We start from the raw sequence: 56,508 nt of genomic DNA, 5'->3' as shown, positions 1-56,508 counted from the left end.
CGAGGTGCAGGGCCTGCTGACCCCGGCCGAAGGCGCCCAGGCGCAGGCCACCGCGCGCTTCCCCGGCCCGGTGCGCAGCCTGCGCGCCAATGTCGGCGACCGCGTGCGCGCCGGGCAGGCGCTGGCCACGGTGGAGAGCAACCTCAGCCTGACGACGTACACCGTCGTCGCGCCGATCGCCGGCACCGTGCTGGCGCGCAACGCCAGCCTGGGCAGCAATGCCGGCGAGGGCCAGGCGCTGTTCGAGATCGCCGACCTGTCCACGCTGTGGGTGGACCTACACATCTTCGGCGCCGATGCCGGGCACATCGCCGCCGGCGCACCGGTGACGGTGACCCGGATCAGCGACGGCACCGTCGCGCAGACCACGCTGGAGCGCGTGCTGCCGGGCACCGCCACCGCCAGCCAGAGCACGGTGGCGCGCGCGCTGCTGCGCAACGCGGACGGTTTGTGGCGGCCGGGTTCGGCGGTGAAGGCGCGGGTGACGGTGGCGCAGCAGCCGGCCGAGCTGGTGGTGCCGGCGTCCGCCCTGCAGACCTTCCGCGACTGGGACGTGGTGTTCGTGCGGGTGGGCGATACCTACGAGGCGCGGCCGCTGCAGCTGGGCGCGCGCGATGCGCGGCAGGTGCAGGTGCTGTCCGGGCTGACGGCCGGCGACGAGGTGGTGGTGGAGCAGAGCTACCTGGTCAAGGCGGACATCGAGAAGTCGGGGGCGTCGCATGAGCATTGATCGCTTGTCCTGGTTTTCGATGGCTTCTTTTTCCACGTCGTGCGTGGTGCTTGGTTTTCCGTTACTTGAAATGGGGGCGGAAGGGACCGGGCTTCGGCAACAAGAACAACAGCTTTCTCGCCCTTGCGGGCGCGAGTCACTTTTCTTTGCTTGTGCAAAGAAAAGCAACCAAAAGAAAGCACACCCTGCGGTGTGCCCGCGCTACGCGCGGGTACGCGCAGGCACGAGGCATTTTTCGAAGGCACATCCATGTGCCTGCGAAAAACGGCGCGCATCCTGCGCGCCGCCCTTCGGGTTTTTGCCTCGTGCCTGCGCCACACCGAAGGGGCCCGGCAAGGCAGAAGCAAAAAGCAACAGCCAAGGCAACACCGTCACCGGCATGACGGTTCCAAAGGCAGCGTCCTCGACCAACGGAGGCCGCCATCATGCTCGCTAAGCTGATCCGTTTCGCCATCGCGCAGCGCTGGCTGATGCTGGCGCTGACCGGGGTACTGATCGCGATCGGCGCGTGGAGTTTCTCGCGGCTGCCGATCGACGCCACGCCGGACATCACCAACGTGCAGGTGCAGGTCAACACCGCCGCGCCGGGCTATTCGCCGCTGGAGGCCGAGCAGCGCGTCACCTTCCCGCTGGAGACGGTGCTGGCCGGCTTGCCCGGGCTCGAATCCACGCGCTCGCTGTCGCGCTACGGGCTGTCGCAGGTCACCGCGGTGTTCGCCGACGGCACCGACCTGTATTTCGCCCGGCAGCAGGTGGCCGAGCGACTGCAGCAGGTGAAGTCGCAACTGCCGCCGGCGCTGGAACCGCAGCTGGGGCCGATCGCCACCGGCCTGGGCGAAATCTTCATGTACACGGTCGAGGCCAAGCCCAACGCGCGCAAGCCCGACGGCACGGCATGGACCGCCACCGACCTGCGCACGCTGCAGGACTGGGTGGTGCGGCCGCAGCTGCGCAACGTGCCCGGCGTCACCGAGGTCAACACCATCGGCGGCTATGCGCGGCAGATCCACATCACCCCGGATCCGGCGCGGCTGGTCGCGCTCGGGTTCACCCTGGACGACGTGGCGCGCGCGGTCGAGGCCAACAACCGCAACGTCGGCGCCGGCTACATCGAGCGCAACGGCCAGCAGTTCCTGGTGCGGGTGCCGGGGCAGGTCGGCGGCATCGCCGAGATCGGCGCGATCGTGCTGGACCGGCGCGAAGGCGTGCCGATCCGGGTGCGCGACGTGGCCGAGGTCGGCGAGGGACCGGAGCTGCGCACCGGCGCCGCCACCCAGGACGGCAGCGAGGTGGTGCTGGGCACGGTGTTCATGCTGGTCGGCGCCAACAGCCGCGCGGTGGCGCAGGCCTCGGCGGCCAGGCTCGAGCAGGCCAACCGCAGCCTGCCGCCGGGCGTGCAGGCGGTGCCGGTGTACGACCGCACCGCGCTGGTGGACCGCACCATCGCCACCGTGGCCAAGAACCTGGTCGAGGGCGCGCTGCTGGTCATCGCGGTGCTGTTCCTGTTGCTGGGCAATTTCCGCGCGGCGCTGATCACCGCGGCGGTGATCCCGCTGGCGATGCTGTTCACCCTCACCGGCATGGTCCGCGGCGGCGTGTCCGGCAACCTGATGAGCCTGGGCGCGCTGGATTTCGGCCTGATCGTCGATGGCGCGGTGATCATCGTGGAGAACTGCCTGAGCCGCTTCGGCCAGGCGCAGCAGCGCCTGGGCCGGGTGCTCAGCGCCGCCGAGCGCTTCGAGCTGACCGCGCAGGCCACCGTCGAGGTGATCCGCCCCAGCCTGTTCGGCGTGGGCATCATCGCCGCGGTGTACCTGCCGGTGTTCGCGCTGACCGGCATCGAAGGCAAGATGTTCCACCCGATGGCGATCACCGTGGTGCTGGCGCTGACCGGGGCGATGCTGCTGTCGCTGACGTTCGTGCCGGCGGCGATCGCGCTGACCCTGGGTGGCAAGGTGGCCGAGCACGAGAACCGCGCGATGCGCTGGGCGCGGCAGGCGTATGCGCCGCTGCTGGACGGCGCGCTGCGCCATGCGCGCTGGATCGGCGCCGGCGCGCTGGCGCTGGTGCTGCTGTGCGGCGTGCTGGCCACGCGGCTGGGCACCGAGTTCATTCCCAACCTCGACGAAGGCGACATCGCCCTGCACGCGCTGCGCATCCCCGGCACCAGCCTGGAACAGGCGATCGTCATGCAGTCCACGCTGGAGCGGCGGATCAAGCAGTTCCCGGAAGTGGCGCACGTGTTCGGCAAGCTCGGCACCGCCGAGGTCGCCACCGACCCGATGCCGCCGTCGGTGGCCGACACCTTCCTGATCATGAAGCCGCGCGCGCAATGGCCCGATCCGCGCAAGCCCAAGGCGCAGTTGCTGGCCGAGATCGAGGCGGCGGTGCAGCAGCTGCCCGGCAACAACTACGAGTTCACCCAGCCGATCCAGATGCGCATGAACGAGCTGATCTCCGGGGTGCGCGCGGACGTGGCGATCAAGCTCTACGGCGACGACCTGGACACGCTGGTGCAGGTCGGGCGGCGCATCGAGGAGGTGGCCAGGAGCGTGCCCGGCGCGGCCGACGTCAAGCTCGAGCAGGCCACCGGCCTGCCGATGCTGACCGTGGTGCCGGACCGCACCGCGCTGGCCGGCTATGGGCTCAATCCCGGCGTGGTGCAGGACACGGTGGCGGCCGCGGTCGGCGGGCAGGACGCCGGGCAACTGTTCGAGGGCGACCGCCGCTTCGCCATCGTGGTGCGCCTGCCGGAGGCGCTGCGCCGGGACCCGGCGGCACTGGCCGATCTGCCGATCCCCTTGCGCGGCGACGGCGAGCGTGGCGATGCCGACGAATCCAGCCGCGCCCCCGGCTGGCGCAGCGGCGCGCCGATCACCGTGCCGCTGCGCGAGGTGGCGAAAGTCGAAACGGTGCTGGGGCCGAACCAGATCAACCGCGAGGACGGCAAGCGCCGCATCGTGGTCACCGCCAACGTGCGCGACCGCGACCTCGGCGGTTTCGTCGCCGAGCTGCAGCGCCGCGTCGGCGCCGAGGTGGAACTGCCCAGCGGCTACTGGATCGGCTACGGCGGCACCTTCGAGCAACTGATCTCGGCCGGGCAGCGCCTGGCCTGGGTGGTGCCGGCCACGCTGCTGCTGATCTTCGCCCTGCTGTACTGGTCGTTCGGCTCGCTGCGCGATGCGGCGATCGTGTTCAGCGGCGTGCCGCTGGCGCTGACCGGCGGCGTGGTCGCGCTGGCGCTGCGCGGCATCCCGCTGTCGATCTCCGCCGGCGTCGGCTTCATCGCGCTGTCCGGGGTGGCGGTGTTGAACGGGCTGGTGATGATCGCCTTCGTGCGCAAGCTGCGCGAGGACGGCCTGCCGCTGGCGCAGGCCTTGCGCGAAGGCGCCCTGGCGCGGCTGCGGCCGGTGCTGATGACCGCGCTGGTGGCGGCGCTGGGCTTCGTGCCGATGGCATTCAACGTCGGTGCCGGCGCGGAGGTGCAGCGGCCGCTGGCCACGGTGGTGATCGGCGGCATCGTCTCCTCCACGCTGCTGACCCTGCTGGTGCTGCCGGTGCTGTACCGCTGGCTGCACCGGCGCGACAATGCCGCAGCGGCGCCCGCAGCGGTGGCCGCCCCGACCCTTGCGAGGTGATCCATGGCCGACAGTTGCTGCGGGTGCGGCAAGACCCTGGATGTGGCGGCGCTGCAGGCCCGCCAGCGGCGGGTGCTGTGGTGGGTGCTGGCGATCAACGCCGGCACCTTCGCGATGCTGCTGGGCAGCGCCTGGCACAGCGGCTCGGCCTCGCTGCTGTCCGGCAGCCTGGACAACCTCGGCGACGCGCTGACCTATGCGCTGAGCCTGGCCGTGGTCGGCGCCAGCCTGGCGGCGAAGGCGCGGGTGGCGCTGCTCAAGGCCGCGCTGATCCTGGCCGCGGCGCTGGCGGTGGCCGCCGGCATCGGCTGGAAGCTGCTGCACCCGCAGCTGCCGCTGTTCGAGAGCATGGGCGTGGCCGCGGCGCTGAATTTGGCCGCCAACCTGCTGTGCCTGCGCCTGCTGTGGCCGTACCGCCGCGGCGACATCAACCTGGCCTCGGCCTGGGCGTGCTCGCTCAACGACGTCTACGAGGGCGGCGCGGTGATCGTGGCCAGCGTCGCGGTCTGGGCGTTCGGCGCCGGCTGGCCGGACCTGCTGATCGCCGCGGCGTTGCTGCTGCTGTTCCTGCGCTCGGCCTGGCAGGTGGCGCGGCGCGCCTGGGCGGAACTGCGCCTGGCCCGCGCGCTGCCGGTAAGTGCTTGCGACACAAGGGAAAGCCGTGCATAATGCGCGGCTCGCTGTGCCCGGCTCCGGTCGGAACGGCGGCCGGATACGCGATCTCCGGCCGGCCTCTTCCAGCGTAACCGCTTGATTTCCCACGTCGCGTGGCGGCCCGCAAGGCTGCCGGGGCCGCCGTCTCCCAGGCTATGGGCGACTCAAACTATCTATCGAGGTGCGTAATGTCCCGCGTATGCCAAGTGTCCGGCAAGCGTGTGCAGACGGGTAACAACGTCTCCCACGCCAACAACAGAACCCGTCGCCGCTTCCTGCCCAACCTGCACGAGCGCCGCTTCTGGGTCGCCAGCGAGAACCGCTGGGTCAAGCTGAAGGTTTCCGCGCACGCGCTGCGCACCATCGACAAGAACGGCATCGACGCCGTTCTGGCTGAGCTGCGCGCGCGCGGCGAAAAGGTCTGAGGAGTAAGCAATCATGGCAGGCAAGCGTGACAAGATCCGTATGATTTCCTCGGCCGCCACCGGCCACTTCTACACCACGGACAAGAACAAGAAGAACACTCCGGGGAAGATGGAAATGATGAAGTACGACCCGGTCGTGCGTAAGCACGTGCTGTACAAGGAAGGCAAGATCAAGTGATCGACTGATCGCTGGATCGCCTTTCGAGGTCGACACGGAACCCGCCGCAAGGCGGGTTTCGTCTTTGTGGTGTGCGGCCTCGCTGCGATCGGCTCAGGCAGCTTCGCCCGCTGCGGTCGGGCCAGCCCATCCGCTGCGGCGTGCCGATCCGACCCGGCGACGCCGGTTATGAAGCCGGGGCCGCGAATGGCCGCTCGGCTTCCGCCGATCCCCAATCCCCAATCCCGGCCTCACCAATACAACCGCATCGGATTGTCCACCAGCAGCTTGCGCTGCAGTTCGGCGGTCGGCGCGATGCGGGGGATGAAGTCGACCAGCGCGCCGTCGTCGGGCATGTGCTGTTTCATGTTCGGGTGCGGCCAGTCGGTGCCCCATAGCACGCGCTCGGGGAAGCGCTCGACCAGGTGCTTGGCGAACGGCACCACGTCGTCGTAGCCGGGCGGGCCGCAACGCGACAGCCGCTCCGGGCAGCTGACCTTGCTCCAGATGTTGTCGTGCTCGGCCAGCAGGCGTACGAAGCGCTGGAATTCCGGCCCGTCCACCGGTTTGGTCACATCCGGCCGGCCCATGTGGTCGACCACCACCGTGGTCGGCAGCGAGGTGAAGAAATCCCAGCGCTCCTGCAGGTCGGCCGCCTCGAAATACACCACCACCTGCCAGCCCAGCGCGGCGATGCGGTCGATGATGCGGCGGTAGTAGGCGTCGGGCTTGGGATCGACCAGGCGGCGCACGAAATTGAAGCGCACCCCGCGTACGCCGGCATCGTGCAGTTCCCGCAGTTCCGCGTCGCCCACGCTGTCGCGCACCGTGGCGATGCCGCGCGCCCGCGCGCCGGCGGCGCGCAGCGCATCGACCAGGGCGCGGTTGTCGGCGCCGTGGCAGGTGGCCTGCACGATCACGTTGCGTTCGAAGCCGAGGAAATCGCGCAGCGCGAACAGCCGCTCCTTGCCGGCGTCGCAGGGCGTGTACTTGCGCTCGGGCGCATACGGGAACACCGCGCCCGGGCCGAACACGTGGCAGTGCGCGTCCACCGCGCCCGGCGGCGGCACGAAGCGCGGCTTGCTCGGGGCCGGGTCGAAATCCAGCCAGTCGGCATCCTTGCGGAACGTGTTCGTCGCCAGCGTCCCCATCACACCCCCCTCGCCTTCAGTTGCGCATCCAGGCGCGGGTACACGCGCCGCGCGTTGCCTTCGAACACCTTGCGCTTGTCGGCGTCGGATATCGCCAGCGCGTCGATGTAGCGCTTGGTGTCGTCGAAATGGTGGCCGGTCTGCGGATCGATGCCGCGCACCGCGCCCACCATCTCCGAGCCGAACAGGATGTTGTCGATGTCGATCACCTCGAACAGCAGGTCGATGCCGGGCTGATGATAGACGCAGGTGTCGAAGAACACGTTCTTCATCACGTGCTCGGCCAACGGCGGCTTGCCGAGCATGTCGGCCAGGCCGCGGAAGCGGCCCCAGTGGTAGGGCACCGCGCCGCCGCCGTGGGGGATGACGAAGCGCAGCTCCGGGAAGTCGCGGAACAGGTCGCCCTGCAGGAACTGCATGAACGCGGTGGTGTCGGCGTTGAGGTAGTGCGCGCCGGTGGCGTGGAAGTTGGCGTTGCAGCTGCCGGACACGTGCACCATCGCCGGCACGTCGAGTTCGACCATCTTCTCGAAGAACGGGTACCAGGCCTTGTCGGTCAGCGGCAGGCCGGTCCAGTGGCCGCCGGACGGATCCGGGTTGAGGTTGCAGCCGACGAAGCCGAGCTGGTTCACGCAGCGCTCCAGCTCGGCGATCGAATGCGCGATCGGCACGTGCGGCGACTGCGGCAGCTGGCACACGCCGATGAAGCTGTCCGGGTACAGTTGCACCACGCGCGCGATCAGGTCGTTGCAGCGCCGGGTCCAGGCCTGGCTCACCGCCTCGTCGCCGATGTGGTGGGCCATGGTGCTGGCACGCGGCGAGAAGATGGTCATGTCGGCGCCGCGTTCGCGCAGCAGCCGCAGTTGGTGTTGCTCGACGCTGTCGCGGATCGCGTCGTCGGAGATATGCGGATAGTCCGGCGCGGGCTGTGCGGGGTCGTCGAAATGCGCGACCTGCGCCTTGCGGAAGGCGTCGTGCGCGGCCGGCGCGGTGGTGTAGTGGCCGTGGCAGTCGATGATCATGGGAAGCCTCGGTGGGGGAGGGAAGGAGTCACCAGCCGAACAGCTGGGCGAAATGCACGTCCACGCGCAGTCCCAGGACCAGCGCATCGGGGATGTCGGTGATGCGGGTGGGGGCGTAGATCGGATCGGGATTGATCACGTACTGCAGGTTGGGCGTCAGCACGATGCCGGGCCGCAGCGCGTAGCCGTAGCTGATCTCGCCCAGGATCTCGTCGTTGTGCGGCGTGCCGCTGCCGCCGTGGCGGATGCGGCGGTCGCGCAGGTAGGCCATCTGCTCGGGATCGAAGTGGGTGTCGGAGACGAACAGCGCGAACGTGTCCTGGTCGCGGCCGGCGAAGGTGCCGGTCTTCACCAGCCCGGCGGCGGCGAAGTACTGCACCGCGGCGACGTTGCCGGTGTTGACGAAGTAGCGCCCGAACAGCGCCAGGTTGCGCTTGCCCGCGCCGCGCCACACGGTCTGGTCGGCCATCGCGTAGGCGCCGGTGCGGGCGCCGTCCAGGCTGGCGAAGGCCTTGCCGGTGAGTCCGGCGGAGTTGCCGTTGACGTCGAAGTACGGGCTCTTGCCGCCGTCGCTGTTGCGATAGGCGCCGATGCGGACGGTGCGCGGCAGGCGTGCGTCGGCGGAGCTGCTCTGGTAGCCGATCTCGCCGGCGCTGAGGGTGCCGGTGCCTTGCCCCAGGGAGAAGTCCAGGCCGTTCTTGCCGGCGGCATTGAGCGCGTTGTCGTAGTCGAACACGCCGGCCTGCGCGTACCAGCGCGCATCGAAGTCGTAACGCAGCATCGCCGCCCACGATGCGTTGGGGTAGGCGGTGATGCCGATGTCGGTGATCGGGCCGAACGGAGTCAGGCAGATCGCGTTGCTCATGAATACGCAGTTGAGCGGCGAGCTATTGAAATAGCTGTTCAGCGGCGCGCGGCCGACGATGACGCTCAGGCCGTTGTCGAAGCGGTGCTTGACGGTGAGCCGGGTCAGGCGCCCGCCGGCGACCGGTCGCCAGGTCTGCTGCACGCTGATCGAGCTGCCGATCTCCTCGCGCGCCAGGTTGTCGCCGGCCAACCACGCGGCCTGCACGTCGACCTCGGTGTTGCGCACGCCGAACAGCGTGTCCAGGTCGAACCTGGACTGGGCCATGAACCAGTACGAGGCGGCGGTGCCCTGCTCGACGCCGCCGACGGGATTGCCGGCCACGTTGCCGACGAAGTCGAAGCTCAGGTCGACGCCGTCGGGCGCCTTGCCGGCCTTGGCGGTGGGCGTGGCGGACGGCGCGGACTGCGCCAGCGCCGGTGCGATGGCGCCGCTGGCGAGTCCGCCCAGCAGCAGGGCCAGCATGGAAGGGGTGGTGCGGGACACAGAGCCTCCTGTCCGGCCTCGCGGCCGGAACGGCGATGTCGGATGGCGCCCCGGCGCCGCCGGGGCAGGCGATCAGGGGTGCGTGGCGGCGACCGGGTGGCGGCGGCGCAGCGCGCGGTTGCCGACGTGCTCGGCGAGCACGGCGTGGTCGAGCTTGCCTTCCCACTTGGCGATCACGATGGTGGCCACCGAGTTGCCGACCAGATTCACGAAGGTCAGGCCCTCGGCCAGGATGCGGTGGATGCCCAGGATCAGCGCGATGCTCGCCACCGGGATGGTGCCGGTGGTGGACAGCGTCGCCGCCAGCACCACGAACGCCGCCCCGGCCACGCCGGCCGCGCCCTTGGAGGTGAGCAGCAGCACCGCGATCAGGCCCAGTTCGTGCCAGACGGTCAGTGGCGTATTGGTGGCCTGCGCCAGGAACACCGCCACCGTGGTCAGGTACAGGCAGGTGCCGTCGAGGTTGAACGAATAGCCGGCGGGGATCACGAAGCCGACCACGCCCTCCTCGCAGCCGAGCTTCTTCATCTTCTCGATCAGCCGCGGCAGCACCGTCTCGGTGGAGGTGGTGGCGGCGACGATGACGATCTCGTCGCGGATGTACACCAGCAGCCGCCACAGGCTGACCCCGCACCACCAGCACACCGCGCCGAGCACGACCACGGTGAACAGCGCGCAGACCATGAAGAACTCGATGATCAGTTCGCCCAGCGCCATCAGCGAGTCGGCGCCGAACTGGCCGACGGTGAAGGCGATCGCGCCGAACGCGCCGATCGGGGCGAAGTACATGACGTAGCCGATGACCCGGAACAGCGTCTGCGAGGTGCCTTCGATCACCCGCATCACCGGCTCGCCGCGCTCGCCGATCGCCGCCAGGCCGACCCCGAACAGCACCGACACGAACAGCACCTGCAACACGTGCGCCTCGGTGAAGGCGCTGACCAGCGTGGTCGGGATGATGTTCATCAGGTAGGCGCTGACCGACTGGTCGTGCGCGGTATTGACGTAGTTCTTGATGCTGTTGCCGTCCAGGCTGGCCGGGTCGATGTTCATGCCGGCGCCGGGCTGCCACAGGTCGACCGCGACCAGGCCGACGATCAGCGCCAGGATGGTGATCGCCTCGAAGTAGATCAGCGATTTCAGCGCAAGCCGGCCCACGCTGCGCATGTCGCGCATGCCGGCGATGCCGTGCACCACGGTGACGAAGATGATCGGCCCGATCATCATCCGGATCAGCTTGATGAAGGCGTCGCCGAAGGGTTTCATCGCGGTGCCGGTCTCCGGCGCCAGCCAGCCCAGCAGCACGCCGATCAGCGTGCCGACCAGCACCTGGAACCAGAGTTGTCCGAAGATTCCGAAGCGGCGCGGCCGCTTCTCCACAACTGTCATAACTACCCTCCCAGGCAATTGATGGTGTACGCCGGCGCCGGTTCAGTCGAACAGGTGGCCGTCGAAGAGCTTGCGTGCGGTACGCAGGACCGCGGCGCGGACCACTGCGCCGTGCGCATCGAGATCGATCACGCAGCCGGTGGCGCCGCTGGGGTGTTCGACCTGCAGGTGTTGGCTGCGCCCGCCCGGCAGCCGCGCCAGCGCGTGCGCCGGCGATTGCGGCAGCAGGCAGGCGGTGGCGACGCTGACCGCGCCGAGCACGCCGATCGAGGCGTGGCAGCGGTGCGGGATGAACGAGCGGACGCAGATCGTGCCGCCATCGCGCGGCGCGGCGACCAGCATCATCTTCGGCACGGTCTGCTCGGCGACCTCGCCCAGGCGCATGCGCGGTCCGGCCTGCAGGCGGATCGCCTCCAGCCGCGCCTTCAGCGCGGTATCGGCGTCGAGCGTGTCGCGGTCCTCGTAGCCGCCAATGCCCACGTCGCTCGCGCGCAACACCACGCACGGCATGCCATTGTCGATCAGGGTCACCGCGATGCCGTCGATCTCGTCCACCGGTTTGCCGCTGGGCAGCAGCGCGCCGCAGGACGAGCCGGCGATGTCGGCGAACGCCAGCGGGATCGGCGCGGCGCTGCCGGGCACGCCATCGATGCGCGCATCGCCGGCGTAGCGGACGCGCCCGCCCGGCGTGGGCACGGTGGCGGTGGCGAGCTTGCCGGTGTTGCGCATGAAGATGCGCACGTCGGTCCGCTCGCCGCTGGCGGCGACCAGGCCGCGCTCGAGCGCGAACGGGCCGACCGCGGCCAGCATGTTGCCGCAGTTCTGCGCATCGCTGACCAGTGCCTGGTCGACATGGACCTGCAGGAACAGATAATCGACGTCGGCATCGTCGCGGCTGGAGCGCGACACCACCGCGACCTTGGAGGTCAGCGGATCGGCGCCGCCCATGCCGTCGATCTGGCGCGGGTCCGGCGAGCCGTAGGCGCGCAGCAGGAAGGCATCGCGCGCGGCGCGATCGGCCGGCAATTCGTCGGCCAGGAAGAACCCGCCCTTGGAGGTGCCGCCGCGCATCCACATCGCGCGCACGCCGTGCCCTGGCCGGTCTTGCGGGTGCGCCGGCGTCGCGGCGCGTGCCGGATCATCCGACATAGGTCAGGCCCTTGGCGGCCAGGCGCTCGCGCATGGCATAGATGTCCAGGCCGAGCTCGCCATTGGCCAGGCGCTCACGCTTGGCCTGTTCGCGCAGCTCGCGCGCCTGCGCCTCGGCCAGCACCCGCGCGGCATCGGCGCGCGGCACCACGCAGACCCCGTCGTCATCGGCCACCACCACGTCGCCTGGCTGGACCAGCGCGCCGGCGCACAGCAGCGGCAGGTTGACCGAGCCCAGCGTCTCCTTGACCGTGCCCTGCGCGCAGATCGCGCGGCTCCAGACCGGGAAGCGCATCGTGGTGAGGTCGCGCACGTCGCGCACCCCGGCATCGATGACCAGGCCACGGCAGCCGCGCGCCTGCGCGGAGGTGGCGAGCAGGTCGCCGAAGTAGCCGTCGCAGCAGTCGCTGGTCGGCGCCACCACCAGCACGTCGCCGTCGCGCAGCTGCTCGATCGCCACGTGCATCATCCAGTTGTCGCCCGGCGGCACCGACACGGTGACCGCGCTGCCGGCGATGCGCGCGCCGGCGTAGACGGGGCGCAGCCGGTGGTGCAGCAGGCCGCTGCGGCCCTGCGCCTCGTGCACGGTGGCGACGCCGGCCTGGGCCAGGCCATGGATCAGTGCCGGCGCGGTGCGCTCGATCTGGGTGACGACCTTGGACATCCATTCATCCTTCGTAAGGGATGGCGAAGTCTGTGTGCGCAACCTCGAATAGCTCAAGATCGTTTTGCGGCATGGCCATTGGTTTTGGTTATAGTTTGGATGTGGAAGCGACGCCCGAACTCAACCTGCGGCACCTGCACGCGCTGGCGGTGGTGCGCCACGTCGGCGGCATCAGCGCGGCCGCGCCGCTGCTCAATCTCTCGCAGCCGGCGTTGACCCAGGCCATCGCGCGGCTGGAGGGCCAGTTCGGCCTGGCCCTGTTCGACCGCCAGCCCGGCGGCATGGCCGCCACCGAGGCCGCGCAGTTGCTGGTGCCGCGGATCGAGCGCGCGCTGGGCTACATCGCCCGCGGCGTGCAATTGGCCAGGCGTTCGCAGCGCTTGCCGGCGATCGCGGCGGTGGAACGGCGGGTGAGCCTGGGCCAATTGCGCGCGCTGGCCGCGGTCGATACCGCCGGCAGCTATTCGCTGGCGGCGGAGCGCTCGGGCGTGTCGCAGCCGGCGATCTACCGCGCGGTGCACGAGCTGTCCGCGTCGATCGAAGTGCCGTTGACGGTGCGCCGCGGCAGGACCGTGCAGCCGACCCCGGCGGCCACGCGCATGCTGCGGCTGGTGCGGCTGGCGCTGTCGGAACTGGGCGCCGGCCTGGAGGAGCTGGCCGGGCTGCGTTCCAAGGATGCCGGCCGGGTCACCCTCGGCGCGATGCCGCTGGCGCGCGCGATCCTGCTGCCGCAGGTGCTGGCGCGCTTCGCGCGCGCGCACCCCGGCGCCACCGTCAACGTCGTCGAGGGCCCGTACGCGGAGCTGCTCGGGCACCTGCGCGAAGGCGGCCTGGACCTGCTGATCGGCGCGCTGCGCGACCGGTTGCCGGTGCGCGACGTGGTGCAGGAAGGCCTGTTCGACGACGACCCGGTCATCGTCGGCCGTGCCGGGCATCCGCTGGCCGGGCGCGATTTCGGCTTCGCGCGGCTGCTCGAGTTCCCGTGGGTGGTGGCCGCCACCGGCGCCCCGGTACGCGCGCGCTGGGAGCGCATGTTCCGCGAGCAGGCGCTGGAACCGCCGCGCTTGCGCATCGAGTGCGGCTCGGTGCTGATCATCCGCGGCCTGTTGCTGGAGGACGACTGGCTGACGCTGATGTCGCGCGACCAGTTCCTGGTCGAGCGCCGCGCCGGCTTGCTGTGCGAGATCGGCACGGCGGGCCCGAGCGTGCGCCGCCGGATCGGCATGACCACGCGCGCCGACTGGCATCCGACGCGGCTGCAATCCGCGTTCGTGGCCACCTTCCGCGCGGTGTGCGCCGAACGCGAGGCGTCGCCGGCGCTGGCCGCGTGGCCGTTCCGGCATCCGGCCGCGTCGCGCTGAGACGCTTGCGTTTGCCGCCGCAGCCCGCAGAATCGGGCGACTTGGTTGCGAAGGGTCGCGATGCTGCCGTTCTGGTTGGAAGGCACCTGGCTGCTGGCGCTGGACTGGCTGATCCGGCTGGTGGCGTTGCTGTGGATCCCCGCGCGCACCACGCCCGGTGCCGCGCGCAGCTGGCTGCTGCTGGTGGGCTTCGTGCCGGTGCTGGGGCTGCCGCTGTACCTGCTGCTCGGCCACCCGTGGCTGTCGCGCGAGCGCGTGCAGCGCCAGGCGCAGGCCTCGCAGGTGATCCGCGAGCAGCAATTGCCGCTGACCGCGCTGCGCTGGATCCCGCCGGCCGATACCTCGATCGCCGAGGTGGTGCCGCTGATCGAGCGCCAGGGCGATTTCATGCCGACCCACGGCAACACGGTGGAACTGCTCGACCGCTACGCGGTCTCGCTGCAGGCGTTGATCGACGACATCGACGCGGCGCTGGAGCGCGTGCACCTGCTGTACTACCTGATGTTCGACGACGCGGTCGGCGATGCGGTGGTGGCCGCGCTGCTGCGCGCCGCCGCGCGCGGCGTGCGCTGCCGGTTGATGCTCGACGCGCGCGGCGGCCGGCGCGGGCTGCGCCGTTATCGCAAGCGCCTGCGCGCGGCCGGCATCGAGGTGCAGGCGTTGCTGCCGGGCGGGCTGCGCTGGCGCCGCAGCGGGCGCATGGACCTGCGCAACCACCGCAAGATCGCGGTGATCGACAACCGCGTCGGCTACATCGGCTCGCAGAACCTGGCCGCGGCCGAGTTCGTGCGCGGCCATCCCAACCGCGAGCTGGTGGCGCGGGTGCAGGGGCCGGTGGTCGCGCACCTGGAGGCGGTGTTCGCCAGCGACTGGTTCATCGAGACCGGGCAGCGCCTGCGCGTGGCCGAGGTCACCGCGGTGCACGGCGCCGACACCGCCATGCAGCTGCTGCCCAGCGGCCCGGCGTATCCGTTCGAGAACGCGCGCGATGCGGTCAATGCGCTGATCCACCTGGCGCGGCGGCGGATCGTGATGGTGACGCCGTACTTCGTGCCCGACGAGGCCACGCTGAGCGCGCTGCGCATCGCCGCGCTGTCCGGGGTGGACGTGCAGCTGATCCTGTCGGAGAGCAGCAACCAGCGGCTCACCGCCTGGGCGCAGGAGGCCTACTACGACGAACTGCTGCGCAGCGGGGTCAAGATCGCGCTGTACCGGCCGTGCTTCCTGCACGCCAAGCACCTGAGCGTGGACGAGGGCATCGCCCTGGTCGGCTCGATCAACCTGGACATCCGCTCGTTCGCGCTGAACGCCGAGATCGGCGTGCTGTGCTACAGCGCCGAGGTGGTGCAGCGGCTGCGCGCGGTGGAGGCCGACTACCTGGCCGATGCGCGCACGCTGTCGCTGGAGGCGTGGCGCAAGCGGCCGGCGTGGCGGCGCAGCCGCGAAGGCATTGCCCGCCTGGCCGACGCGCTGATGTGAGAACGCGTGGACATGACAGCATGATGTCGCTGCCATGCGCGCTGTTCGCCACCACATGAGCGATGGTTCTTAGCCATCGGCGGAGCCGGCGGGGGCATCCCTTACAATCGCCGGCATGAGCGAACTCCTGCCCACTGCATCCGATGGCGACTGCGACTGCGATATCGCCATCGTCGGCGGCGGCGCGGCCGGCACCCTGGTCGCGCTGCAGCTGCTGCGGCAGGCCACGCGCCCCTTGCGGCTGCAGCTGATCGAGCCGCAGGCCGCGCTGGCGCAGGGCGTGGCCTATGCGACGCCGTGCGCGGAGCACCTGCTGAACGTGCCGGCCGGGCGCATGAGCGCCTTCGCCGAGCTGCCCGACGACTTCCTCGACTGGCTGCAGCAGCAGGCGCTGTATCCGGCGTTGGAGCGCGCCGCGCTGGCGCAGGCCTACGTGCAGCGCCGCCACTACGCCGACTACCTGCGCGCGCGCCTGGCGCAGGCGCAGGCCGCCAGCCCGGCGCAGCTGCAGTGGCGACAGCAGCGGGTGCTGGCGCTGGACCCGGATGCGCGCGGCCAGGCGCTGCGGTTGCAGGACGGCGCGACGCTGCGCGCGCAGGCGACGGTGCTGGCGCTGGGCAACAGCCTGCGTCCGCTGCCGGCGCGCGGCGCGCCCAGCCTGCCCGCGCACGTGCGCGTGGATGCCTGGGACTACGCACGGCTGCGCGCGATCCCGCGCGAGTCCACGGTGTGCATCGTCGGCGCCGGCCTGAGCATGGCCGACAGCGTGCTGACCCTGCTCGCCAATGCGCACCGCGGCCCGGTGCACGTGATCTCGCGACACGCGGTGCTGCCGCTGCCGCATGCCGAGCATGTCGGCAATGCCGCGGCCGAGTTCGATCCGCAGCCATTGCTGGCGCTGCCGTTGCGCCAGCGCCTGCGCGCGCTGCGCCGGCATGCGGCCACCGCGCAGGCGCACGGCCTGCCCTGGCAAAGCGTGATGGAGCGGGTGCGGCCGCTGGGCCAGGCGCTGTGGCAATCGCTGTCGGCCAGCGAACAGCGGCGCTTCCTGCGCCATGCCGCGCGCTACTGGGACGTGCACCGGCACCGCATCGCCGCGCCGGTGTTCGCGCAGCTGCAGGCGATGCGCCGGGTTGGCCAGCTGCGCGTGCACCGCGCGCGGCTGGACACGGTGTTCCCGGTCGGCGCCTGCGTGCAGGTCAACGCGGTCGGTCCCGATGGCCTGGCGCTGCAACTGGACGCCCATTACCTGGTCAACGCCACCGGCGTGGAGCTGCGCGCGCAGACCATGCGCAACCCGCTGCTGCACCAACTGCTGGGCTGCGGCCACGCCGCGCCCGGCCCGCACGGCATCGGCGTGGCCACCGCCGCCGATGGCGCGCTGCTCGACGCCGACGGCCAGGCCGATCCGCGCCTGCGCGTGCTCGGCAGCCTGCGCATCGGCAGCCTGTGGGAAAGCCTGGCGATCCCGGAATTGCGGGTGCAGGCGCAGCAGCAGGCGCAGGCCGTGCTGTGCGCATTGCTGCCGGCGAGCGCCGCATAAAACGCACTGCAATCGCGTCATTCGCAGGATTCGCAGGAGCCGGCCCGGCGTCTTGCAGATCGGCCTGCAGCCGCAAACGTCTAAGGCCCTGGCGGTTGCTCAATCGCTTGCCGCATCTCCCGCACATGCCGCGCGGGCGGCGCGCCAAACTGCCGAAGGTACTCGCGGCTGAATTGGGAGGCGCTTTCGTATCCGACCGCGAACGCCGCATCCGACGCGCTGTGGCCGCCCGCCAGCAACAGCTGGCGGGCCTCCTGCAATCTGAGCTGCTTTTGATACTGAAGCGGGCTGAGGCCGGTGATCGCCAGGAAATGGCGATGCAAGCTTGCGCGGCTCATCCCGCTGGCATCGCAAAGGGTACCGATGCGAAGCTGCGCGCCGCGGTTGTCCCTGATCAACGCGATAGCGCGCCGAACGCGGTCCAAGGCACCTTCAGGCCGTGCGATCTGACGCAGCAATCGCCCCTGGGGGCCTTGCAGCAAACGGTAGAGCAACTCGCGCTCGATCAGCGGGCTGAGCGTGGGAATATCCGCGGGGTTGTCGAGCAACGACAGCAACCGGAGCAAGGTATCGCGAAGCGGAGCGCTCATTGGATTGACCGCGATGCCCATGCCTTTCTGATCGCTCTCGCGGATCGGGGGCATGCCCGCAGCCAGCTCCGCCAACAGCGCCGGCTCCAGGACGAGTGAGACCGCGACGTAGGGACGGTCCTTGCCGGCATCCAGGATTTGCCCGATCAGCGGCAGGTCGAGAGCGCTGATGAAATACTGCGCGCTGTCGTAACTCAGGCGGGTGTCGCCGACCGCAACGCGCTTGGACCCTTGCAGGATGAAGCAGATCATCGAGCGATAAAGGCAAGGCGTCTTGTCGGCGGAGCCTTGTCCTGCAAACAGGTCGAGGCGGGGGATCGGCGTCTCCGTCGAACCCGTCGCGGCGTGGCGCAGCACAATGTCCAGATGCGGCGCGAGATCGTTCGTCATCGCTGCAGTGTGCCACTCCGTCGCGCAAAAGCAAAAACACGATTGAGACGATCAGGTAAGAAATTGAGCCGATCGAACTGGTTCCCGCCCCGGCGTTTGCCTACCTTGGATTGGACAAGGCGCCCGAGGGCGCGACCATCCGAGAAAGGCCGCCATGACCCACCCTATTGCACTCATCACCGGCGCGAGCCGCGGCCTTGGCCGCAACATGGCGCTTCATCTGGCCAGGCGCGGGGTCCACATCATCGGCACCTACCGCAATGGCGCGGCCGAGGCCAACGCCTTGCGTCAGGACGTTGAGGCGCTGGGCGGCAAGGCGTCGATGCTGGCGCTCGATGTGACCGACACGGCGAGCTTCCCGGCGTTCGCTGAGGCCGTCGACGAGACGCTCAGGTCGCATTTCCACCGGGATCGTTTCGACTATCTGGTCAACAACGCTGGCAACGGACTGTTCTCGAACTTTGTCGATGCGACCGAGGAGCAGTTTGCTTCCCTGGTTTCCACCCACCTGCAGGGCCCGATTTTCCTGACGCAGAAGCTCCTGCCGCTGATCGCCGATGGCGGTCGGATCCTCAACGTCTCGTCCGGCTTCGTGCGCTTCACCTTGCCGGGCTATAGCCTGTACGCAGCCATGAAGGCGGCGGTCGAGGTGCTTTCGCGCTACCTGGCGGTCGAGCTGGGTGCGCGCAGGATTCGCGTCAACGCCATCGCGCCGGGCGCCATCGCAACCGATTTTGGCGGTGGCGCAGTGCGCGACAACGAGGGGGTGAATGCGTACGTGGCGCAGGGCATCGCGCTGGGGCGCGTCGGCCTGCCGGACGACGTGGGCGGCGCCGTCGCCGCGATCCTGTCCGACGACATGGCCTGGGCCAATGGCACCACATTCGATATCTCGGGAGGACAATTGCTGTAGACCAGGCAAGCGCTCCCCGGATTGTCAATTCTCGAGAAAACAGCATGACGACCAGCACGCTCACGCTCATCAGCCATCCGCTTTGCCCGTTCGTCCAGCGTGCGGCCATTGTTCTCCTGGAGAAAAACGTCGCCTTCGAAAGAATCAACGTCGATCTTGCCGATAAACCGGACTGGTTCCTGGCACTTTCACCGACAGGCAAGGTGCCCTTGCTGAAGGTGGAGCGGGCTGGCGAAGAAGATGCGGTCCTGTTCGAGAGCATGGTGATTTGCGAGTATCTCGAAGAGACGCAGGACGGTGGCAAGCTCTACTCGGAGAATGCGCTGTCGCGTGCCCACCAGCGCGCGTGGATCGAGTACGGCACGGCGACCCTGGCCGACGCGTGGCAATTCCTCAATGCCAAGGATCGCGCGACGGCAGACGCCAGGCGTGCCGCCCTTCGCGGCCGGCTCGAGAAGCTCGAAGGCACAATGGAACAGGGGCCCTACTTCTCCGGATCTGGGTTCAGCATGGTCGATGCGGTCTTCGCGCCTGTGTTCCGGTACTTCGGCCTCATCGACCCGACCGTGACGCAGCCGATCTTTCATGGCCTGCCACGCGTGTCCCAGTGGCGTGAGTCATTGGCATCACGAGACAGCGTCGCCGCGGCCGTGGGCCAGGATTACGCAGACCGTTTCAGACAGCATCTGACCGAGCACCAAGCGCTCTTGGCAGATTGACGCGGCCCAAGTCTGCCTTCGCTTTCACGATGTCTCGACCCGGCGGCGCTCCGAAAAGGCGTTTGTATTCGCGGCTGAACTGCGAGGCGCTTTCGTAGCCGACCGCGAACGCCACCTCGGCTGCGCCCGCTTGGTTCGCCATCATGCGACGGCGGGCCTCGTGGAGTCGGACATATTTCTGATACTGGAGCGGGCTGACGGCGGCGACGGCCTTAAAGCGGCTGTAAAAAACGGATACGCTCATGCCCGCCAGCGCAGCGACCGCCTTGAAATCGAGGCGCTCGGTGTAATGGTCGCGGATCCAGGCCATGGCCTGCCGGATGTGCGACAGGCGCGAGTCAGATCCGGCAATCTGACGGAGCAGGCCGCCATGCGGTCCCATCAGCAGCCGAAACATGAGCTCGTGCTGCAAAGGCTGCGCCATTACCGCAATCTCGGCGGGGCGATCGAGCAACTCCAGCAGCCTTCGCCAGGCGCCCAGCAGCGACGCGCTCGCGGTGCTGACGCCGTAGCCTGACGCGATCGGCAACTCTGGTATTGCGGCCATTTCGAGTATGAGGTTCGACAGCAGGATCGGGTCCAGATACAGACCGACGGCGAGGAACGGCCGATCCTCCGACGCCTCACAAATCTGGCCCAGCGCAGCGATCTCAGCGGCGACGATCATGCTCTGGCCAGGGCCGTACTCGAACATCTGGTCGCCGATGAACATGCGCTGGGTTCCCTGTATCACCAGGGACGCCGCGGGATCGTAGATCAGCGGGTCGACCTCGGTCGTATGGTCGAGGGAGTAGGCGAACAGCCTCGGCAGTTGAAGGCTCCGACGCCCAGCGTGTCGCAGCGCCATCTCGCGGATTTCGTCGAGTTCGCCCATCGAGGCATCCAGTAGCGATTGCCCAAGAGTATCGAGCCTCCAGGAGAATCAGGCAAGTTTGGCGGCAGATCAGACATTGTGGCGATGCGACGCCATGCTTAGCGTAGGGCACAGCGAGGCCATTGAGGCCTATCGCATCTTCCGAAGAGGAATCGCCATGCCCACGCCAACCGAGACTGTCTCGGCTTTTTGTGCAACGTTCTTTGAGGACGGCGGAAGGCCAGCGGTCCGCCGCTGGTTCACACCCGACACGCGCTGGGTCAACGAAGGCGTTTCAGTCACCAGGGGCATCGAGGAGGCGATTGCCATGATCGACGAACTGGAGACATCGATGGGCATTTCCACGGTCCATATCGACATGCTCGCCATTGCCGCCGACGGATCTCGGGTTCTGACCGAACGGCTCGACCGGTTCGAGCGTGCCGACGGCAGTGAAATCGGACGCGTGATGATCATGGGCATCTTCGAGCTCCAGGACGACAAGATTGTCGAGTGGCGGGACTATTTCGACGTCAACGCTCTCCAGAAATTCGCCATCGGCTGAGACGTCGGATCCGAGCGATGCGCTGGATGCGCAGACGAGTGTTGCGCACTCAGCGCAACGCACCCAAGGTGAACTCGAGACGCGGCGGTGCGCCGGGCGGGAGAGATGGATCGCCACTTCGAACATCGACGGAAATCGAGGCCGCGCTGGCTGAACCAGATGACGTCGGAGCAAGATGCCGGCGGCCATGCCGGTTCCTTCGGTACCACGCTGACCGACAGCGCACTCATCACCCTCCCGCGGCAGCGCGGTACCGGCGCCGGTCGACAGCAGGGCCGGCAACGCCTGCGCCGGCGGGCGCTCGGCCAGTACAACCCGGCGGCGGCCAACGCCAGCCCGTTCGCGGCCGGCCGGCCCGGAGCGATGCGCGGCAGCCCCGCCCGGCATCACTGGCATCATCGGCGTCCGTGCCAACAGCGCCAACCAAGGTCGGCCGGGCCGCGCCGGCGTGCTGCCTGTCCCCCAGGCCAGTCGCGCGCGCGATCGATGATGGGGAGTGGACAGGCTGGGCGTTGGCCGACGGCCGCCTGTACCGGCGGCTCCATCGGCGTCTGGGCGGCAGTGGCCGGTTCTTCGTGCTGTGGGCGTCCAGCCGGCAGTTGCCCGAAGCTGTGCGCTTTCGGGGATTTCGCCGCCGAACGGCCGTTGCCGACGCCGTGAACATGGCGCAATCGCCGTTTTTCGCGTCGGCGTCGCGCCTGTCGCAGGCGATGCGCCGCCGCAACCGGTAAAATACCCGGGTGGATGTCTCCCATTTGCTCGATGATCTGAACCCCGCCCAGCGCGAGGCCGTCTCCGCACCGTCCGGCCATTACCTGGTCCTGGCCGGCGCCGGGTCCGGCAAGACGCGCGTGCTCACCCACCGCATCGCCTGGCTCAACGAAGTCCACGGCGTGCCGGTGCACGGCATCTTCGCGGTCACCTTCACCAACAAGGCGGCCGGCGAGATGCGCCACCGCACCGACCTGCAGTTGCGCAACGGCAGCCGCGGCATGTGGATCGGCACCTTCCACGGCCTGGCGCACCGCCTGCTGCGGCTGCACTGGCAGGATGCCAGGCTGCCGGAGAGCTTCCAGGTGCTGGATTCGGACGACCAGCTGCGGCTGGTCAAGCGCGTCGTGCAGCAGCTGGAGCTGGACGAGGGCAAGTTCCCGCCCAAGCAGATCGTGTGGTGGATCAACCAGCAGAAGGACGAGGGCCGGCGTGCGCAGCACATCCAGCCCGAGCCGCGCGACGAGTGGACCACCACCTTGCGCAGCGCCTACGCGCTGTACCAGGAGCGCTGCGACCGCGCCGGCCTGGTCGATTTCGCCGAGTTGTTGCTGCGCGCGCACGAACTGCTGCGCGACAACCCGGCGCTGCTGGCGCACTACCGCAGCCGCTTCGGCGAGATCCTGGTCGACGAGTTCCAGGACACCAACGCGATCCAGTACGCGTTCGTGCGCGTGCTCGCCGGCGACAGCGGCCGCGTGTTCGTGGTCGGCGACGACGACCAGGCGATCTACGGCTGGCGCGGCGCCAAGGTCGAGAACGTGCAGCGCTTCCTGAAGGATTTCCCGAACGCGCAGACCATCCGCCTGGAACAGAACTACCGCTCCAGCGCCAACATCCTCAACGCCGCCAACGCGGTGATCGCCCACAACCCGGACCGCATCGGCAAGCAGCTGTGGACCGATTCGGGCGACGGCGACCCGATCGACCTGTACGCGGCCTACAACGAGATCGACGAGGCGCGCTACGTGGTCGAGCGCGTGCGCCAGTGGGTGCGCGACGGCGGCAGCTACAGCGAGGCGGCGGTGCTCTACCGCAGCAACGCGCAGTCGCGCGCGTTCGAAGAATCGCTGATCGCCGAGCAGGTGCCGTACCGCGTCTACGGCGGCATGCGCTTCTTCGAGCGCGCCGAAATCAAGGACACCCTGGCCTACCTGCGGCTGGTCGCCAACCGCGCCGACGATGCGGCGTTCGAGCGCGCGGTGAACACGCCCACGCGCGGCATCGGCGATCGCACCCTGGACGAGGTGCGGCGCCTGGCGCGCGCGCAGGCGCTGTCGTTGTGGGCCGCCGCGCAGCAGGCGGCGCAAGCGGGCGGCGACCTGGCCGCGCGCGCGCGCAACGCCCTGGCGCAGTTCCTGGGGCTGATCGAGCAATTGTCCGCCGAAGTGGCCGACCTGCCGCTGCCCGAGCAGATCGACCAGGTGCTGGCGCGCTCGGCGCTGCGCGAGCACTGGAGCAAGGAAAGCCGCGGCGGGCTGGATTCGGAATCGCGCACCGACAACCTCGACGAGCTGGTCTCGGTCGCCTCGCGCTTCGTGCGCGCCGACAACGACGCCGACGCCGACGAAGGCCGCCAGGCGATGACCGAGCTGGTCGCGTTCCTGTCCTACGCCTCGCTGGAGGCCGGCGAAGGCCAGGCCCAGGCCGGCGAGGACGGCGTGCAGCTGATGACCCTGCACTCGGCCAAGGGCCTGGAGTTCCCGCTGGTGTTCCTGGCCGGCATGGAAGACGGCCTGTTCCCCAGCGCGCGTTCGCTGGAAGAGAGCGGGCGCCTGGAGGAAGAGCGGCGCCTGGCCTACGTCGGCATCACCCGCGCGCGGCACAAGCTGGTGCTCAGCTATGCCGAGTCGCGGCGCATCCACGGCCAGGACAACTACAACGTGCCCTCGCGCTTCCTGCGCGAGATCCCGCGCGAGCTGCTGCACGAAGTGCGGCCGAAGGTGCAGGTCTCGCGCAGCGCCTCGCTGGGCGCGCCGCGCAATCTCGGCCACAGCGTCATCGAAGCCCCGGCGATCAGGCTCGGCGCCAACGTGCAGCACCCCAAGTTCGGCGGCGGCGTGGTCGTCGACTACGAAGGCAATGGCGCGCACGCGCGCGTGCAGGTGCAGTTCGACGAGGTCGGCGCGAAGTGGCTGGTGATGGCGTACGCGAATCTGACGGTGATCTGACGGAGCCGGCAGCGGCGTTGCCGAAGCCGCGTTCAGCGCGTGCGCGTGTTGGCAACGCAGATGCTGCTGGTGTCAGCGTCGCTCGTCTGGGCGCAGAGTGTCGAGCAGCGCTTGCTGGGCACGGACCAGGCGTCGGCGATGCGCTCGCATTGCGCGACGGCCTGCAGCAGATCGCTCGCACCATGCCACCCGCATCCCATTGTCGGTGGCCCGACACGGTAAGTCGCGATCGCGTTGTCGCCCGCCACCAGGATCGCTAGCTGGTCCTGTGCTTCCCGAAAGAAGGAATCGGCTTGTCGCTGGGACACGCAACGCAGTTCCAGCGCCGTGATGCCGGCTCTATAAGGAAGGATGCGAAGCGCATCTTTTCGGTAGTCGATCTGGACCGCGCCACGATCCACGCAGGTCGTCTTCGCGCCATGCGGGATCGGCGAAACCAGGAGACGGTCTTCTTCCCGTGTCGCAGACGAATAGGAAAGCCCGGTCCAGACCCGGGCCCTGATCGGTACCCGACGCCGGGAGCGGCGGTGTCGGCGAACCGCATGCGCATAGCGCGCTCACCAATACGATCGCGATCGACACCTGCCGTTGGGAGCGCATCGACATAGCCGGGGCGCTCACTGCCCCGCAGGCGGCTGCCAAAGTTCCACCTTGTTGCCTTCCGGGTCGATGACCCAGGCGAATGTCCCGTATTCGGAATCGTCCACGCGCTCGAGCACGTTGCAGCCTTCTTCGCGCAACACCTTGACCAGCGCGTGCAGGTCGTCCACCCGGTAATTGATCATGAACGGCGCCGTGCTGGGCGCGAACTGCTCGCCCTGCGCCGAGCCGATCGACCAGATGGTGGTGCCGGCGACCGGCGCGCCTGCGTCGTCGGTCCAGGTGAACGCGGTGCCGCCCCAGTTCTGCACGTCGATGCCGAGATGGCGCTTGTACCAGGCCTGCAACGCCGCCGCGTCGTGGGCCTTGAAGAAGATGCCGCCAATGCCGGTGACTCGCTTCATTGCAACCTCCGGGAACGGGTGGATGGTGACAGCGCAGGGCACGCGCCTTTGGCAGGTCGAACGGACACGCGATGCCGTGATGCCGGCGCGTGCGCGGCCCGGGCCATCGACGGTCGCCGGCCTCAGCGGCGCGGCGCCGCCGCTGGCGACGGGACGCGGGTGAAATGGTTGGTGCGCATCGTCGGGCTGCCGTCCGGTGCGAACGCGGCGACGGTTTCGGTCATCGAGCGGCCATCCGCGGCGACGGTGTAGATGCGGGTCGATGCCACGCTTCTGTCCTTGGCCAGCATCATCACCAGCACGTTGGGCGCAGGCGTCTGCAGGGCAAAGGTGTCGGCTTCGAAATTGTTCTTCACCGGCGTGGCGCGGCCATCGAGGGCGGCGACGCCTTCGGCATGCATCGTCCCGCCGCCTTGCTCGACGATGTCGACCTTGGCGGCCCACTTGCCGTTGCCGGCTTCGCCGAAGGTCAGGGTGACGCTCTTCGGCCGTTCCTGCGGCGGTTTCGGCAGGCGCGATACGTCCACGGCCCAGCTGCCGAGCAAGGGCGAGGATGTCGGCGAATCGGCGTGCGCGGAGGCGCACGGCATCAGGACCGCCGCCAACACGGCGGCATACAGCATCTTCATGCGACCTCCCAAGGATGTTCCGGCTGCAGTGGACGAGCGAGCCAACGGCGATGCGGCGGCAGCACGCTGCGCGCACGAGCCCGGCATCGCCACCTCCGCCATGCACGACCGCGCCATCCAGCCGGCGCGTCCAACGCAACAGGCGCAATCCCTGCGCGTCATGGGGTCGTCTCGTGGAGGCGTGCGCTGCGACGCTAGCATTCCCGCCCGTCTTCCAACAAGCGCGGCCAGGTCAGGGCAGGGCGTTCATTCCCAGAAGCTGTACTTGCGCGCCAGCGCCAGCGGCTCGCCGCCGACGAAATGGCCGGCCAGTTCCTTGAAGCCGACCGTGCCGACGAAGGTGGAGGACGGGCAGCCCTGGGTCGCGTGCGACGGCAGCGCGATGCGCACCTGGTCCGCGGCCATGGTCACCTGGCCGATCGACGGCGGACCGGCCTTGCCGTCGGCGCACTGCACGATCGCATAGTAGTCCTGGCCCGCGCCGGCGCCGCGATCGGCCTTGACGATGAAGATCTCGTAGCCGTACAGCAGGCCGTCCTTGTCCAGTTCCAGGGTCGAGAACATCCCGGTCTGGCGCGGCTGGCAGCCGCTCAGGGCCAGCGCCGCCAGGACCAGCAAGGCCGCGCGGCGCGCGATCTTCATGGGGAGCGAGGCAGGGAGGGAGGAAGTACGGAAGTCCATGTGCTCACCGGATCTGGAGGGTCGCGCTGAAACCGACAGGGCATGACGTGCACCGATTGCCGGGCGGCAATGGCGCGAACAAGGCAGTGCGAGGCCTTGTCGTGCTCCCCAGCACGCTTGTTATGAGAATTCTGCCACAGTTTTTTGACGGGAGGGACAGGGCAGGCGCGGTCCCGATTTGCGGCCAGCGCCGCTTCCCCTTGGCTGGCGGCGATCCGGCCGCTCAGGCTGGCGATGGACGGGCAGGCGCCACGGACCGCGTCCACGCCCGAGCGCAGGACGCGCGGCGCGGCAGCTGGGCCATGCGGGGTTTGCCATGGCCGCCTGCCCGCGCGCTGGCGGCCGGTGCGCAACCGGCCGCCCGTCGCCTCAGCGCCGTGCGGCGATGATCTGGCTCAGGCTGTCCGGCGTGCCGTCCACCCGGACCAGGTGCGGGTACTGCAGGCCGTCGTGGTAGTTCACGTCCACGTTGCGCACGCTGCCCTGGAACTTCAGCGTCAGCACGATCGGCGCGGTGCCGCCCTTGGCCTCGGCGATGGCCTGCTTGAGCGCCTCGCGCGTGTAGTCCTGGCCGTTGACCGCCAGCAGCGTGGCGCCGGTGCTGATGCCGGCCTTGAACGCGGGCCCGTCCCAGACCACGTCGTTGATGCTGGCGTCGTCGTTCATCACCAGGCCGATCGACCAGGCGAAGTTGTAGCGGTGGCGTGCCGAATGGTGGCGGCTGTCGTATTGCTTCTCGTACTCGCTCGGCTGGTCGGTGTAGACCAGCTTCCAGCCGCTGGCCTGCAGCCCTTCCAGCAGCGGCGGATTCACCGCGTCCACGCGCTGCCTGAGATAGCTGGCCCAGTCGAACGGCGCCACGCCATCGAGGGCGGCCACCACGTCGTCGAAGCTATAGGTCCTGACCGCGTGGCTGCCGTCGTCCACGCCGAAGAAGGCCTTGGCGAAATCGTCCAGCGACTTGCGGCCGTGGCTGAGCGCACGCAGCTTGGCGTCCACCGCCAGCCACAGCATCTGCCCGCCGCTGTAGTAGTCCTCGCTCATCTGCCAGCTGCGGTAGGGCAGCGGCGCGCGATGCGCGGCGGTGGGGTCGTTGGTGGTGTCCTCCAGCGAACGCCAGCGCAAGCCTTCGCGGTTGCGGTCGTAGTTGGCCGCGGTCATCGCCAGCGCATCGCGGAACTGCTGCGGCGTCCACATCCCGGCGCGCGCGGTCAGCACGTAGCCCCAGTACTGGGTCTGCCCTTCGTAGACCCACAGCAGCGAATCGCCCATCGGCACGTTGAAGTTGGGCGTCCACAGGTCGGCCGGACGGCGGAACTTGCCGTTCCAGGAGTGGGTGTACTCGTGCGCCAGCAGGTCGCGGTCGGGCGCGTTGTCGGCCCAGGCGCTGAAGTAGTCCGCCTCCAGCCCGTTCTCGCTGGACTGGTGGTGCTCCAGGCCGTTGCCGCCGAGCACGTCGGACAGCGAGAACAGGAAGTCGTAGTGGTCGTAGTGATGCGAGCCGAACAGCTTGACCGCCTGCAGCGCCAGGTTGCGGTGCGCCTGCAGCTGCGCGGGCGTGATCTCCAGGAACTTCGGCGCATCGGCGACGACGTCCAGGTGCACCGGCGCGCCGCCCGGCGGGGTCAGGTCCACGCGCTTGAAATGGCGCCCGGCGTAGATCGGCGAATCGACCAGGGTCTCGACGTCCACCGGCTTGAAGGTGGTGCTGGCGCCGGACTGCGTGGCGGTCTCCAGCGCCGTGCCGAACTGCCATCCGGCCGGCAGGGTGACGCTGGGCACCACGGTGATGCCGTGCGCGTAGTGGCCGGCCGGATACAGCGCCAGCTTGTTCCACTCCAGTTGCAGCATCCTGTCGGTCATCTCGAAGCCGTCGTCGCGCGGCGACAGGTACTGGAAGCTGGCCTCGATGACGGACACGCACGGCGGCACGTCCACATGGAAGGCGTAGACGTCGAAGGTGTCGCGGCGCCAGGCCAGCGGCGCGCCGTTGGCGGTGAGGGTCAGCCCGGCCAGCATCGCCACCGGCCCGCTGGGCGAGTGGTCGCCGGGGATCCACTGCGGATACAGCAGCGTCAGCCGCCCGGGCACGACCGGAATGGTCTCGCGCACCCGGTAGATGCCCTGGCGCACGTCGCCGGCATCCACCTGCAGCGCGATGCTACCCGGATACGGCGTGTCCTGCGGCGCCGGCACGTCGGGCGTGCGCACGGTCTGCGCGCTTGCTGCACTTGCTGCGCCGGCCAGCGCGAGGGAAATGCCAAGAGCCAGCGCCAGGCAGGCGCGGCGGGGGGCGGAGAAGGCGGCGGCGGGCATGGCAGGGCTCCGGGATCTGGATCGGGTGACGTCAAGCGCGCGACATTAGCACCCGCGGAGACGCGCAGTGCGGCAGATGGATCGGTTCGTCGTGGCGGGGCGCGACGGTGGCCGGTGCCTATCCCGGCGGCTTCGCCACGTTACATTTCCCAGCTGAAGGTGGAGCCGATGCGCTTGCGTCCAATCGACAGTGTCGACGTATCGGAGTGCACCACCAGCGTGAAGGGCGGCACGCGCTTGTCGCGGCCTGCGTAGATCAGCAGCAGCTCCTTGCGCTTGGTGTCGAAGGTCCTTACCTGGAAGTCCTCGCGCAACACGACGCCCTTCGTGTCGCCCGGTTCGTAGAAATGGATGCTGGCGATTACCGGGCGATCGGTATGGCCGATCTCGAACGTCATGCTGTAGCCGCCGCCTTCGAACGACAACGTGGACGTGGCATGCGACGGCGCACTGAAGAACATCGCCAGAAGGATGGCCAGGCAGACAAGGCGAAGCTTCATGCGATCACCATCGAGGATCCGCACGCCGAGCGGCGGCAGTGCAGGCAGTATTGCCCACGCGGCAAGGGCGTCACAACGCAGGGATCGCGGGCGATGCGATGATGCGCCCTCCACATCGCCTGGGAGGGCAGGATGCTTAGCGAGAAAGACAAGATGCTGGCCGGCGAACCGTATCGCCCGGGCGATGCGCAGTTGCAGGCCGACCAGGCCGCGGCCAAGGCGTGGATGGTGCGCTACAACGCGGCGCTGGCCGAACCGCCTGCGCGGCGGCGCGAACTGCTTGGCGAGCGCCTGGGCGCGGTCGGGCGCGGGGCGGTGGTGCGGCCGCCGTTCCATTGCGATTACGGCTACAACATCTTTCTCGGCGAGGACGTGTTCCTCAACTTCAATTGCGTGATCCTGGACGTGGGCAAGGTCAGCATCGGCGACGGCACCCAGATCGGGCCGGCGGTACAGCTGTACGCGGCCGATCACCCGCGCGATGCGGCGCAGCGTGCGGCCGGGCTGGAGTTCGGGCGGCCGCTGACGATCGGCCGCAACGTGTGGATCGGCGGCGGGGCGATCGTGCTGCCCGGGGTGACGATCGGCGACGATGCGGTGATCGGCGCCGGCAGCGTGGTCACCCGCGACGTGGTGGCCGGCGCGCGCGTGGCCGGCAATCCGGCGCGGCCGCTGGCGCCGCGACCGTCCGCGATTTGATCCGGGTCAAGGCGCGGCGTTTACGCCGGGTGTGCAATGGTGCCCGTGCCGCCGCAGGCGGCGTTACCGGAGCACGCAGATGTACCAGCGCATCCTGATTGCAATCGATGGTTCCGAGTTGTCCGCCAAGGGCCTGCAACAGGGCCTGGCGCTCGCCGCCCGGCTCGGTGCGGAGGTGGACATCGTCACCGTGTCCGAGCCGTGGGCAATGGGCATGTACGACGCGATGGGCTGGAGCGTGGGCTACGAGGCCACGCCCGAGTACCGGCAGGACCGCGAGGAAGGCGCGCAGAAGATCCTGGCGCCGGCGCTCGCCGCCGCCGAGGCCACCGGCGTGGTCGCGCATGGCTGCCACGTGCTCGATCGCTACGCGGCCGAGGGCATCATCGACATCGCCAATTCGCACCATTGCGACCTGATCGTGATGACCTCGCATGGCCGCCGCGGCATGAGCCGGGTGCTGCTCGGCAGCCAGACCGCCGAGGTGCTGGCGCACAGCCAGGTGCCGGTGCTGGTGATCCGCTGAAATCGGACGCGTACCGGCGGCGGTGCCTCCTGCAGGAGCGGCTTCAGCCGCGACCCGATCTCGCCGGGAACGCTCCGGTCGCGGCTGAAGCCGCTCCTACAGGGAGCGGCGGCTGCGTTCTCGCCTATTGCGCCGTTGCCGGTTCCGCCGGCGCATACACCGGTGCGTCGTCGACCATCGAGGTGCGGCACAGCTCGCGGATGATCCGCCACATCGGGATGTAGGGGCCGCGGCGCTCTTCCCTGGGCTGGCACGGCGCCGCGCGGCAGGCCTTGCGCCATTGCGCCGGCGACATGCCGAAGCGGGCCTGGAAGGCGCGCTGGAACTGCCGTTCCGAGGCGAAGCCCATTTCGTACAGCAGCCAGGTCAGGCTGCACTGCGGATGCAGCTGCAGGTAGCGGTGCGCGGTGCGCAGGCGCTGCTCGCGGATGTAGCTGGCCACGCCGCCGCGCGCCTGGAACAGCCGGTACAAGGTGGCGCGCGACAGCGGGAACGCCGCCAGCAGCATCTCGCCGCCCAGCTCCGGTTCGCCGATGTTCTCTTCGATATAGGCCAGCAGGTCGATCAGCAGCGGTTCGCCGGTGTCGGCGAGGGGCGCGCGCGCTTGCATGCGCGCCGGTACGGTGATGCTACGGGACGTGGTCATCTGCGGCGGTCGCGGCCCACCCCACGGGGCCTGTCACCGGTACAACCGCGAGAAGCGGGGCAAACCCATCACCGCCGTCACACTTTGTGCACAGGCGTAGACGCGGCCTTCACTGAGACGAAATGTCGGGTGGTCCGTGCGGGCCATTCCTAGACTCGCCGCATCGCTGAAAAGCGCCGTGCAGGGTGATGCGCCGGGGGATCGGCGCGACGCACGGCATGCGATGCCCGGTGTGCGGCGTCTTGCCCGCGCGCCGACGGCGCAAGGGGAACGTGGAGGCGGAACGGCGGCGCGCGCGCGATGGGGGAGCGCCGCCGGCGTTTCGCGTCGGCGTCCCGGGGATCAACCGGCGGCAGGTGCGCGGCCGGCCTGCACGGCATGGCCGGCGGGCCGGGTCGAAAGGCTCAATCGGAGACGAGGCAATGGCAAACAGTCAGAAGTTCATCGCGCGCAATCGGGCGCCACGGGTACAGATCGAGTACGACGTGGAGGTCTACGGCGCGCAGAAGAAAGTGCAGATCCCGTTCGTGATGGGAGTGATGTCGGACCTGTCCGGCGCCAATGCCGGCGAGCTGCCGTCGCTGGAGGAACGCAAGGCGCTGGAGATCGACGTGGACAACTTCGACAGCCGCCTGCAGTCGATGCGCCCGCGCGCCACCTTCAAGGTGCCCAACACGCTCACCGGCGAAGGCGAGCTGGCGGTGGACATCACCTTCGAGAGCATGGACGACTTCTCGCCGGCGGCGGTGGCGCGCAAGGTCGAGCCGCTGGCCAAGCTGCTGGAGGCGCGTACCCAGCTGGCCAACCTGGACACCTACATGGACGGCAAGGCCGGCGCCGAGAACCTGATCGCGCAGGCGCTGCGCGACCCGGCCCTGCTGCAGTCGCTGGTGTCGGCGGCCAAGCCTGCCGATCCGAAGGAGGGCTGAGCCATGGCGAGCGAACAGCTGGCCGAAGCCGGCAGCAGCACCCAGGTCCTGGAAGCCGGCGATTTCGCCGCGCTGCTGAACCGGGAATTCAAGCCCAAGAGCGAACGCGCCAAGGAAGAAGTGGAGTCCGCGGTGCGGACCCTGGCCGAGCAGGTGCTCAGCCGCAGCGACGTGGTCAGCGAGGACGTGTCGCAGACGATCAAGGCCTACATCGCCGAGATCGACCGCAAGCTCAGCGAGCAGCTCAACCACATCCTGCACCACGCCGACATGCAGCAGCTGGAAGGCGCCTGGCGCGGCCTGCACTACCTGGTCAGCAATACCGAGAGCGACCAGCAGCTGAAGATCCGCGTGCTCAACATCTCCAAGAAGGAGTTGGGCAAGGTGCTCAAGCGCTACAAGGGCACCGCCTGGGACCAGAGCCCGATCTTCAAGAAGGTCTACGAGCAGGAATACGGCCAGCTCGGCGGCGAGCCGTACGGCTGCCTGGTCGGCGACTACTACTTCGACAACAGCCCGCCGGACGTGGAGCTGCTCAACGGCATCGCCCAGGTCGCCGCCGCCGCGCATGCGCCGTTCATCTCCGCGGCCGCGCCCAAGCTGATGGGCATGGACAACTGGAACGAGCTGTCCAACCCGCGCGACCTGGCCAAGATCTTCTCCACGCCCGACTACGCCGCATGGCGTTCGCTGCGCGAATCGGAGGATTCCAAGTACATCGGTCTGGCCATGCCGCGCACGCTGTCGCGGCTGCCGTACGGCGCGTCCACCAATCCGGTGGAGGAGTTCGATTTCGAGGAAGAGACCACCGGCGCCGATTCGGCCAAGTACACCTGGCAGAACGCGGCGTATGCGATGGCGGTGAACATCAACCGCTCGTTCAAGCAGTACGGCTGGTGTTCGCGGATCCGCGGCATCGAGTCCGGCGGCGCGGTCGAGGGCCTGCCCACGCACACCTTCCCCACCGACGACGGCGGCGTGGACATGAAGTGCCCGACCGAGGTGGCGATCACCGACCGCCGTTCGGCCGAACTGGACAAGATGGGGCTGATGCCGCTGGTGCACCGCAAGAACTCGGACATGGCCGCGTTCATCAGCGCGCAGTCGCTGAACAAGCCCGACGAGTACGACGATCCGGACGCCACCGCCAACGCCGCGCTGGGCGCGCGGCTGCCGTACATGTTCGCCTGCTGCCGCTTCGCGCATTACCTGAAGTGCATCGTGCGCGACAAGATCGGCTCGTTCAGCGACCGCGAGCAGATGCAGGTGTGGCTGACCCGCTGGATCACCCAGTACATCGACGGCGACCCGTCCAACTCCAGCGAAGACACCAAGGCGCGCAAGCCGCTGGCCGCGGCCGAGGTGGTGGTGGAGGAAGTGGAGGGCGCGCCCGGCTACTACACCTCCAAGTTCTTCCTGAAGCCGCACTACCAGCTGGAAGGGCTGACCGTGTCGCTGCGACTGGTGTCGCGGCTGCCGTCCGCCGCCAAGGCCTGACCCGGCGCCACCGTGCCACGGCGCCGGCGCGCGGCGATGCGCGCCGTGCGCCGACCCATCGTTGTTGCGTTTCCATCCTTAGAGGAGCAGTTCCATGGCGTTCGACATGCATATCAAGTTCGGCAGCGGCAAGGTCAAGATCGAAGGCGCGTCCAACCACAAGAAGCACAAGGGCGAGGTGCCGATCCTGGCCTGGTCGTGGGGCGCGAGCAATTCCGGCGACCTGCATACCGGTGGCGGTTCGGCCAGCGGCGGCAAGGCGCACATCCAGGACATCTCCATCACCAAGTACGTGGACGGCTGCTCCAACGCGTTGCTGGACGCGGTGTGCACCGGCGCGCGCGTGGAGAACGCGTGGCTGTACGTGACCAACGCCACCGGCGAACAGACCGACTTCCTGACCCTGGAGCTGAGCGAAGGCGTGCTGGTCACCTCGCTGTCCACCGGCGGCTCGGGCGGCGAGGATCGCCTGACCGAGAACCTGACCCTGCACTTCGGCAAGTTCAAGTACAGCTTCCAGCCGCAGGACGACAAGGGCACGGCGCAGGGCGGGGCGAAGGAATTCACCTACGACATCCAGGGCGTGGCCAAGGCCTGATCCGTCGCGGCGGCTGCGGCCGCCGCGCACCCCGGCGCCGTCGTTGCGACGGCGCCGCACCATTCCCTTCGTGCGGACAGGCCATGGACACCACTCCCGAACTGCTGCTGCGTCACGGGCGTCCGGACGAAGCGCTGAAACTGCTGACCCAGCGCGTGCGCCAGCATCCGGCCGACGCGCGCCAGCGCGTGTTCCTGTTCCAGCTATTGGCGGTGCTCGGCCAATGGGACCGTGCCCGCGACCAGCTCACCGCCTGTCGCGAACTCGACGCCGACAACGCCGCGCTCGCCGCCACCTATGCGATCACCGTGCAGGCCGAGCGCCAGCGCGCGGCGGTGTTCGCCGGGCAGGCGCTGCCGACCGTGCTGGGCGCGCCCGAACCGTGGCTGGCGCTGCTGCTGCAGGCGCTGCGGCTGTCGGCCGACGGCGCCACCGCGCAGGCCGCCGAGCTGCGCGCGCAGGCGTTCGCGCAGGCGCCGGGCAGCGCCGGCACGCTCGACGACACCCGCTTCGAGTGGATCGCCGACGCCGATCCGCGCTTCGGCCCGTGCCTGGAGCTGGTGGTCAACGGCGGCTACGCCTGGGTGCCGTTCGCGCAGGTGCAGGCGTTGCGCTTCGAGGCGCCGGCCGACCTGCGCGACATGCTGTGGGCGCCGGTCGCGGTGACCTGGCGCAACGGCGGCGAAGCGTTCGGCTTCGTGCCGGTGCGCTATCCGGGCACCGAGCGCAGCGACGACGGCCAGCTGCTGCTGGCGCGGCGCACCGACTGGAGCGGCAGCGACGGCGACGTCGGCCTGGGCCAGCGCCTGCTGGCCACCGATGCCGGCGACCACGCGCTGCTGGACGTGCGCCAGATCCAGTTCGATCCGGCCTGAGCGGAGCCGCTGCGATGGCCGAACTCACCACCCAGGAACGCCTGCAGCCCTCGCTGCTGGACCGGCTCAGCGACGACGAGCCGCTGCGCCAGGAGGAGAGCCGCGACAAGCGGGTGATCTCCGCCGCGCGCCTGCGCGAGTGCGTGATGCGCGACCTGTCGTGGCTGCTGAACTGCGTCAACCTGGCCACCGACCAGCCGCTGGACGCGTATCCGGAGGTGCGCCGTTCGGTGCTCAATTTCGGCATCCCCGACCTGGCCGGCGTGGCCATGTCCGGCATCGACGCGGCGGCGCTGCAGCTGCGCCTGCGTGAGGCGATCCTGGCGTTCGAGCCGCGGCTGATCGCCGACACCCTGCGCGTCACCGTGCAGGCCGACGCGCGGCGCATGGACCGGCGTTCGCTGGTGTTCTTCATCGAATCGGAGATGTGGGCGCAGCCGCTGCCGCTGAACCTGTACCTGAAGACCGAGCTGGACCTGGAGACCGGGCGCCTGGACGTGAGCGAGGGCTACGCCTGATGGATCCGCGCCTGCTCGGCTACTACAACCGCGAACTGCAGCACGTGCGCGAGATGGGCGGCGAGTTCGCGCGCGAGTTCCCGAAGATCGCCGGGCGCCTGGGCCTGGAAGGCTTCGAGTGCGCCGACCCGTACGTGGAGCGCCTGCTGGAAGGCTTCGCGTTCATGGCCGCGCGGGTGCAGCTCAAGCTCGACGCGCAGTACCCGGTGTTCACCCAGCACCTGCTGCAGATGGTGTATCCGCACTACCTGACGCCGATGCCGTCGATGGCGGTGGTGCAGCTGCAGCCGGACCTGAAGGAAAGCGCGCTGGCCGCCGGGCATACCGTGCCGCGCCACACCGCGCTGCGCAGCCTGGTCGCCGGCGGCGAGCGCACCGCCTGCGAATACCGCACCGCGCACGCGCTCACGTTGTGGCCGCTGGCGCTGCGCGAGGCCAAGTACCTGGACACGCCGGCGGCGATCGCCGCGGCCGGGATCGGCCTGCCGCCGGCGCAGGCCGCGGCCAGGCCGGTGCGCGCGGCCTTGCGCCTGCGCTTCGAGACCCTGGCCGGGGTGCAGGCGAACATGCTGGCGCTGGACGCGCTGCCGCTGTTCCTGGCCGGCGCCGACGATCTGCCGACCCGCCTGTACGAACAATTGCTCGGCCATGCCGCCGGCTTCGTGGTGCGTGGCCAGGACGCGGCCGGTGCGAGCGTGGAGCTGCAGCGCGGCCGCAACGAACTGCGCGCGCGCGGCTTCGCCGACGACGAGGCGCTGGTGCCCTACGACGGCCGCGCCTTCAGCGGCTATCGCCTGCTGCAGGAATACTTCGCCTGCCCGCAGCGCTTCCTGTTCGCCGAACTGGGCGGGTTGCGCGCGGCGCTGCGCCGGCTGCACGGCACCGGCTTCGAGATCGTGGTGCTGCTGGAGCGCAGCGTGCCCAGCCTGGCGCAGGCGGTGAGCGCGGACAACTTCCGCCTGTTCTGCACGCCGGCGATCAACCTGTTCCCGCGCCGCGCCGACCGCCTGCACCTGGCGCCGGGCAAGACCGAATACCACGTGCTCGCCGACCGCACCCGGCCGATGGATTTCGAGATCCACAGCCTGGGCGAGGTCGAGGGCTTCGGCGACCGCCAGGAGCCGGAGCAGCGCTTCCTGCCGTTCTACGGCGGCGACGCGCACACCTGGCACGCACGCCACGGCGCGTTCTACACGCTGCGCCGCGAACCGCGCCTGCTGTCGGCGCGCCAGCGCCGCCAGGGCGCGCGCTCCAGCTACGTCGGCAGCGAGGTCTACGTCAGCCTGGTCGATGCCGACGACGGCGCCTACGCGACCTCCTTGCGCCAGCTCGGCCTGCAGTTGCTGTGCAGCAACCGCGACCTGCCGCTGCACATGCCGGTCGGCAAGGGCGCCACCGATTTCACGATGGACGCCGGCGCGCCGGTGCACAGCGTGCGCTGCGTGGCCGGGCCGACCAAGCCGCGCCCGGCGCTGAGCGACGGCGCCACCGCCTGGCGCCTGCTCAGCCACCTGCAGCTGAACTACCTGTCGCTGTTCGAGGACGGCCAGGACGGCGCCGCGGCGCTGCGCGAGATGCTGACCCTGTACTGCGATCCGTTCGATGCCGCGGCGCTGCGCCAGATCGAAGGCATCAAGCACGTACAGGCGCAGCCGATCGTGCGCCGCATCCCGGCGCCGGGGCCGATCACCTTCGGCCGCGGCCTGGAGATCACCCTCACCTGCGAGGACAGCGCCTTCGAAGGCAGCGGCGCGTTCCTGCTCGGCGCGGTGCTGCAGCACTTCTTCGCCCGCTACGTGTCGGTCAATTCCTTCACCGAGACCGTACTGCGCACCAGCGAGCGCAACGAGATCGCGCGCTGGCCGGCGCAGCTCGGCAAACGGCAGCTGCTGTGAGCGCCGCCGACCTCGCCGCCCTGGAGCAGGCCCTGCGCGAGCGGCCGCAGGACTTCGAGTTCTTCGCCGCGCTGCGCGCGCTGGAACGCGCGCATCCGCAGCGCCCGCGGCTGGGCCGCTCCACGCGCCCGTCCGACGATCCGGTGCGGCTGCGGCATACCCCGTCGCTGGCGTTCGCGCCGCGCTCGATCGACCGCTACGTGGCCGCCGCCGGCACCCAGCCGGGCAAGCTGTACGGGCTGTTCCTGGGCCTGTTCGGGCCGAACGCGCCGCTGCCGCTGCACCTGACCGAGTACGCGATCGAGCGCCAGGCGCAGGCCAAGGACCCGACCCTGGCCGCGTTCGCCGACCTGTTCCACCACCGCATGCTGAGCCTGTTCTACCGCGCCTGGGCCGACGCGCAGCCGACCGTGCAGGCCGACCGTCCGCACGAGGACCGCTTCCGCGGCTACCTGGATGCGCTCAGCGGCATCGCCTCGCCGCACCTGCGCGATCGCGATGCGCTGCCGGACGACGCGCGGCGCCATTTCGCCGGGCGCCTGCTGCCGGTGGCGCGCAACGCCGAAGGCCTGCGCGGCCTGCTCGAGCAACTGTTCGCGGTGCCGGTGCAGGTGCTCGAATTCGTCGCCGAATGGATGCGCCTGCCGGACGATGCGCAGCTGCGCCTGGGCGCCTCGCCCGAGGTCGCCACGCTCGGCCACAGCACGGTGCTCGGCGCGCATGCGCGCGGCGCGCAGCAGCGGTTCCGGTTGCGCCTGGGGCCGCTGTCGCGCAGCGCCTTCCAGCGCTTCCTGCCCGGCGGCGAGGCCCTGCGCCAGCTGGCCGCGGCGGTACGCAGCTACGTCGGCGACGAAAAAGGCTGGGACCTGCAGTTGCTGCTGCAGTCCGACCAGGTGCCGGCGACCGCGCTGGCGCGCGGCGGGCGCCTGGGCCTGGACACCTGGCTCGGCCAGCGCAGCTGGGACATCGCCGACGCCGACGACGTGGTGCTGCGGCCATCCGGCTGAGCGCCTCCTTCCACTTCCTCTTCTTTCCGCATTCGCACAAGGAATCACCGCCATGGCCGAGATCAGTCGCAGCGCCCTGTTCGGCAAGCTCAACAAGCTCGCCTACCGCGGCATCGAAAGCGCCACCGTGTTCTGCAAGTTGCGCGGCAACCCGTACGTGGAACTGGTGCACTGGCTGCACCAGATCCTGCAGCTGCCCGACTCGGACCTGCACCGCATCGTCAAGCGCTTCGAGCTCAACCCGTCGACCCTGGCGCGCGACGTGACCGAGGCGCTGGACCGGCTGCCGCGCGGCGCCAGCGGCGTCACCGACCTGTCGAGCAACGTCGAGGAAGCGGTCGAGCGCGGCTGGGTGTACGCCTCGCTCAGCTTCGGCGAGGCGCAGGTGCGCACCGGCTACCTGGTCGTCGGCGTGCTCAGCGTGCGCACCTTGCGCCATGCGCTGGTCGGCATCTCCAAGGAGTTCGAGAAGATCAAGCCGGAGGCGCTGAGCGAGCGCTTCGCCGAGATCGTCGCCGGTTCGCCGGAGGACGGCCAGCTGCCCAGCGACGGTTTCCAGCTCGGCCAGGCTGGCGCGCCTGGCGAGGCCAGCGGCGCGATCGCCCCGGCGGCGATGGGCAAGCAGGAGGCGCTGAAGAAGTTCACCACCGACCTGACCGCGCAGGCGCGCGACGGCAAGCTCGACCCGATCATCGGCCGCGACGACGAGATCCGCCAGGTGGTGGACATCCTGATGCGGCGCCGGCAGAACAATCCGATCCTGGTCGGCGAGGCCGGCGTCGGCAAGACCGCGGTGGTCGAGGGCCTGGCCCAGCGCATCGCCCGCGGCGACGTGCCGCCGGCGCTGAAGGAAGTGGAACTGCGCACGCTCGACGTGGGCCTGCTGCAGGCCGGCGCCAGCATGAAGGGCGAATTCGAGCAGCGCCTGCGCGCGGTGATCGACGAGGTGCAGGCCAGCGCCAAGCCGATCATCCTGTTCGTCGACGAGACCCACACCCTGGTCGGCGCCGGTGGCGCGGCCGGCACCGGCGACGCGGCCAACCTGCTCAAGCCGGCGCTGGCGCGCGGCACCCTGCGCACGGTCGGCGCCACCACCTGGGCCGAGTACAAGAAGTACATCGAGAAGGACCCGGCGCTGACCCGCCGCTTCCAGGCGGTGCAGGTGGACGAGCCGGACGAGGCCAAGGCGGTGCTGATGATGCGCGGCGTGGCCAGCACCATGGAACAGCACCACAAGGTGCAGATCCTGGACGAGGCGCTGGAGGCCGCGGTCAAGCTCAGCCACCGCTACATCCCGGCGCGGCAGCTGCCGGACAAGTCGGTGAGCCTGCTCGACACCGCCTGCGCACGCGTGGCGGTGAGCCTGCACGCCACCCCGGCCGACGTGGACGACAGCCGCCGCCGCATCGAATCGCTGCAGACCGAGCGCGGCATCATCGAGCGCGAACACGCGATCGGCATCGCCGTCGACGAGCGCGATGTCGCCTGCCGCGGGTTGCTCGACGCCGAACAGGCGCGGCTTGCCGAGCTGGAACAGCGCTGGAGCGAGGAGAAGGCGCTGGTCGACGAACTGCTGGCGCTGCGCGCGCAGCTGCGCGCCGGCGCCGCGCCGATCGAAGGCACCGGCAGCCCGCTGGAGGCGGCGGCGCAATCGCTGGCGCAGCAGGCGCCGGCGCAGCAGATGCAGGAGATCCCCGCGCAGGCGCCGTCGGGCAACGAACGCGACGCGCTGCTGGCGCGGCTGCGCCAGGTACAGGCGGAACTGAGCGCCGTGCAGGGCGAGCATCCGCTGATCCTGCCGACCGTGGACTACCAGGCGGTGGCCGCGGTGGTCGCCGACTGGACCGGCATCCCGGTCGGGCGCATGGCGCGCAACGAGATCGACACCGTGCTGCGCCTGCCGCAACTGTTGGCCAAACGCGTGATCGGCCAGGACCACGGCATGGAGATGATCGCCAAGCGCATCCAGACCACCCGCGCCGGCCTGGACAACCCGCACAAGCCGATCGGCGTGTTCATGCTCGCCGGCACCTCCGGCGTCGGCAAGACCGAGACCGCGCTGGCCCTGGCCGAGGCGCTGTACGGCGGCGAGCAGAACCTGATCACCATCAACATGAGCGAGTACCAGGAAGCGCACACGGTGTCCTCGCTCAAGGGCGCGCCTCCCGGCTACGTCGGCTACGGCGAAGGCGGCGTGCTGACCGAGGCGGTGCGGCGCAAGCCGTATTCGGTGGTGCTGCTGGACGAAGTGGAGAAGGCGCACCCGGACGTGCACGAACTGTTCTTTCAGGTGTTCGACAAGGGCGTGATGGAGGACGGCGAAGGCCGCCGCATCGATTTCCGCAACACCTTGATCATCCTCACCACCAACGCCGGCACCGAGCTGATCGCCAGCCTGTGCAAGGATCCGGAGCTGATGCCGGATCCGGAGGGCATGGCCAAGGCCCTGCGCGAGCCGCTGCTGAAGATCTTCCCGCCGGCGCTGCTCGGCCGCCTGGTCACCATCCCCTACTACCCGCTGAGCGACGCGATGCTCGGGCAGATCGTCAGGCTGCAGTTGAACCGGATCAAGCAGCGCGTGGAAGCGCGCTACAAGATCCCGTTCGACTACGACGAGGACGTGGTGAAGCTGGTGGTCAGCCGCTGCACCGAGAGTGAATCGGGCGGCCGCATGATCGACGCGATCCTGACCAATTCGATGCTGCCGGAGATTTCGCGGGAGTTCCTGAACCGGATGATCGAGGGGCAGCCGATCGCGCGCGCGCGCGTGGGCGTGGTGGGCGCGGAGTTCGACTACGCGTTCTGATCGGCCCTCGCGCCGGTGAGCCTGAAACGCCGAGCGGTGGGCTTGCGCGGCGCGATTGCCGGGATCTGGAAGGCGACGATGTCCAGGTCCTGTGGCCGCTGCGGAACCGCGCAATCGAGCCGGCACGATACCGGTCCCTGCCGACGCAGCGGTTCGGGAGCGGAGTCGCTGAAGGCCGTGTTTTCCTCTTGGTGGAACAACGGAGCCACACGTGAAGGTCCAGAACTGGTGGGTCAAGAAGAAATTGCTGACGTCCGGGCTGGATCCGGCAGCGGAGCTTTCGGTGGCGTCGGAGCTGTTCCCCGACGAGTACGCGCCGGTGGTGTTCATGACCGGCGACGGGCATCGCAATCCGCCGTTCGAGTGGACCAACCGCGGTGTCTGGACCGGGTTCTTCGACGGGATCATGGCGGCCAACAAGCTGTGTTGCCACGTGGAGCTATACGCGGATGCGGTCTCCGCCGATTCCGTGCCGAGGCATCTGCAGCCGGTGTTCATGAACAGGAAGGTCTTCGGATGGGAGCCGGAGTGCTTCAAGGCCGTCGAAGGAATTCTGATCTCCGTCAATGCGCTTCTGCCCTTCGCGATGGACAACAAGGAAGTCATGGCCATGTCCGACATCGAGGCGTTGGTGGGCCACCTCGATGCGTTCCGGAACAGCCCGGACGTGGGCAGGCACCTGGTCGACGAGCAGACCATGGCGCGCCAGTTCCTGTCGCTGAAGGCCAGCAAGCATGTGCAGCTCGCTAACGGAAAGCGCGTAGTGGCTACAACCGGGATGCTCGGGTTCGACAAACTGCTACTGCAATGCAATCGGATTTCGATGCAGTTGCGTACCGTCATGAATGACGTGATGGGACGCAATATCCAGGCGGTGATCGATCGCCATCCGGACCACATGCATCTGATCACCTGCGGCGATGCGCATGTGACCACCAACCCGCTGTACGGCTACATCGAGCCGCCGATCGGGACCTTCGGCATCGCCGACGAGGACCACGGGCGCGGGCTCTGAGGCCGGCTGTTCCGTCGCTCCATCCAGCGCACATCCGATCGCCGTCGTGTCGGCGATGCAGTGTTTCACGAGGAAAAAATCACGATGGGAAGAGTGCAGCGCAGCAAGGCCAAGGTCGATTACGCCGCCGTCGTCGGCAGGTACGACCGCTATTCCTTCGTCTCGCCGAAGAAGCCGAAGCGGCAGAAAGTCATCCGCATCAACGCGGCCAGCGGGCGCGCCAATGCTGCGCCGCCTTTGACGTCGTGGCCGCCGAAAGGCATGCACCGGGACGTGATCTACCATGACGACCTGAACAATGCCTTCGGTTGGGGCGTCAGGGCGAACGACGAGATCTTCCTGCCGTTCGCCCTGCTGGATATCCGCCGTCGCACGATCTGGCAGGGCCTGGAGCAGGAGGTCGCCGGCCTGGCCGCCGACGCGCAGGCCTGCCAGCATTTCGATGCGATCGCGCAGGACATGCGCGCGCTGCTGGCGAACACGCGCATCACCGAATGCGTCGGCGAGGCGGCTGCGGCGATCTGCGTTCTCGATCTGCACCCTGGCGGCAACATGATCTGGGGCTACCACTTGCATGCCGGCACGGGCATCGACCAGATCTGGGAGTACCCGAAAGGCGGTGGCGTTTCGGATTTCCTGATCGTGGAGGCCAAGGGGCCGGGCGCGGGATTGAATTTTTCGCTCTTCGTTCCGCCCGGCTACAGCCAGATGGAGCAGGGCTGGATCGCCAATCACCTCTGCAGCATGGACCGCAACGGGCATGCGGCCGGGCAGCGAATCGTGAACGCGATGGGCTTGCAGTTCATCAACGCGCATCCCAACTACATGGGCGCGAGCAAGAGCTATTACGGCGTGGGGCCGACGAGCAAACACAAGCAGTCGAAGTCGCGCGTGTTCGGGATGGTGGTGACGGCGCAATGGCGCGCCGATGGGCGCCTGGGCTACGTGCAGTCCGGACTCACCCGGCATTTCGTCTGACGCGGACCGACGGGTGCGGACAGGGACCTGGACGAGACGACAGCCATCGTCGCGTCCCATGGCCAGGATGCCGGATCGAGTGAAATGGGCCGACGAGCATCGGCATCCCCCAACGGCGATCGTCGATCGCAACGAAAACGAAGGAAGAGGGCGCTGTACATGTTTGGAATGAAGGACTGGAAAGACCGATGGGACGACACGATCGCCTATCTCAATACGAATTTCCCCGCCGACCGGCTGGGCGACCATATCGATCAGCTCGTTCCCGAGAACAAGAAGAAGGGGATCGCCGGGCAGCTGTCGCTCGGCCGGCGCGACGACGGCAAGGACGATCCGCAGTACGCCGGCAACACCAGCCAGCGCAAGGCCTTGCGCGGCCTGTTGCTGTGCCAGCGCGTCTACTACTCGGAGCTGTGGGCCAAGCAATCCGAGGCGGGTCCTGGATTGCACGTCATTCCGTTGCCCGGCCTGCTGCAGGCCAATTGGAAGGTCGACAGCCTGGCGCACTGGAGCATCAAGAGCGAAGTGCAGATCCTGTCCGGCATCGGCATGTTCGTGACGGTGCCGGGCGCCACCCGCGACGACCTCAAGAACGCCGCCTTCGCAGGAGCGCCGAACGGCACCAGCCTGCCCGGCAACCTGACGCTTGCGCGCACCGACCTGGCCACGGTCGGGCAAGGCGTCATCTGCTACGTCGGCGTGCAAGGTTGGCTGGTGAAGAGCGGCCTGGTCTCGATGCGCTGGTTCATGCAGAACTCGGCGCCGAACAAGCAGGCCGGCTGCGACCTGCTGTTCGGTGCGGGCAGGGAGGTCTGGCGCGGCAAGATCGGCCCGGGGGACATGGCGCGCCTGGGCCGGATCGCGGCGGACATCGGCCCGGGTTACGTCGTGCACATCTGGAGCCCGGACAACTACAACTGGAACGGGCACTGGGTGGTGACCAACGGCGACGGCACGATCTGCGGCGTCAACAACGGCGAGTTCCTCGCAGGCGAGGCCGAGCGTGGACAGGCGGTGCAGAAGAACTACACCCGCACCAGCACGCTGATGGAACAGTTCCTGTCCTATGGCGGCGAGGGCGCGCACGCAGGCAGGAAAACGGCGGTGATGGCGGTGATCGATCCGCTGCAACTGCCCAATCGCATCTAGCAATACGCATGCCCGCCGATATGCATGGCGGCGGGCATGCGGTTTTGCCGGCGGCGGCACCGGCAAGCCTGAGACGAAGCGTCGGGTCGCCAGCGTCCGGCAGGCGTACGGTCCGAGCTGCGCCATCCATGGAAACGTCTGTGGGAACAGGATGCGCGGCGGATCCGGCAAGACGCCTTCGGCGGCAAGGTGCAGTCGCGCCCCTGGCACTGCCCGTCCATGCACCAGCGCTTCGCCGGCCGGCTGCGCAGCGCGGGAGCAGACGGCTGGCGGCCGATCGACCGGCGGCAAACGGAACCGGTCTCCAAGTCAGGGATGCCATGAACGCCACGAGTCCTCTTTCGCGCGAATCCGATGGCGACTGCCGGCCCGGCTCAGGCCGGTGTGGAGATCGTCTGTTCCCGTGTGCGTCGGGGGCGCGGCGGAAGCGACGCCGCCGCGATCGCGCTTCACCACGGCACTTCATCCAGGCGTGCCGCCGTGCCGGTGCGGCACGCCGGCGACGCCGCAGGCAATCGCTGTTGGGGCAATGAATGCAATCCGGGGGGAATTGCTCATTCGGAGCGGGACCCTCCGCTCGGTGTTTCTGCCATGCGCCGGGACCACGCCGGTTCCGCGGCCCGAATCCTTTCCTGGTGTGGAGGTTTGAGCGATGAGTGGTGGCTACAACAGCGCGTTCCTCACCGCCATGCGCGGCAATGCGACGCAGATCGCCTATCTGCGCAACAACGTCTTCGCCAGCCAGCCGCACATCGTTGCGGGGGTAGGCCAGCAATTGGTCAACCTCATGGCCGGCAATAGCGGGATCGAGGTCCACACCGCTGGCAACCACAGAAGTTTCTTCTCGCACGCGTTCATGGCGCACTGGCTGCCGAACAACCCCAAAGCCGCGCCGGCCATCACGCTCGGCACGGTCGGGGCGGACATCTTCTTCACGCCCGCGCTCACCGGGTGCGTACTGGAGATCAATGGCACCACGGTGACACACCACGATGCCGGTTCCACGACGCGCGATACCGCGGCACAGCTAGCGGCCGGCGGCGGAATCGGCCACCGCTGCTGGCACAACGACGCCATCGCTCCGGGCTTCTACGCATCGGTGGTGATCGGGGTGCGGCGCAATGGGGTGTGGGAGTTCTATCAGCAAAGCTACAACCCTGGCAGCGGCATGACCACGCCGCTGCCGGCCAATCAGGTGACCCAGATCTGACCGTGGCCAGCGCGCCGGTCGGCGCGCCGGCGGCGAATCCGGCCATGCGCTGCAGGTGGTCGCGCGCAGCGATCGGGTGGGCCATGCCCATCGCGCGGCAGACGACGGCTTCCCGCCCTGTCGGGAGGTGTGTTTTTCCAGGAGGTGAATATGCCGAAGACACAATGGAACCAGGTCGCCACCGCCGCCGAGAACCGGCGCGGGGCAGCGCAGCAGGATGCGTGGAACACGGCGCCGCGCTCGCTGGGCGGCGCCATGTGCAACATCACCAAGATCGCCAGCAACGTCCACATCAAGAACATCGTCGGCACGTACGGATCGCAGCAGACCTTCGCGATCGGCTTCGTCCGCTCCACCAGCGGTTTCGACCTGGTGGTGTCGTTGAAGGGCGTCACCGACGACGTCATCGGCTGGGTGAAAGGCATGAAGGCCATGCTGCTGCCGCAGGCGGACATCCACGATGTCGGCACGGTGCAGACCGGGTTGCATGCCGAAATGGCGATCGTGCGCTTCTGCGTGCACGACCTGGGTATCGCCAAGGCCGAGCTGGGCGGGGCGCTGCAGGTGGTGTGCGTCGGCAAGAAGGTCTGCCGGGACTGCGCCGGCTGGATGAACCAGCATGGCATCGGCCACTGTGCGGTGGTGAACGGCGACAACGGGGGAGAGGTCAAGTTCGCGGCGGGCAAGGTCTCGACCATGGGCGGCGGCATCTGGAAGAACCCGCTCACCTTGGGCACCTACTCCGGCGGCAACGATCTCAACCACTACTCGAAGGACGGCAAGACCATCAACCGGCCGCTGGGCTGGTGAGCCAGGCCCGTGCGGGCAATGGGCGCCGGGAAATGCCCGGATCCGCGTTCGCGAACGACGGTTCGCCTTCACAACCAAGGAGTCACGAGATGCCAGTCCTGATCAAGGTTCCCTACGACATCAACAGCGCCAACGGCGTGGTCCAGGCCTGCCTGAGGAAGAAGCGCGAAGTCGTCCAGTCGAAGGACGACGGAGGCATCACCGGCATCGGCGCGGGCTCGTGCTGTTCCTTCGTGTCGTACATGACGAACGGAGGAGACGTCGACAACGTGTTCGGCAACAGCCGCATCCGCATCCCGTTCAAGGTCAATGGGATCGAGATCGCGAACGCGTGCGCGCATGGCGAACTCACCGCCCTGTGGAACGCGATCGCCGACGAGCCTTCCATTCCCACGATACTGGCGATGTACATCGAGATGTCGCCTTGCACGAAATGCCAGAGCGCGCTGGACAACCTGCTGCAACCCGGGCAGGAAATCTACTACTCCTTCGACCATCCGGGCGAGGTCAAGGCTTGGCAGACCGCGGCCAAGCATCTGTGTGCATGACCCCGGCGGCCAGGGAGCGAGGATCGTGGCAGGGCGGCTTGCGGGACGCGGTTTGAGCTAGGCGTCGCGTCGCCGGGGATCCCGCGGGGAATGTGAGTCCTGTCACCGTTTATGCGCGATACTTGGCGGACTCTCCCCGCTTCCGCCGGCTGGCCATGCCCGACGCCCCGATCAGTCCGCTTTCGCCAGCCGGCCGGGGTCGCCTGGCGATGCGCGTGCCGCGCCGTGCGGAACATGGCGCAGGCACGGCCTCGCTCGGCCCCACGCAGCGGATCGCGCGCCCATGCCGCTGAACCCCGCCGCCTGGCAGCGCCTGCAGGCGCTGTTCCATCAGGCCTGCGCGCTGCCGGAATCGCAGCGTGCGGCCTTCGCGCAGGCGCAGGCCGGCGACGACCCGGAACTGCTGAGCGAGTTGCTCGGCCTGCTCGCGGCCGACGTGGGCGCCACCGAGTTGCCGCGCCCCGGCCTGCTCGGCACTCTGCTGGGTGGCGACGGCAACGCCGCCGAGCTGCCGCCCGGGACCCGCTTCGGGCCGTGGGCGATCGACCGGGTGATCGGCCGCGGCGGCATGGGCCATGTCTATCTGGGGCATCGCGCCGACGGCGCCTACGAGCGCGAGGTGGCGATCAAGCTGATCGCCGCGACCGCCCTGGATGCGCAGCAGCGGGCGGTGTTCGAGTTCGAATGCCGCCTGCTGGCGCAGATGCAGCATCCGGCGATCGCGCAGATCCACGACGCCGGCACCGATGCGCAGGGGCGGCCGTACCTGGTGATGGAATACATCCGCGGCGAGCCGTTGACCCGCTGGTGCGCGCAGCGGGCCTTGTCGCTGCGCGCGCGGGTGGAACTGCTGGTGCGGGTCGGCGAGGGCGTGCAGCACGCGCACCAGAAGGGCGTGATCCACCGCGATCTCAAGCCGAACAACGTGCTGGTCGGCGAGGTTGATGGGCGCCCGGCGCCGAGCATCATCGACTTCGGCATCGCGGTGGAAACCGCGCAGCCCTCGCGCAATCCGGCCGGCGCGAGCGGCACGCCCGGCTACATGAGTCCGGAGCAGGCGCAGGGCGACGACGGCGGGGTGGACGCGCGCAGCGACGTGTATTCGCTGGGCGCGCTGCTGTACGAGCTGATCTGCGGGGTGCGCCCGGAGCTGTTCGAGGCGGGCGTGCCGGAAGCGCCCTCGTGCTGGATTCAGGCGCAGCCGCTGCCGCAGCAGCGCGAGTTGGCGCAACAGCGCGGGGCGTCGCCGGCGCAGCTGCTGCGTGCGCTGCACGATGGCCTGGATGCGATCGCGCTGCAGGCGATGGCGCCGGACCGCGCGGCGCGCTACGCGTCGGTGTCGTCCTTGCTCGACGACCTGCGCCGCTGGCTCGGCGATTATCCGCCGCGCGCGCTGCGCCGCTCGCGGCGCCGCGACGCGCGCAAGTTCGTGCAGCGCAACCGCGGCGCGGTGCTGGCCTCGCTGCTGGTACTGACCGCGCTGTTCGGCGGGCTGGCCGCCACGCTGTGGTCGTTGCGCAACGCGCAGCGCGAGGCGCAGCGGGCGCAGGTCACCGCGGACTTCCTCGGCTCGCTGCTGTCCAGCGTGGACCCGGCGGTGGCCCAGGACAAGGACAAGACCCTGCTGCTGCAGGTGATGGACCAGGCCTCGCAGCGCGCCACGCGCGAACTGGCCAGCCAGCCGCAGGCGCTGGTGGAAGTGGAGCTGACCATCGGCCGCAGCCTGATGGCACTGGGCGAATACAAGCGCGCGGTGGCCGAACTGGAATCGGCGCGGCGCCATGCGATCGCGCACTTCGGCGCCTACAGCGAGCAGGAGCTGCAGATCATGCGCCTGCTCGGCGAGGCGCTGGTGCCGGTCGGCCAGTCCAGGCGGGCCGCCGCGATCCTGCGCGACGGCATCGCCCAGGTCCGCCTGCGCAGCGGCGATGCGGCGCCGCTGGCCTACGACATGCAGTCGCGGCTGAGCTGGGCGCTGCGTGCGCAGGGCCAGACCAAGGCCGCGCTGCGCGAGAGCCAGTTGGCCTACGAGGGACTGTCGCGGGTGCTGCCGGGGGACGACCAGAGCGTCCTGACCGCGGGCGACCGCTATGCCAGCAACCTGGCCGATGGCGGCGACTACGACCGGGCGATCGCGCTGATCCGTGCGCTGATCGTCCGTCGTAGCGCGCGCCTGGGCGCGGAGCACCCGCTGACCCTGTCGATGCGCAACAGCCTGGCGGTCTATCTGCTGATGAAGCGCGACTATCCCGCCGCCGAGCGCGAGCTGAGGGCCGTGTTGCCGGTCGTGATCCGCCTGTACGGGGAGCGCGGCTCGGACACCCAGATGATCTACAACAACCTGGCCGGTGCGCTGCGCCAGCAGGGCAAGGTGGCCGAATCCGGCCCGTACTACCGCAAGGCGCTGGACAATGCGCGCGCGCTGTACGGCGAGGACAACACGACCACCGTCATGGCCCGCACCAACCACGCCTTCTGGCTGCTGGACGACGGCCAGGCGGGCCTCGCTGCGGCCGAACAGCGGGCGGCGCTGGCCAGTGCCGAGCGCATCCTCGGCGGCAAGCACGAGGTGACCGCGGAAATCCTGCGCGGCCTGGCCGAGGCGGAGATCGCGCTGGGCCAGCGCGCGCAGGCGCGCACGCATGCCGAGCGCGCACGCGCGATCCTGTTCGGGCTGTATGGCGATGCGCCCGGGCCGCTGGCGCAGGTGCGCGAGACCCTGGCCAAGCTGGAAGCGCCGGATGCGCCGCGTTCGGCACTGGTGACTGAGACGAAATGACGGGTCGCGCGCCGGCGCGCGCGCCAAGCTGGCGGCCTGGCCACTGCGCTGTCGCTTTCGCATGCAACCTGCCGCCCGCCTCACCGATCTGCACGTCTGCCCGATGGTCACCGGGGTGGTGCCGCATGTGGGCGGGCCGATCGTGGCGCCGGGCGCGCCGACGGTGTTGATCGGCGGGTTGCCGGCGGCACGGATCAGCGACACGGCGGTGTGCGTGGGGCCGCCGGACAGCATCGTGTCCGGCGCGCCGACCGTGCTGATCGCGGGCCTGCCCGCAGCGCGGCTGGGCGACAGCACCGCGCACGGCGGGGTGATCGCGCTGGGGTGCTTCACCGTATTGATCGGATAAGGGGAGCGGGGCGATGCAGCAGGCGGGGGCCGCGCTGGCGCGGCATGGGGATGCGGACGCGGTCGCGGCCGGCATGGGGATGCCGGCCGCACCGACGCTGGCGCAGACGATCGCGGTGCACCGGGCAGGGGAGCTGGACGCGGCCGAGCGCGGCTATCGCGGCGTGCTCGCCGTGCAGCCGGCGCACGCGGACGCGCTGCACTTCCTCGGCGTGCTGTGCCACCAGCGCGGGCGCAGCGACGAAGCGCTGCAGCTGATCGGGCAGGCGCTGGCGCTGGTGCCGGCGTACCCGGACGCGCACAACAACCTCGGCAACGTGCACAAGGAATGCGGACGCCTGGCCGAGGCCGAGGCCTGCTACCGGCGCGCGCTGGCCTGCGCGCCGGCGCACCACAACGCGCTGAGCAACCTGGCGGTGGTGCTGGAGGCGCAGGCGCGCCTGGACGAGGCCTTCCTGGCCTATGCGCAGCTGCTGCAGCAGGTGCCCGGCTTCGCCCACGGCCACTACCTGCTCGGCCTGTTCCTGCGCAACCACGCGCAGCATCACCAGCATCTGGAGCAATCGGCCGACTGCTTCCGCAGCGCCTGCGAACTGGATCCGGCCAACCTGCGCGCGCTGGAGGCGCTGGGCACCGCCTGGTACCTGCTCGGCCGCCACGACGACGCGGTGGCGGTGTACCGCGACTGGCTGGCGCGCGATCCGCACAACGCGGTGGCGCGGCACATGCTGGCCGCATGCGGCGGCAGCGCCGCGCCGCCGCGCGCCGACGACGCCTACGTGCGCGACGTGTTCGACGGCTTCGCCGAGAGCTTCGACGAGCAACTGCTGAACAATCTCGACTACCGCGCGCCGCAGCTGCTGGCCGATGCGCTGGCGCAGGTGCTGCACGCGCCCTGCGCCGCGCTGGACATGCTCGACGCCGGCTGCGGCACCGGCCTGTGCGCGCCGCTGCTGCGGCCGCACGCGCGGCACCTGGCGGGGGTGGATTTGTCTGCGGGCATGATCGACAAGGCGCGCCAGCGCGGTGGCTACGACGCCCTGGTGGTCGGCGAGCTGACCGCGCACCTGCAGGCGCAAGCGCAGGCCTGGGACGTGGTGGTCTCGGCCGATACGCTGGTGTACTTCGGCGACCTGGGCGAGGTCTGCGCGGCCGCGCACGGCGCATTGCGCGGCGATGGCTGGCTGGCGTTCACCGTGGAAGCGCTGGACGCGGCGGCCGACCGGGTGCAGCTGGGATCGAGCGGACGCTACCGGCACAGCCGCGCGCACGTGCAGGCCGCGCTGGCGCAGGCCGGGTTCGCGCGCGTGCAGATCCGCGCCGACCAGCTGCGCAAGGAAGGCGGTGTGCCGGTGCAGGGCTGGGTGGTGCTGGCGCGGCGCTGACGCCGTGCCACGCCAGCCGCATCCGGATGGTCGCTGCGGCCGGGCTCGGGCATGGCCGGCGCAGACCGTGCCGCCGCCGCGCGCCGCGGTCGCTGCGGACGGCAGCAGGCGTGGCCCGCGGGCGCAGCGCCGGCGGCCGCAAGGCTGAGACGAAATGTCGGCTTTCGCGCCGGGCGGCATGTGAGTATCGCCTTGCCGGCAGTGCACAGGGGCGGCCTTCGGGCCTGGGCCGACGCTGCGGGCCGCGCCGCGAACGCCGGTCGCGATCGCTGCCCACCGTCCGCATTGCGCGGCGATCGACCTCCCGGACAGAACGATGACCACGCCCACGATGACGCTGCACTCCGACCTCGGCGATGCGCTGCTGTTCTGGCGCATGCAGGCCACGGAAGCGCTGGGCGACCTGTTCGAGTACCGGCTGACCGCGCTCGGCACGCAGCCGCGGCCGGACCTGCGCGCGCTGCTCGGCACCTCGATGGCGGTGCAGCTGAAGGCCGGCGACGGCCACGTGCGCTGGTACCACGGCATCGTCGCGCACGTCGCGCAGACCGGCTTCCACGTCGTCGACCGGCTCAGCTATGCGGTGCTGGAGGTGACCCTGGTGCCCAAGCCGTGGCTGCTGACCCAGCGCCGCGACTGCCGCATCTTCACCGAACAGAGCGTGCCGGAGATCGTGCGCGCGGTGCTCGACGGCATCGGCTACGGCGATGTGACCCTGAGCCTGAGCGGCACCTATCCCAAGCGCGACTATTGCGTGCAGTACCGCGAGGACGACTTCAACTTCATCAGCCGCCTGCTCGAGCAGGAAGGCATCTACTACTTCTTCACCCATGGCCAGAGCGCGCATACGCTGGTGCTGGCCGACGCGCTGGGCGCACACGCCAGCAGCAGCGGCTTCGAGACCCTGCCGTACGTGCCGCCGGGCCAGCACGCCAACGTGATGGGCGCCAGCGTCAGCCAGTGGCAGCTGGCGCGCAGCGTGCACACCAGCGCGCACCAGCTCACCGACTACGATCCGCTGCGCCCACGTGTCTCGCTGGCGGTGGACGAGGACATCGGCCATGGCGGCGACCTGCATCCTGTCAGCGGGCTCAACGCTTTCGACTATCCGGGCACGCACGTGCAGCTCGCCGACGGCAAGCGCTATGCGCAGGTACGCGCGGAGGCGCACAACGTGCAGCGCTCGCGCTATTGCGGCGACAGCGACGCGGTCGGCCTGCGGGTGGGCGCGCTGTTCTCGCTGAAGGCGTTCCCACGCCCGGAATGGAACCAGGAATACCTGGTGATCGGCGCGCAGACCACGCTGGAAGCGCCGGGCTACGCCTCCGGCGCGGGCAGCGGCGGCGCGCCGTTCGCGTGCCGGTTCCAGGCCATCGAGAGCAAGCTGCCGTTCCGCGCTGCGGCGCGCGCGCGGCAGCCGCTGATTGCCGGCCTGCAGACCGCGGTGGTCACCGGCAGCGAGACCGACGAGGACATCGTGGTCGACCAGTACGGCCGCATCCAGGTCAGCTTCCACTGGAACAGCGCCACGCGCGACGGCAGCAAGCCATCGTGCCCGGTGCGGGTGGCCTCGTCGTGGGCGGGCAAGGGCTGGGGCGCGATGAGCCTGCCGCGGGTCGGGCAGGAAGTGGTGGTCAGCTTCCTGGAAGGCGACCCGGACCGCCCGCTGGTGATCGGCAGCGTCTACAACGCCGACCACATGCCGCCGTTCGCGCTGCCGGACAACAAGACCCAGAGCGGCGTGCGCAGCCGCAGCGCCGGCGGCGGCGCTGCGGATTTCAACGAGATCCGCTTCGAGGACAAGCTCGGCAGCGAGGAACTGTTCGTGCATGCGCAGAAGGACCTGCGCGAGGAAGTGGAGCACGACCACTTCGCCACCGTCGACAACGACCAGACCAGCACCGTCAAGCACGACCGCAAGCACAAGGTGGACAACGACGAGACGCTGGACGTCGGCAACAACGCCACCCATGCGATCGGCAAGAAATTCAAGCTCAGCGCGGGCACGGAGATCGAACTGGTCACCGGCGCGTCGAGCATCGTGATGAAGAGCAGCGGCGAGATCGAGATCAAGGGCGTGACCGTCACCGTCACCGGCAACAACGCGGTGAACGTGGAGGGCAAGGTGCAGGTGGCGATCAAGGGCGGGGCGACCGTGGACATGGGCGCCGGCGCCAGCGTCAAGGTGCATTCGGACGCGATGCTGGCGCTGGAGGGCGGGGCGATGGGCACGCTGAAGGCGCCGATGCTCAGCCTCAAGGCCGATGCGCTGCACCAGATCGGCGGCGCGCTGATCATGATCGGCTGAGGAGGTGGCGATGAACGCGATCGAGAAGGCCTGCTTGGACATGGAGCTGTCGGCGCCGGCGCGCGCGCAGCTGGACACCGCGCAACCGGCGCAGGCCGCGGTGCGCGTGCTGCTCGACGGCGGCCAGCCGCAGGACGCGCTGAAGCTGCTGGCGCGGCTGCTGCCCAAGCGCTACGTGGTCGCCTGGCTGTGCCAGTGCGCGCGCGGCGAAGCGCTGTCGCCGGAAGACCGCGCCGGCGCCGCGCTGGCCGAGAAATGGGTGCGCGAGCCGAACGAAGCCAACCGCCGCGCCGCCTTCGCCTTCGCCCAGGCCGGCGGCTATGCCTCGCTGGGCGCATGGCTGGCGGCGGCGGTGGCCTGGTCCGGCGGCAGCCTGGCGCCGCCGACCCAGGACACGCCGGTGCCGCCGGCCGAGCATCTGACCGCACGCGCGGCGGTGGCGGCGATCAACCTGCTGGCCGCGCAGCAACCGGCGCAATTCGAAGCGCGCCGCCACGGCTACGCGCTGCATGCGCTGGAGTTGCTGGCCGGCGGAGCGGCGGCATGAGCGGCTTCGCGCCGCGCTGTCGCATGCGCGCCGCACCGCATCGCCGCCGGCGCCCGCCATCCGCAGCAGCGTGGCCGCGGCCGCGCCGCGCCACCCGAGCCGAAGGAATCCCCGCGTGTCCCTACCGTCCAGACTGACCCTTACCGTCGCCGGCCAGGCCGCCGCCCAGTTCGGCGCGCGTGCGCAGATGGCGTTCGCCCAGCGCGGCGGCAGCATCGGCCGCGCCGACGACAGCGACTGGGTGCTGGCCGCGCCCGGCGTGTCGCGCACGCATGCGGTGGTGCGCTACCTCAACGGCATGTATTTCATCGAGGACCGCAGCACCAACGGCATGCTGCTCAACGGCGCCGCGCTGCTACGCGGCGATCCGGCCGCGCTCGGCGACGGCGACCGCCTGCAGCTGGACAGCTTCGAGATCCAGGTGCAGCTGCAGGCCGAGGCGCCCGCCGCGCCGCCGCCGGCGGTGGCGGTGCACGACGACGCGCCGGACCTGACCCAGGTGGCGCCGGCGCCGCTGCCGCCGCGCGCGTCCGGCAACGCGCCCGGCGCCGACGCTGGCGGTGCGTTCGATTTCGACTTCGGCCTGCCCGGATTCGGCGGCGCCGCCACGCCGGCGCGCGGCGCCTACGACGACGCGCTGCTCGGCGATCTCGGCGTCCCCGGCGCGGCCGGCGAACTGGATCCGCTGCGCCTGCTCGATCCGCTGCCGGCGCCGCCGGCAGCGCCGCAGCCCACCCACAGCTGGAACCACAGCGACGCGGGCCACGACCATTTCCGCGTGCCGGCGCCGCCGGCGCCGGCCGCGGCGCGCGGCTTCGAGCTGCCGGAGAACTGGGACCTGACCACCGGCGATTTCGCGCCGGCGGCGCCGGCGCCGAGCGCCACGCCCGTGCCTGCCGCGCCGCCGCCGTTCGTCACGCCCGCCGCCGCGTCGCCCATGCCATCCACGCCGATGCCGGACGAGATGGCGCGGATCTTCGAGATCGTCGTCGACGGAGTGATGGAGGTGCTGCGCGCGCGCGCCGAGATCAAGAACACCTTCCGTTTGCCGGTGACGGTGATCCAGCGCTCGGAGAACAACCCGCTGAAGTTCGCCGCCACGCCCGAGGACGCGCTACAGAAGCTGCTGGCGCCGCCGAGCCCGGCGTTCCTGTCCGGCGTGGCCGCGTTCGACGATGCCTTCGACGACATCCGCTGCCACCAGATGGCGATGCTCGCCGGGATGCGCGCCGCGTTCGAGTCGATGCTGTTCCACTTCAGCCCGGACCGGCTGGAGCAGGACGTGGACGCCAACGGCAAGCGCCTGGCCTTCGCCGGCAAGGGCCGCTACTGGGAGCGCTACCGCGACAACTTCCAGGCCCTGGCCAAGGACCCGGACGAATGCTTCCGGCGCCTGTTCGGCGACGAGTTCGCCCGCGCCTACGAGGCGCAGCTGGCGCGGCTGAAGTCGGCGCGGCGCGCGGGTAAGGCTTCTCTCTGAACGTCGGTGGGCGCAACCGGGAGGTCGGCTGCGCTGCAATGGGCAACCGGGCGTACTTGCAGTAGATTGGATCCGGATCGTCGACGTGTCCGGAGCAGATCATGAAAAGGATTTTTCTCGCGTCTCTCCTGCATCCCTTGTTGCGGCCGCTGGATTGGGCCTATCGCGTCACCGATCGCCGTTACGAAGGGCTCTGGCTCGGAGGGCCTGCACAACTTCTGCGCGTGTCGGATGTGCGGGAGGGCGACATCCTGTTCGGCGTGGGCGAGGCGCGGCAACGGACGTCCTGTGCCGACGTGATCGCTCATCGGGTGATTTCCCATTTCTCGTCGGGCCCTTATGTGCACGTCGGCATCGCCCTCGCATACAGCGCCGGTCGGCGACCACGGATCTACGAAGCGGTCGCCAAACCCGGCGTGCAGAAGGTCGACATTGCGGCATTCGTCGAACGCTATGCCTATGTGAGTGTCTATCGATTGTCTGCGTGGCAGACTGCGGACCTGAAGCAGGTCAGGCGATATGCGCTAGCCCGGCTGGGACAGCGCTACCGTTTCGCAGGTGCCGGTGCATCGGCGCTGCGGCAATGGCGGCTGCTGATCGACGAGTGGCGCCGCACCCGCAATGGCGACTTCGCGATTCCGGCACGCGCTGCTTGCCGGGCGCGTCTGGCGGTCGGTGCGTTCTGTTCGTCGTTCGTAATCGATGTCCTGGCCAATGCGGCCATTCCTGGACTCGACGATGCGCTGTGGCAGTCCAATGCGTACACGCCCAACGGCTTGGCCGAGGCGGCGCAGCTGCTGGAGTTCGAGGGATTCATTGCCTCCAGCCTGGACGTGATCGATGCAGACGATCCTGCAGTGCGCGGCGCTGTGGGCTGGCGCTGAGCGCGATCCGCGCCGTAATCCGGCGTCGCCTAGCCGTGGGAACTTCGCCATAGCTGTTGTGTGTTAACGCCTACTGCCCTGAGACGAATTGTCGGGTAGCGCGCACCCGCGCTGGCCACACTGCATCCCGCCAGCCTGGACTGCGCGCGCCGCGCGCCACGTCCGGGCCGTCGGCAAGGGGATCGCATAGTGGGGTCGGTTGCTGCGTCCAACGCCGCGGCCGCATCGCCATCGACAGCAGCGGACACGGCGGATC

General features: G+C 69.4%; 52 protein-coding genes (1 of these 52 cut by a window edge). 37 read left to right on the top strand and 15 right to left on the bottom strand.

What is annotated here, in order from left to right:
• The 6 genes from AB3X10_RS22535 to rpmG all read left to right on the top strand — a co-directional run.
• Window positions 1–730, top strand: the 3' portion of a protein-coding gene (locus AB3X10_RS22535; RefSeq protein ID WP_369977711.1) for an efflux RND transporter periplasmic adaptor subunit. The gene continues 542 nt to the left of window position 1, outside the view; 730 of the gene's 1,272 nt are visible here — the last part of the coding sequence; its start codon lies off the left edge, out of view; the stop codon is at window positions 728–730.
• The gene (locus tag AB3X10_RS22530) at window positions 720–1,166 is read left to right on the top strand and encodes a hypothetical protein (RefSeq protein WP_369977709.1); all 447 of its coding nucleotides are present in this window, start codon (window positions 720–722) and stop codon (window positions 1,164–1,166) included. The genes AB3X10_RS22535 and AB3X10_RS22530 overlap by 11 nt, the downstream gene beginning before the upstream one ends.
• Window positions 1,156–4,368 (top strand): efflux RND transporter permease subunit, encoded by a 3,213-nt coding sequence (locus AB3X10_RS22525; RefSeq protein ID WP_369977707.1) that lies wholly within the window; start codon window positions 1,156–1,158, stop codon window positions 4,366–4,368. The genes AB3X10_RS22530 and AB3X10_RS22525 overlap by 11 nt, the downstream gene beginning before the upstream one ends.
• 3 nt (window positions 4,369–4,371) lie before the next feature.
• On the top strand, window positions 4,372–5,037 hold the full coding sequence (locus AB3X10_RS22520; protein WP_369977706.1) for a cation transporter: 666 nt from the start codon (window positions 4,372–4,374) through the stop codon (window positions 5,035–5,037).
• A gap of 173 nt (window positions 5,038–5,210) precedes the next feature.
• A complete protein-coding gene (rpmB, locus tag AB3X10_RS22515; protein ID WP_145704052.1) occupies window positions 5,211–5,447 on the top strand; it encodes a 50S ribosomal protein L28 in 237 nt (78 codons plus the stop codon).
• 10 nt (window positions 5,448–5,457) lie between these two features.
• Window positions 5,458–5,625, top strand: coding sequence for a 50S ribosomal protein L33 (rpmG, locus tag AB3X10_RS22510; protein ID WP_170867542.1), 168 nt, complete (start codon window positions 5,458–5,460; stop codon window positions 5,623–5,625).
• 230 nt (window positions 5,626–5,855) lie between these two features.
• Here rpmG and AB3X10_RS22505 read toward each other — a convergent pair whose 3' ends face one another.
• The 6 genes from AB3X10_RS22505 to AB3X10_RS22480 form a co-directional block, all read right to left on the bottom strand.
• On the bottom strand, window positions 5,856–6,755 hold the full coding sequence (locus AB3X10_RS22505) for an amidohydrolase family protein (RefSeq protein WP_369981966.1): 900 nt from the start codon (window positions 6,753–6,755) through the stop codon (window positions 5,856–5,858).
• A complete protein-coding gene (locus tag AB3X10_RS22500; protein WP_369977704.1) occupies window positions 6,755–7,777 on the bottom strand; it encodes an amidohydrolase family protein in 1,023 nt (340 codons plus the stop codon). The genes AB3X10_RS22505 and AB3X10_RS22500 overlap by 1 nt, the downstream gene beginning before the upstream one ends.
• 28 nt (window positions 7,778–7,805) lie before the next feature.
• Window positions 7,806–9,128: a carbohydrate porin gene (locus tag AB3X10_RS22495; protein WP_369977702.1), complete on the bottom strand. Its 1,323-nt coding sequence runs from the start codon at window positions 9,126–9,128 to the stop codon at window positions 7,806–7,808.
• Window positions 9,129–9,200: 72 nt separating this feature from the next.
• A complete protein-coding gene (gene dctA / locus AB3X10_RS22490) occupies window positions 9,201–10,517 on the bottom strand; it encodes a C4-dicarboxylate transporter DctA (RefSeq protein ID WP_369977700.1) in 1,317 nt (438 codons plus the stop codon).
• A 42-nt stretch (window positions 10,518–10,559) separates the two neighbouring features.
• The gene (locus AB3X10_RS22485) at window positions 10,560–11,594 is read right to left on the bottom strand and encodes a 4-oxalomesaconate tautomerase (RefSeq protein WP_369981964.1); all 1,035 of its coding nucleotides are present in this window, start codon (window positions 11,592–11,594) and stop codon (window positions 10,560–10,562) included.
• 61 nt (window positions 11,595–11,655) lie between these two features.
• Window positions 11,656–12,330: a 4-carboxy-4-hydroxy-2-oxoadipate aldolase/oxaloacetate decarboxylase gene (locus AB3X10_RS22480; protein ID WP_369977698.1), complete on the bottom strand. Its 675-nt coding sequence runs from the start codon at window positions 12,328–12,330 to the stop codon at window positions 11,656–11,658.
• A gap of 101 nt (window positions 12,331–12,431) precedes the next feature.
• On the opposite strand from AB3X10_RS22480, the gene AB3X10_RS22475 reads away from it, so the two are divergent.
• The 3 genes from AB3X10_RS22475 (at window position 12,432) to AB3X10_RS22465 (ending at window position 16,713) form a co-directional block, all read left to right on the top strand.
• Complete coding sequence (locus tag AB3X10_RS22475; RefSeq protein WP_369981962.1) at window positions 12,432–13,691, top strand: LysR substrate-binding domain-containing protein; 1,260 nt, start codon at window positions 12,432–12,434, stop codon at window positions 13,689–13,691.
• A gap of 60 nt (window positions 13,692–13,751) precedes the next feature.
• Window positions 13,752–15,170 carry a cardiolipin synthase gene (gene cls, locus AB3X10_RS22470; protein ID WP_369977696.1) on the top strand — a complete coding sequence of 473 codons (1,419 nt, stop codon included), beginning with the start codon at window positions 13,752–13,754 and terminating at the stop codon, window positions 15,168–15,170.
• Window positions 15,171–15,285: 115 nt separating this feature from the next.
• Window positions 15,286–16,713, top strand: a complete 1,428-nt coding sequence (locus AB3X10_RS22465; RefSeq protein WP_369977694.1) for an FAD/NAD(P)-binding protein — start codon at window positions 15,286–15,288, stop codon at window positions 16,711–16,713.
• A gap of 80 nt (window positions 16,714–16,793) precedes the next feature.
• Here AB3X10_RS22465 and AB3X10_RS22460 read toward each other — a convergent pair whose 3' ends face one another.
• Complete coding sequence (locus tag AB3X10_RS22460) at window positions 16,794–17,693, bottom strand: AraC family transcriptional regulator (RefSeq protein WP_369977692.1); 900 nt, start codon at window positions 17,691–17,693, stop codon at window positions 16,794–16,796.
• A 154-nt stretch (window positions 17,694–17,847) separates the two neighbouring features.
• Between AB3X10_RS22460 and AB3X10_RS22455 the strand changes: the two genes are divergently transcribed.
• Both AB3X10_RS22455 and AB3X10_RS22450 read left to right on the top strand, forming a co-directional pair.
• On the top strand, window positions 17,848–18,606 hold the full coding sequence (locus AB3X10_RS22455) for an SDR family NAD(P)-dependent oxidoreductase (protein ID WP_369977690.1): 759 nt from the start codon (window positions 17,848–17,850) through the stop codon (window positions 18,604–18,606).
• A gap of 44 nt (window positions 18,607–18,650) precedes the next feature.
• Entirely contained in the window at window positions 18,651–19,325 is a 675-nt protein-coding gene (locus AB3X10_RS22450; protein ID WP_369977688.1) for a glutathione S-transferase family protein, read from the top strand.
• Here the strand turns inward: AB3X10_RS22450 and AB3X10_RS22445 are convergent.
• The gene (locus tag AB3X10_RS22445; protein ID WP_369977687.1) at window positions 19,282–20,199 is read right to left on the bottom strand and encodes an AraC family transcriptional regulator; all 918 of its coding nucleotides are present in this window, start codon (window positions 20,197–20,199) and stop codon (window positions 19,282–19,284) included. The genes AB3X10_RS22450 and AB3X10_RS22445 overlap by 44 nt on opposite strands.
• Before the next feature lie 157 nt (window positions 20,200–20,356).
• Here AB3X10_RS22445 and AB3X10_RS22440 point away from each other — a divergent pair, with 157 nt between their 5' ends.
• The 3 genes from AB3X10_RS22440 (at window position 20,357) to uvrD (ending at window position 23,685) form a co-directional block, all read left to right on the top strand.
• Window positions 20,357–20,743 carry a limonene-1,2-epoxide hydrolase gene (locus AB3X10_RS22440; RefSeq protein ID WP_369977685.1) on the top strand — a complete coding sequence of 129 codons (387 nt, stop codon included), beginning with the start codon at window positions 20,357–20,359 and terminating at the stop codon, window positions 20,741–20,743.
• 512 nt (window positions 20,744–21,255) lie between these two features.
• Window positions 21,256–21,474 (top strand): hypothetical protein, encoded by a 219-nt coding sequence (locus tag AB3X10_RS22435; RefSeq protein ID WP_369977683.1) that lies wholly within the window; start codon window positions 21,256–21,258, stop codon window positions 21,472–21,474.
• Between the two features lie 9 nt (window positions 21,475–21,483).
• The gene (gene uvrD, locus AB3X10_RS22430) at window positions 21,484–23,685 is read left to right on the top strand and encodes a DNA helicase II (RefSeq protein WP_369977681.1); all 2,202 of its coding nucleotides are present in this window, start codon (window positions 21,484–21,486) and stop codon (window positions 23,683–23,685) included.
• Window positions 23,686–23,717: 32 nt separating this feature from the next.
• On the opposite strand, the gene AB3X10_RS22425 is transcribed toward uvrD, so the two are convergent.
• The 6 genes from AB3X10_RS22425 to AB3X10_RS22400 form a co-directional block, all read right to left on the bottom strand.
• A complete protein-coding gene (locus tag AB3X10_RS22425) occupies window positions 23,718–24,086 on the bottom strand; it encodes a hypothetical protein (protein WP_369977679.1) in 369 nt (122 codons plus the stop codon).
• 216 nt (window positions 24,087–24,302) lie between these two features.
• On the bottom strand, window positions 24,303–24,689 hold the full coding sequence (locus tag AB3X10_RS22420; RefSeq protein WP_369977678.1) for a VOC family protein: 387 nt from the start codon (window positions 24,687–24,689) through the stop codon (window positions 24,303–24,305).
• Between the two features lie 122 nt (window positions 24,690–24,811).
• On the bottom strand, window positions 24,812–25,312 hold the full coding sequence (locus AB3X10_RS22415; RefSeq protein ID WP_369981960.1) for a hypothetical protein: 501 nt from the start codon (window positions 25,310–25,312) through the stop codon (window positions 24,812–24,814).
• A 252-nt stretch (window positions 25,313–25,564) separates the two neighbouring features.
• The gene (locus AB3X10_RS22410) at window positions 25,565–25,960 is read right to left on the bottom strand and encodes a hypothetical protein (RefSeq protein ID WP_369977676.1); all 396 of its coding nucleotides are present in this window, start codon (window positions 25,958–25,960) and stop codon (window positions 25,565–25,567) included.
• 408 nt (window positions 25,961–26,368) lie between these two features.
• On the bottom strand, window positions 26,369–28,315 hold the full coding sequence (locus AB3X10_RS22405) for a M61 family metallopeptidase (RefSeq protein ID WP_369977674.1): 1,947 nt from the start codon (window positions 28,313–28,315) through the stop codon (window positions 26,369–26,371).
• A gap of 140 nt (window positions 28,316–28,455) precedes the next feature.
• Complete coding sequence (locus AB3X10_RS22400) at window positions 28,456–28,713, bottom strand: hypothetical protein (protein WP_369981958.1); 258 nt, start codon at window positions 28,711–28,713, stop codon at window positions 28,456–28,458.
• Window positions 28,714–28,947: 234 nt separating this feature from the next.
• On the opposite strand from AB3X10_RS22400, the gene AB3X10_RS22395 reads away from it, so the two are divergent.
• Both AB3X10_RS22395 and AB3X10_RS22390 read left to right on the top strand, forming a co-directional pair.
• Window positions 28,948–29,514, top strand: coding sequence for a maltose acetyltransferase domain-containing protein (locus AB3X10_RS22395; RefSeq protein WP_369977672.1), 567 nt, complete (start codon window positions 28,948–28,950; stop codon window positions 29,512–29,514).
• Between the two features lie 79 nt (window positions 29,515–29,593).
• Entirely contained in the window at window positions 29,594–30,040 is a 447-nt protein-coding gene (locus AB3X10_RS22390; RefSeq protein WP_369977670.1) for a universal stress protein, read from the top strand.
• 124 nt (window positions 30,041–30,164) lie between these two features.
• On the opposite strand, the gene AB3X10_RS22385 is transcribed toward AB3X10_RS22390, so the two are convergent.
• Window positions 30,165–30,650: a helix-turn-helix transcriptional regulator gene (locus AB3X10_RS22385; RefSeq protein WP_369981956.1), complete on the bottom strand. Its 486-nt coding sequence runs from the start codon at window positions 30,648–30,650 to the stop codon at window positions 30,165–30,167.
• A gap of 458 nt (window positions 30,651–31,108) precedes the next feature.
• Between AB3X10_RS22385 and tssB the strand changes: the two genes are divergently transcribed.
• The 21 genes from tssB to AB3X10_RS22280 all read left to right on the top strand — a co-directional run bounded on the left by tssB (window position 31,109) and on the right by AB3X10_RS22280 (window position 56,252).
• A complete protein-coding gene (tssB, locus tag AB3X10_RS22380) occupies window positions 31,109–31,615 on the top strand; it encodes a type VI secretion system contractile sheath small subunit (RefSeq protein WP_145704028.1) in 507 nt (168 codons plus the stop codon).
• Window positions 31,616–31,618: 3 nt separating this feature from the next.
• Window positions 31,619–33,112: a type VI secretion system contractile sheath large subunit gene (gene tssC, locus AB3X10_RS22375; RefSeq protein ID WP_369977668.1), complete on the top strand. Its 1,494-nt coding sequence runs from the start codon at window positions 31,619–31,621 to the stop codon at window positions 33,110–33,112.
• Between the two features lie 94 nt (window positions 33,113–33,206).
• Complete coding sequence (locus AB3X10_RS22370) at window positions 33,207–33,710, top strand: Hcp family type VI secretion system effector (RefSeq protein ID WP_179569926.1); 504 nt, start codon at window positions 33,207–33,209, stop codon at window positions 33,708–33,710.
• Window positions 33,711–33,793: 83 nt separating this feature from the next.
• Window positions 33,794–34,585: a type VI secretion system accessory protein TagJ gene (locus AB3X10_RS22365; RefSeq protein WP_369977666.1), complete on the top strand. Its 792-nt coding sequence runs from the start codon at window positions 33,794–33,796 to the stop codon at window positions 34,583–34,585.
• A 14-nt stretch (window positions 34,586–34,599) separates the two neighbouring features.
• A complete protein-coding gene (tssE, locus tag AB3X10_RS22360) occupies window positions 34,600–35,103 on the top strand; it encodes a type VI secretion system baseplate subunit TssE (RefSeq protein ID WP_145703999.1) in 504 nt (167 codons plus the stop codon).
• Entirely contained in the window at window positions 35,103–36,998 is a 1,896-nt protein-coding gene (tssF, locus tag AB3X10_RS22355; RefSeq protein ID WP_369977664.1) for a type VI secretion system baseplate subunit TssF, read from the top strand. The genes tssE and tssF overlap by 1 nt, the downstream gene beginning before the upstream one ends.
• The gene (tssG, locus tag AB3X10_RS22350; protein ID WP_369981954.1) at window positions 36,962–38,005 is read left to right on the top strand and encodes a type VI secretion system baseplate subunit TssG; all 1,044 of its coding nucleotides are present in this window, start codon (window positions 36,962–36,964) and stop codon (window positions 38,003–38,005) included. The genes tssF and tssG overlap by 37 nt, the downstream gene beginning before the upstream one ends.
• 52 nt (window positions 38,006–38,057) lie before the next feature.
• Window positions 38,058–40,811 carry a type VI secretion system ATPase TssH gene (gene tssH, locus AB3X10_RS22345; protein ID WP_369977661.1) on the top strand — a complete coding sequence of 918 codons (2,754 nt, stop codon included), beginning with the start codon at window positions 38,058–38,060 and terminating at the stop codon, window positions 40,809–40,811.
• Between the two features lie 211 nt (window positions 40,812–41,022).
• A complete protein-coding gene (locus AB3X10_RS22340) occupies window positions 41,023–41,826 on the top strand; it encodes a hypothetical protein (RefSeq protein ID WP_369977659.1) in 804 nt (267 codons plus the stop codon).
• A gap of 93 nt (window positions 41,827–41,919) precedes the next feature.
• Window positions 41,920–42,804 carry a hypothetical protein gene (locus tag AB3X10_RS22335; protein ID WP_369977658.1) on the top strand — a complete coding sequence of 295 codons (885 nt, stop codon included), beginning with the start codon at window positions 41,920–41,922 and terminating at the stop codon, window positions 42,802–42,804.
• 168 nt (window positions 42,805–42,972) lie between these two features.
• The gene (locus AB3X10_RS22330) at window positions 42,973–43,953 is read left to right on the top strand and encodes a hypothetical protein (protein WP_179569914.1); all 981 of its coding nucleotides are present in this window, start codon (window positions 42,973–42,975) and stop codon (window positions 43,951–43,953) included.
• Window positions 43,954–44,605: 652 nt separating this feature from the next.
• Entirely contained in the window at window positions 44,606–45,163 is a 558-nt protein-coding gene (locus AB3X10_RS22325; RefSeq protein ID WP_369977656.1) for a hypothetical protein, read from the top strand.
• Between the two features lie 150 nt (window positions 45,164–45,313).
• Entirely contained in the window at window positions 45,314–45,973 is a 660-nt protein-coding gene (locus AB3X10_RS22320) for a hypothetical protein (RefSeq protein ID WP_369977655.1), read from the top strand.
• 89 nt (window positions 45,974–46,062) lie between these two features.
• The gene (locus AB3X10_RS22315; protein ID WP_179569908.1) at window positions 46,063–46,521 is read left to right on the top strand and encodes a hypothetical protein; all 459 of its coding nucleotides are present in this window, start codon (window positions 46,063–46,065) and stop codon (window positions 46,519–46,521) included.
• Window positions 46,522–46,804: 283 nt separating this feature from the next.
• Window positions 46,805–49,300, top strand: a complete 2,496-nt coding sequence (locus tag AB3X10_RS22310) for a protein kinase domain-containing protein (RefSeq protein ID WP_369977653.1) — start codon at window positions 46,805–46,807, stop codon at window positions 49,298–49,300.
• Window positions 49,301–49,361: 61 nt separating this feature from the next.
• On the top strand, window positions 49,362–49,649 hold the full coding sequence (locus AB3X10_RS22305; protein WP_369977651.1) for a PAAR domain-containing protein: 288 nt from the start codon (window positions 49,362–49,364) through the stop codon (window positions 49,647–49,649).
• Window positions 49,650–49,722: 73 nt separating this feature from the next.
• The gene (locus AB3X10_RS22300; protein WP_369981952.1) at window positions 49,723–51,033 is read left to right on the top strand and encodes a tetratricopeptide repeat protein; all 1,311 of its coding nucleotides are present in this window, start codon (window positions 49,723–49,725) and stop codon (window positions 51,031–51,033) included.
• A gap of 316 nt (window positions 51,034–51,349) precedes the next feature.
• On the top strand, window positions 51,350–53,341 hold the full coding sequence (gene tssI, locus AB3X10_RS22295) for a type VI secretion system tip protein TssI/VgrG (RefSeq protein ID WP_369977649.1): 1,992 nt from the start codon (window positions 51,350–51,352) through the stop codon (window positions 53,339–53,341).
• Window positions 53,342–53,351: 10 nt separating this feature from the next.
• Window positions 53,352–53,888 (top strand): DUF6931 family protein, encoded by a 537-nt coding sequence (locus tag AB3X10_RS22290; RefSeq protein ID WP_369977647.1) that lies wholly within the window; start codon window positions 53,352–53,354, stop codon window positions 53,886–53,888.
• Between the two features lie 187 nt (window positions 53,889–54,075).
• The gene (tagH, locus tag AB3X10_RS22285; RefSeq protein WP_369981950.1) at window positions 54,076–55,368 is read left to right on the top strand and encodes a type VI secretion system-associated FHA domain protein TagH; all 1,293 of its coding nucleotides are present in this window, start codon (window positions 54,076–54,078) and stop codon (window positions 55,366–55,368) included.
• Window positions 55,369–55,469: 101 nt separating this feature from the next.
• Window positions 55,470–56,252, top strand: a complete 783-nt coding sequence (locus AB3X10_RS22280; RefSeq protein ID WP_369977645.1) for a YiiX/YebB-like N1pC/P60 family cysteine hydrolase — start codon at window positions 55,470–55,472, stop codon at window positions 56,250–56,252.
• The last annotated feature ends 256 nt before the right edge of the window (window positions 56,253–56,508 follow it).

The sequence above is a fragment of the Xanthomonas sp. DAR 80977 genome (assembly GCF_041240605.1).
In the GTDB taxonomy this organism is placed as follows: domain Bacteria; phylum Pseudomonadota; class Gammaproteobacteria; order Xanthomonadales; family Xanthomonadaceae; genus Xanthomonas_A; species Xanthomonas_A bundabergensis.
The sequence above is the reverse complement of the archived record's forward strand: the minus strand, read 5'-3'. Positions and strand labels throughout refer to the sequence as shown.

What these genes read in the sequence shown, in the direction of transcription:
- AB3X10_RS22530 (WP_369977709.1), top strand. Translation starts at nt 720, where the DNA reads ATGAGCATTGATCGCTTGTCCTGGTTTTCGATGGCTTCTTTTTCCACG.
- AB3X10_RS22525 (WP_369977707.1), top strand. Translation starts at nt 1,156, where the DNA reads ATGCTCGCTAAGCTGATCCGTTTCGCCATCGCGCAGCGCTGGCTGATG.
- AB3X10_RS22520 (WP_369977706.1), top strand. Translation starts at nt 4,372, where the DNA reads ATGGCCGACAGTTGCTGCGGGTGCGGCAAGACCCTGGATGTGGCGGCG.
- rpmB (WP_145704052.1), top strand. Translation starts at nt 5,211, where the DNA reads ATGTCCCGCGTATGCCAAGTGTCCGGCAAGCGTGTGCAGACGGGTAAC.
- AB3X10_RS22505 (WP_369981966.1), bottom strand. Translation starts at nt 6,755, where the DNA reads ATGGGGACGCTGGCGACGAACACGTTCCGCAAGGATGCCGACTGGCTG.
- AB3X10_RS22500 (WP_369977704.1), bottom strand. Translation starts at nt 7,777, where the DNA reads ATGATCATCGACTGCCACGGCCACTACACCACCGCGCCGGCCGCGCAC.
- dctA (WP_369977700.1), bottom strand. Translation starts at nt 10,517, where the DNA reads ATGACAGTTGTGGAGAAGCGGCCGCGCCGCTTCGGAATCTTCGGACAA.
- AB3X10_RS22485 (WP_369981964.1), bottom strand. Translation starts at nt 11,594, where the DNA reads ATGTGGATGCGCGGCGGCACCTCCAAGGGCGGGTTCTTCCTGGCCGAC.
- AB3X10_RS22480 (WP_369977698.1), bottom strand. Translation starts at nt 12,330, where the DNA reads ATGTCCAAGGTCGTCACCCAGATCGAGCGCACCGCGCCGGCACTGATC.
- cls (WP_369977696.1), top strand. Translation starts at nt 13,752, where the DNA reads ATGCTGCCGTTCTGGTTGGAAGGCACCTGGCTGCTGGCGCTGGACTGG.
- AB3X10_RS22465 (WP_369977694.1), top strand. Translation starts at nt 15,286, where the DNA reads ATGAGCGAACTCCTGCCCACTGCATCCGATGGCGACTGCGACTGCGAT.
- AB3X10_RS22460 (WP_369977692.1), bottom strand. Translation starts at nt 17,693, where the DNA reads ATGACGAACGATCTCGCGCCGCATCTGGACATTGTGCTGCGCCACGCC.
- AB3X10_RS22455 (WP_369977690.1), top strand. Translation starts at nt 17,848, where the DNA reads ATGACCCACCCTATTGCACTCATCACCGGCGCGAGCCGCGGCCTTGGC.
- AB3X10_RS22450 (WP_369977688.1), top strand. Translation starts at nt 18,651, where the DNA reads ATGACGACCAGCACGCTCACGCTCATCAGCCATCCGCTTTGCCCGTTC.
- AB3X10_RS22445 (WP_369977687.1), bottom strand. Translation starts at nt 20,199, where the DNA reads ATGGGCGAACTCGACGAAATCCGCGAGATGGCGCTGCGACACGCTGGG.
- AB3X10_RS22440 (WP_369977685.1), top strand. Translation starts at nt 20,357, where the DNA reads ATGCCCACGCCAACCGAGACTGTCTCGGCTTTTTGTGCAACGTTCTTT.
- AB3X10_RS22420 (WP_369977678.1), bottom strand. Translation starts at nt 24,689, where the DNA reads ATGAAGCGAGTCACCGGCATTGGCGGCATCTTCTTCAAGGCCCACGAC.
- AB3X10_RS22415 (WP_369981960.1), bottom strand. Translation starts at nt 25,312, where the DNA reads ATGCTGTATGCCGCCGTGTTGGCGGCGGTCCTGATGCCGTGCGCCTCC.
- AB3X10_RS22410 (WP_369977676.1), bottom strand. Translation starts at nt 25,960, where the DNA reads ATGAAGATCGCGCGCCGCGCGGCCTTGCTGGTCCTGGCGGCGCTGGCC.
- AB3X10_RS22405 (WP_369977674.1), bottom strand. Translation starts at nt 28,315, where the DNA reads ATGCCCGCCGCCGCCTTCTCCGCCCCCCGCCGCGCCTGCCTGGCGCTG.
- AB3X10_RS22400 (WP_369981958.1), bottom strand. Translation starts at nt 28,713, where the DNA reads ATGACGTTCGAGATCGGCCATACCGATCGCCCGGTAATCGCCAGCATC.
- AB3X10_RS22395 (WP_369977672.1), top strand. Translation starts at nt 28,948, where the DNA reads ATGCTTAGCGAGAAAGACAAGATGCTGGCCGGCGAACCGTATCGCCCG.
- AB3X10_RS22390 (WP_369977670.1), top strand. Translation starts at nt 29,594, where the DNA reads ATGTACCAGCGCATCCTGATTGCAATCGATGGTTCCGAGTTGTCCGCC.
- AB3X10_RS22385 (WP_369981956.1), bottom strand. Translation starts at nt 30,650, where the DNA reads ATGCAAGCGCGCGCGCCCCTCGCCGACACCGGCGAACCGCTGCTGATC.
- tssB (WP_145704028.1), top strand. Translation starts at nt 31,109, where the DNA reads ATGGCAAACAGTCAGAAGTTCATCGCGCGCAATCGGGCGCCACGGGTA.
- tssC (WP_369977668.1), top strand. Translation starts at nt 31,619, where the DNA reads ATGGCGAGCGAACAGCTGGCCGAAGCCGGCAGCAGCACCCAGGTCCTG.
- AB3X10_RS22370 (WP_179569926.1), top strand. Translation starts at nt 33,207, where the DNA reads ATGGCGTTCGACATGCATATCAAGTTCGGCAGCGGCAAGGTCAAGATC.
- AB3X10_RS22365 (WP_369977666.1), top strand. Translation starts at nt 33,794, where the DNA reads ATGGACACCACTCCCGAACTGCTGCTGCGTCACGGGCGTCCGGACGAA.
- tssE (WP_145703999.1), top strand. Translation starts at nt 34,600, where the DNA reads ATGGCCGAACTCACCACCCAGGAACGCCTGCAGCCCTCGCTGCTGGAC.
- tssF (WP_369977664.1), top strand. Translation starts at nt 35,103, where the DNA reads ATGGATCCGCGCCTGCTCGGCTACTACAACCGCGAACTGCAGCACGTG.
- tssH (WP_369977661.1), top strand. Translation starts at nt 38,058, where the DNA reads ATGGCCGAGATCAGTCGCAGCGCCCTGTTCGGCAAGCTCAACAAGCTC.
- AB3X10_RS22330 (WP_179569914.1), top strand. Translation starts at nt 42,973, where the DNA reads ATGAAGGACTGGAAAGACCGATGGGACGACACGATCGCCTATCTCAAT.
- AB3X10_RS22325 (WP_369977656.1), top strand. Translation starts at nt 44,606, where the DNA reads ATGAGTGGTGGCTACAACAGCGCGTTCCTCACCGCCATGCGCGGCAAT.
- AB3X10_RS22320 (WP_369977655.1), top strand. Translation starts at nt 45,314, where the DNA reads ATGCCGAAGACACAATGGAACCAGGTCGCCACCGCCGCCGAGAACCGG.
- AB3X10_RS22315 (WP_179569908.1), top strand. Translation starts at nt 46,063, where the DNA reads ATGCCAGTCCTGATCAAGGTTCCCTACGACATCAACAGCGCCAACGGC.
- AB3X10_RS22310 (WP_369977653.1), top strand. Translation starts at nt 46,805, where the DNA reads ATGCCGCTGAACCCCGCCGCCTGGCAGCGCCTGCAGGCGCTGTTCCAT.
- AB3X10_RS22305 (WP_369977651.1), top strand. Translation starts at nt 49,362, where the DNA reads ATGCAACCTGCCGCCCGCCTCACCGATCTGCACGTCTGCCCGATGGTC.
- AB3X10_RS22300 (WP_369981952.1), top strand. Translation starts at nt 49,723, where the DNA reads ATGGGGATGCCGGCCGCACCGACGCTGGCGCAGACGATCGCGGTGCAC.
- tssI (WP_369977649.1), top strand. Translation starts at nt 51,350, where the DNA reads ATGACCACGCCCACGATGACGCTGCACTCCGACCTCGGCGATGCGCTG.
- AB3X10_RS22290 (WP_369977647.1), top strand. Translation starts at nt 53,352, where the DNA reads ATGAACGCGATCGAGAAGGCCTGCTTGGACATGGAGCTGTCGGCGCCG.
- tagH (WP_369981950.1), top strand. Translation starts at nt 54,076, where the DNA reads ATGGCGTTCGCCCAGCGCGGCGGCAGCATCGGCCGCGCCGACGACAGC.
- AB3X10_RS22280 (WP_369977645.1), top strand. Translation starts at nt 55,470, where the DNA reads ATGAAAAGGATTTTTCTCGCGTCTCTCCTGCATCCCTTGTTGCGGCCG.